The sequence below is a fragment of the Micromonospora sp. WMMD975 genome (genome assembly GCF_029581215.1).
Taxonomy (GTDB): Bacteria; Actinomycetota; Actinomycetes; order Mycobacteriales; family Micromonosporaceae; genus Micromonospora.
Genome location: NZ_CP120739.1, coordinates 5,273,708 through 5,331,378 on the forward strand (window position 1 = coordinate 5,273,708; position 57,671 = coordinate 5,331,378).

Sequence of the window (57,671 nt, forward strand, 5' to 3'; positions counted from 1 at the left end):
CACCGGCGCCGGTGTTCGTGCCGTCACCGGCACCGTCACCCGTGCCGTCACCTGTGCCCGAACCGTCGCCCGAGCCGCCGCCGGTGTTCGTGCCGCCGGTGTCACCGGAAGCGCCAGGCGTGGGCGACGGACTCGTCGACTGCGGAGTCAACACCGAGCCGGAGGGATCCGGAGCCGCACCGGCCGACCCGCCAGGAGATGGATCACCGCCCGGCGCGCCGGTGTTGTGGTCCGTGCCGGTACACGAATAGAGCAGGACAATCAGGAAGAGCAACACCGCGCCGAGCACGACGGCGCGACGCCGCCAGTACACGGCGGGAGGCAGGGAACCGACCGTCAGACGCATGATGCGCCTACCGTAGTCGCGTGACGCTCGGCGCGCCGGTCCGACGCGCCGGTGACCCTGCGCCACAACCGACATCGCGTCCACAGTGGAAGCGGGCGGGCCCCGTCAGAGATAGACCTTGCGCTGGTAGACGGCGTGCGCCCCGGCCACCCGGTCGAGGAAGAGCTGGCCGGCGCAGTGGTCGATCTCGTGCTGGAGCGCACGCGCCTCGAAACCGTCGGTGACCAACCGCACCACCTCGCCGCTGCCCGGCAGCATCCCCTCCACCACCAGGCGGCTGGCCCGCTTCACGTCGCCGGTCAGGTCCGGCACCGACATACAGCCCTCCCGGCCTGCCTTCCACCGGCTCGCCTCCACCACCCGGGCGTTGCAGAGCACGAACGTGCCGTGCACGGTCACCGCCTTGGGGTGCCCGGTCACGTCCACCGCGAACACCTGGGCGCTCACCCCCACCTGCGGCGCCGCCAGCCCCACACAACCAGGCGAGACCCGCATGGTCGCCACCAGGTCGGCGGCCAGCCGCACCACCTCGACCGAGGTGGGGTCGACCTCCGGGCCGGGCCGGCTCAGCACCGGCTCCGGGGCGGCGACCACCCGACGCACCTCGCCCGGAACGCCGAGCTTCTCCGGTGTCCAGCCGCCCAGGCCGGCGTAACCCTCGGCGGTCACAGCAGGTCCGTGTCCGCCGGGCGGAGACTGACCCCGACGCCCAACTCCGCCGCGGCCCGGGTCAGCCGGCCGGCCACCTCGTCCGAGCTGCCCGGCGGCAACTCCACCTCGGCGACCACCACGTAGAGCGAACCCGTCAGCCGGGTGCTCAGGTCGGTCACGTTGCCGCCGACATCGGCCAGCACCCGGGTCATCGCCGCGACGATGCCCATGCGGTCGGCCCCGTGCACCGCCAGCACGTACGGCTCACCGGCGGAGGTGCTGCCACCGTCCGGGGTGACCGCGCGCACGGTGGCCAGCAGGTGCCCGTCGGAGGCGAGCGGGGCCAGCGCGGCCTCGACATCCGCGGCGGCCGGGCCCACGCAGATCAGGGTCATCGCGAAGTGCCCCCGCAACCGGGTCATCGTCGAGTCGGTGAGGTTCGCGCCGAGCCGGGCGAGGACCTCCGCGACATCGGCCACGATGCCCGGCCGGTCCCGACCGATGACGGTGATCGCGAGCTCATTCATTCGGACATTCTGCCCCGCCGCCGGAGACCCGCCGCGCCGGCCCACCCGGCCCGCCCAACCTGCGGGAAGGACACCCGTGACATCATCGGCACCGCCATGACTGAGCCCACCTTCGCCACCCAGGTCAGCCGGTGGTACGAACGCAACGCCCGTGATCTGCCCTGGCGCAGGCCGGGCATCGGCGCCTGGGCGATCCTGGTCAGTGAGGTCATGCTCCAGCAGACCCCGGTGGTCCGGGTGGTGCCCGCCTTCCAGGCGTGGCTGGCCCGCTGGCCGGAACCGCGCGCGCTCGCGGAGGACACCCCGGCCGAGGCGATCCGGATGTGGGGACGGCTCGGCTACCCCCGCCGGGCGGTACGCCTGCGCGAGTGCGCGGTGGCGGTCGTGGAGCGACACGGCGGAGTGGTGCCCGACCGGCTCGACCAGTTGCTGGCGCTGCCCGGCGTCGGCACCTACACGGCCCGTGCGGTCGCCGCGTTCGCGTACGGTCAGCGGCACCCGGTGGTGGACACGAACGTCCGGCGGGTGGTGAGCCGGGCGGTCGCGGGTGAGCCCGACGCCGGCCCGACCACCCGGCCCGCGGACCTGGTCGCCACCGAGGAACTGCTACCCGTCGAACCGGCCGCGGCGGCCCTGGCCAGCGCGGCGTTCATGGAACTCGGGGCGGTCGTCTGCACCGCCCGCGCGCCCCGCTGTGCGGTGTGTCCGGTCGAGTCCAGTTGCGCCTGGCGGGCTTCCGGGCAGGCTGCCCCCGCCGGACCGACCCGCCGCCCACAGCGCTACGCCGGCACCGACCGGCAGGTACGCGGACTGCTGCTCGCGGTGCTCCGGGACGCCATCGGACCGGTGCCGCACCAGCGGCTGGACCAGGTCTGGCACGACGACGTGCAGCGGGCGCGGGCACTGGCCGGCCTGGTCACCGACGGGCTTGTGGAGCCGGTGGGTCAGGAGTCCTTCCGGCTGGCCGGCGACGGCCCCGCCGTCCCCCTGCTGCCCTGACCCCAGTAACCGCCGCCCTCTCGCACTGAGCCCGGTCACCGCCGCCTTCTCGCCCTGAGCCCGGTCACCGCCGCCCCCGGCGCTGAGCCCGGTCACGGCCGCCTCCCGCGCCTGAGCCCGGTCAGTGCTGCCCCCTGCGCCTGGGCCTGGTCACCGCGCGCCCGGAAAGGCGACGGCCCCGGTGGCTCTCGCCGACCGGGGCCGTCGCCCTGGGAACAGTTGCCCTGACCTACGCGGCGTTGTCCTACGCGGCGTTGTCGTCCGCGCCGGTGGATGCGGCGCCGAGATCGGCCGGGACCGCGTCCGGGACGGCGTCGGGTCGGTCCGCGCCGCGGAAGACGAGTTTGGCCTTGTCGATGTTGTCGGGGTCGCCTTCGCAGTCGACGACGACGATCTGGCCGGGGGTCAGTTCGTTGAACAGGATCCGTTCGGACAGGTTGTCCTCGATGTCGCGTTGGATGGTGCGGCGTAGCGGACGGGCGCCCAGGACCGGGTCGAAGCCCTTCTTCGCCAAATATTTCTTGGCGTTGTCGGTCAACTCCAGGCCCATGTCCTTGTTCCGCAGCTGACCCTCGATCCGCTGGATCATGATGTCCACGATCGACAGGATCTCGATCTCCCGCAGCTGGTGGAACACGATCGTGTCGTCGATCCGGTTGAGGAACTCCGGCCGGAAGTGCTGCTTGAGCTCGTCGTTGACCTTCTGCTTCATCCGGTCGTAGTTCGACTCGGAATCGTCGGAGGCCTGGAAGCCCAGCGACACCGCCTTCGCCACATCCCGGGTACCGAGGTTGGTGGTCAGGATGATGACCGTGTTCTTGAAGTCCACGATCCGACCCTGACCATCGGTCAACCGGCCGTCCTCCAGGATCTGCAACAGCGTGTTGAACACATCCGGGTGGGCCTTCTCGATCTCGTCGAACAACACCACCGAGAACGGCCGCCGCCGCACCTTCTCCGTCAGCTGCCCACCCTCGTCATACCCGACATACCCGGGAGGGGCACCGACGAGCCGGGACACCGTGTACCGGTCGTGGAACTCCGACATGTCCAACTGGATCAACGCGTCCTCGGACCCGAACAGGAACTCCGCCAAGGCCTTGGACAGCTCGGTCTTACCCACACCGGACGGGCCGGCGAAGATGAACGACCCCGACGGCCGCTTCGGATCCTTCAAACCCGCCCGCGTCCGGCGGATCGCCTTCGACACCGCCTTGACCGCGTCTTCCTGCCCGATGACGCGCTTGTGCAGCTCGTCCTCCATCCGCAGCAGACGCGACGTCTCCTCCTCGGTCAACTTGTACACCGGGATACCGGTCCAGTTCCCGAGCACCTCAGCGATCTGCTCGTCGTCGACCTCACTGACGACGTCCAGATCCCCGGCCTTCCACTCCTTCTCCCGCTGCGCCTTCTGACCCAGCAACTGCTTCTCCGTGTCCCGCAACTGCGCGGCCCGCTCGAAGTCCTGCGCGTCGATCGCGGACTCCTTGTCCCGACGCACCTGCGCGATCCGCTCATCGAAGTCCCGCAGGTCCGGCGGCGCCGTCATCCGACGGATCCGCATCCGCGCACCCGCCTCATCAATCAAATCGATCGCCTTGTCCGGCAGGAACCGATCCGAGATATACCGATCCGCCAGGGTGGCCGCCGCCACCAGAGCCGCGTCGGTGATCGACACCCGGTGGTGCGCCTCGTAGCGGTCCCGCAGACCCTTCAAAATCTCGATGGTGTGCGCCAGCGACGGCTCACCCACCTGGATCGGCTGGAACCGACGCTCCAACGCCGCGTCCTTCTCCAAATGCTTACGGTACTCATCCAGCGTGGTCGCGCCGATGGTCTGCAACTCACCGCGAGCCAGCATCGGCTTCAAAATGCTCGCCGCGTCGATCGCACCCTCCGCCGCGCCCGCACCCACCAACGTGTGGATCTCGTCGATGAACAAGATGATGTCACCCCGGGTGCGGATCTCCTTGAGCACCTTCTTCAGACGCTCCTCGAAATCACCCCGGTAGCGCGAACCCGCCACCAACGCACCCAGGTCAAGCGTGTACAACTGCTTGTCCTTCAGCGTCTCCGGCACCTCACCCTTGATGATCTTCTGGGACAAGCCCTCCACCACAGCGGTCTTACCCACGCCGGGCTCACCGATCAACACCGGGTTGTTCTTCGTCCGGCGGGACAACACCTGCATGACCCGCTCGATCTCCTTCTCCCGCCCGATCACCGGGTCGAGCTTGCCCTCCCGAGCAGCCTGAGTCAGGTTCCGACCGAACTGATCCAACACCAAACTCGTCGACGGCGCCGCCTCACCCGGCGCAGCACCCGCAGCAGCCGGCTCCTTGCCCTGATAACCCGACAGCAACTGGATCACCTGCTGACGCACCCGATTCAGGTCAGCGCCCAACTTCACCAACACCTGCGCGGCCACACCCTCGCCCTCACGGATCAGGCCCAACAGGATGTGCTCCGTGCCGATGTAGTTGTGGCCGAGCTGCAACGCCTCCCGCAGCGACAGCTCCAACACCTTCTTCGCCCGCGGCGTGAACGGAATATGCCCACTCGGCGCCTGCTGGCCCTGACCGATGATCTCCTCAACCTGCTGACGGACGCCCTCCAACGAGATACCCAGGCTCTCCAAAGCCTTCGCCGCCACACCCTCACCCTCATGGATCAGGCCCAACAGGATGTGCTCCGTACCGATGTAGTTGTGGTTGAGCATCCGGGCCTCTTCCTGGGCCAGGACGACAACCCGTCGCGCTCGGTCGGTGAACCGCTCGAACATGCCCTCGTGCTCCTCACATGCCGTGCGCCTTGATGGTCAGATCTCGGCGGGGCCGGTGCGCGGACGTCCGGGACGGGCGTCCGTGCCTCCTTACTCTATCGTCGCGGACCGTCTCCGCTGAGGTCGTGTGACCCCGCCGGCGACCGTTCCGACGTCGTTTCTGCCAACCGTCCACGCTCAGGAGGTGTTCCGGGACTCTCGCCTGTACGCGCAGAGCGAAATTCGACCGGCAGCGGAAGGCCCGGTCGAGGGGCTTCGAGCGGGGAAACGCACACCCGCCTCGGTCGTCCACAGCCTGTGGACGCAATCTCCACCGCCTGTGGACAACTCCGTCCGACGCCGGTTTCTTCCCGCGCCGGGACCGGGACCGAACAGCGGCCCACCGACCGCCCAAATAACCACGAACCAGACATCCAGCAGGGCCGGCCGGGAAACGCCGACGCCGGCCCGGAAACGTCCTCCGGACCGGCGTGCCGCCACCATCGCGTACGACGGGGTCAGTGCCCCGCCTTCGCGTGGTACTCGTCCACGATCTCCTGCGGGATCCGGCCCCGGTCGGAGATGTCCTTGCCGGCCTTCTTGGCCCACTCGCGGATGGCCCGGTTCTGCTCGCGGTCCGCGGTCGCGCCGCCGCGACCACGCGCGGCCCGGCCGCCCACCACCACGCCCCCACGACCGACCTTCGAGCCGTGCGCGATGTACTGCGCGAATACGTCGCGCAATTTCTCCGCGTTGGAGGCCGAGAGGTCGATCTCGTACTGCACGCCGTCGAGCGCGAACTTGACAGTCTCGTCAGCGTCCCCGCCGTCCAGGTCATCGACCAGCTTGTGAATGATCTGCTTGGCCACGTCCCACATTCCTTTCGAGCAGGGTTGTGCTCCTGCAATACACCGAGCACAATAACCTGTCCGACGCTTGCTCCGTCAATAGGATCGCGTAACAAGCCGGAGAAGCCTTGCGTGCCTACTCCGGCCGGACCAAGGGGAACAGGATGGTTTCCCGAATTCCCAGGCCGGTCAAGGCCATCAGGAGCCGGTCGATTCCCATTCCCATACCACCGGCCGGCGGCATTCCGTACTCCATCGCCCGGAGAAAGTCCTCGTCGAGCCGCATGGCCTCGTCGTCGCCGCGCGCCGCGAGCTGCGCCTGGGCCACCAGCCGCTCCCGCTGCACCACCGGGTCGACCAGCTCGGAGTAGGCGGTGCCCAGCTCGAATCCCAGCACGTAGAGGTCCCACTTCTCGGCCAGCCCCGGCTCGCTGCGGTGCGCCCGGGTCAGCGGACTGGTCTCCTCCGGGTAGTCGCGGACGAACGTGGGCGCCTGCAACGACGGCACCACCAACTCCTCGAACAACTCCTCGGCCAACTTGCCCGGCCCCCACTTCGGGTCCACCGAGAGACCGATCTTGTCCGCGTACTCCACCAGGCGTGACCTTTCCGTGCGGACGGTGACCTCCTCACCGAGCGCTTCGGAAAGAACACCGAACAGCGTCACCGACCGCCACTCGCCGCCCAGGTCGAACTCACGGCCGTCGGCGTGCGTCACCACCGTCGAGCCGGCGACCGCGACGGCGGCCTGCTGCACCAGATTTCGGGTCAGCTCGGCCATCGTGTCGTAGTCGCCGTACGCCTGGTAGGTCTCCAGCATCGCGAACTCCGGCGAGTGCGATGAGTCGATGCCCTCATTACGGAAGTTGCGGTTGATCTCGAAGACACGGTCGATGCCACCCACCACCGCGCGCTTGAGAAACAGTTCCGGTGCGATTCGCAGATACAGATCGGTGTCGAGCGCATTGCTGTGGGTCACGAATGGGCGGGCCGCTGCGCCACCGTGCAGCAACTGGAGCATCGGGGTCTCGACCTCGATGAAGTCCTGCGCGTGCAGGGTGTCCCGCAGGCTGCGGACCGCGGTCGCCCGGGTGCGGACCATCTGCCGGGCCTGCGGGCGGACGACCAGGTCCACGTAGCGCTGCCGGACCCGGGACTCCTCGCTCAACGGCTTGTGCGCCACCGGCAGCGGGCGCAGCGCCTTGGCGGTGACCGCCCACTCGTCGGCAAGCACGGACAACTCGCCGCGCCGGCTGGTGATCACTTCACCGGTCACCCCGACGTGGTCGCCGAGGTCCACCAGGCGCTTCCAGTCCGCCAGGCGCTCCGGCCCGACCCGGTCCAGCGAGAGCATCGCCTGAAGCTCGGTGCCGTCGCCGTCGCGCAGCGTGGCGAAGCAGAGCTTGCCGGTGTTGCGAATGAAGATCACCCGGCCGGTGACCGAGGCCCGGTCCCCGGTGGCGGTGTCGGTGGGCAGGTCGGCGTAGCGCTCGCGGAGCCGCGCGAGCGTGGTGGTCCGGGGGAAGCCCACCGGGTACGGCTCGACGCCCTCGGCGAGCATCCGGTCCCGCTTCTCCCGGCGGACCTTCATCTGCTCGGGAAGGTCGTCGGCGGGGTCGGTGGGCAGGGCGTTCTGCTCGGTCACGGCACGCTTCCTCAGGCCTTGGGGGACAACGGCGGGGTCAGCCCATGAGCGTACTCAAGCGCCGTGCCGACCGTTACGGGATAACCTGCCCGCCATGACCGACCCCACTGCGGCGCTCTCCTTCGGCGCGGCCGCCGCCGCGTACGACCGGTTCCGGCCCCGCTATCCCGAGGCGGCGCTGCGCTGGGCGCTGGCCGGGCTGACCGCCCCGGCCCGGGTGGTGGACCTCGGTGCCGGCACCGGCATCCTCACGCGTGGCGTGACGGCGCTCGGGCACCACGTCGTACCCGTCGAGCCGGATCCGGGGATGCGGGCGCAACTGGCGGTCGCCACCACGGGCACGACGGCGCTCGCCGGCAGCGCGGAATCGGTGCCGCTGCCGGACGGTTCGGCGGACGCGGTGCTGGTCGGGCAGGCCTACCACTGGTTCGACAAGGAGCCGGCGCACGCCGAGATCGCCCGCGTGCTGCGCCCCGGTGGCACCTTCGCGCCGATCTGGAACACCCGGGACAACGACGTCGAGTGGGTGGCCGAGCTGGAGCGGATCGCCGACCTGCGCGACCACGCCGGCAACCTGGTCGAGAAGGTCACCAGCTTCGGACCGGCCTTCGGCCGGGTGGAGCTGACCGAGTTCACCCATCGGACCACGCTCACCCCGGACGGGGTGATCGGCATGCTGCGCACCCGCTCCTTCTGGCTGACCGCCACCGCCGACGAGCAGGCGAGGATCGACCGGGAACTCCGCGACCTCTTCGCCACCCACCCCGACCTGGTCGGTCGGGAGACCGTCGAACTGCCGTACCGGACGCTTGTGTTCACGGCGCGCAAGCGGTGAGCGCTGGCGTTAACCGGGGGCCCTTCCTATACCGGAAGCGTTAACAAGGGCCCCCTCCTTGCACCTCAGGTGTTACGGTCGTAGACCATCCGCAGGCCGATCAGGGTGATCATCGGCTCGTGGTGGGTGATGGTGCGGCACTCGGACAGCACCAGCGAGGCGAGGCCGCCGGTGGCGATGACCGCGTTCACCTCGCCCAGTTCCCCGGACATCCGCTCGACGATCCGGTCCACCTGGCCGGCGAAGCCGAAGTAGAGGCCGGCCTGAAGGCACTCCACGGTGTTCTTGCCGATCACCGAGCGGGGCCGGGTGGCCTCCACCTTGCGCAGCTGCGCAGCGCGGGCGGCGAGCGCGTCGAAGGAGATCTCGATGCCCGGCGCGAACGCCCCGCCGAGGAACTCGCCCCGGTCGCTGATCACGTCGAAGTTCGTGGTGGTGCCGAAGTCGACGACGATCGACGGCCCGCCGTAGAGCGTGTAAGCGGCGAGCGTGTTCACCACCCGGTCCGCGCCCACCTCCTTCGGGTTGTCGATGGCGAGCTGCACCCCGGTCCGCACGCCCGGCTCGACGATGACGCTCGGCAGGTCGGCGTAGTAGCGAGCCAGCATGGTGCGCAGCGAGCGCAACGCGGCCGGCACGGTCGAGCAGGCGGCCACCCCGGTGATCTCCACCGCGTCACCGGCAAGCAACCCGCGGAACATCAGGCCCAGCTCGTCCGCGGTGGAACGGGCGTCGGTCTTGATCCGCCAGGAGTGCACCAGCTTGTCGCCGTCGAAGGTCGCCAGCACGGTGTTGGTGTTTCCGATGTCGATGCAGAGCAGCACAGCGGCAGCCTAGACCTTCAGTCCTCGCGCAGGTCGAGAGCGATGTCGAGGATCGGCGAGGAGTGGGTGAGCGCGCCCACGGAGAGGAAGTCCACGCCGGTGGCCCCGTACTCGGCGGCCACCGGCAGGGTCAGCCCGCCGGTCGCCTCCAACTCCGCCCGGTCGCCCACCACGGCCACCACCTCGCGCAGCTGCGCCGGGGTCATGTTGTCGAGCAGCAGGAAGCCCGCCCCGGCCTCGACCGCCTCCACCGCCTCGGCAAGCGTGTCCACCTCCACCTGCACCGGCACGTCCGGGAACGCCTCCCGGACCCGCCGGAACGCGGGCGCGATCCCGCCCGCCGCCAGCTTGTGGTTGTCCTTGATCATCGCGACGTCGTGCAGGCCCATCCGCTTGTTCGTGCCACCACCCGCTCGGACCGCGTACTTCTCCAGCCCTCGCAGCCCCGGCGTGGTCTTGCGGGTGTCCAGCACCATCGCCTTCGTGCCGGCCAGCGCGTCCGCCCACGCCCGGGTGTGGGTGGCCACCCCGGACATCCGGGAGAGCAGGTTCAGCGCCGTCCGCTCGGCGGTGAGCAGCAGCCGGGTCGGCCCGGTCACGGTGGCCAGCACCTCGCCGCGCGCCACCCGCTGCCCGTCGTGGGCCACGAGCGACACCTCGACCGTACGCCCGGCGCCTGTCACGTCGCCCACCAGCTCGAACACCGCGGCGGCCACCGGCAGCCCGGCCACCACCCCGTCCTCGCGCGCCACCAGGTCGGCGGTGTCCCGCTGGTCGGCCGGGACGGTCGCGACGCTCGTCACGTCGAGGAAGTCCGGGCCGAGGTCCTCGGCCAGCGCGTCGACGACGATCCGCCGGACCCGCTCCGGGTCCAGCCCGCCGTCCCGCAGCGCCCGCACCGTCGACTCGATCATGGAATCCTCTCCTCTGTTCCTGACGTTCGCGACTGCGGGGCTCGCAAGACCGGCTCACTCCTCGCGCTCACCCAACGCTCGACCAGCAGCCCATCCGTGCCCACCCCGGCCACCAGGTGACCCAGCCACCTGTCGTCGGCCGCCGGGAAGTCCTCCCGCCAGTGGCAGCCCCGCGTCTCCTCGCGGGCGTACGCGGCGGCGACGAGCGTCGACGCCACGGTGATCAGGTTCGTCGCCTCCCAGTCGGCGGTACGGGGTACGCCCCGCCCCTCGCTCAGCGCGGTGAGCGTGGCCGCGGTGCCGGTCAACGACTCCGCCGACCGGAGCACGCCCGCGCCCCGGGACATCGCCCGTTGCAGCTCCGCCGTGCCCGCCGCCGGCACCAACCGGCCCGGCCCGCCCACCCAGGCGCCGGTGTCAGCCGGCCGGGCCTGCTCGGGCAGCCCGGCGGCGACGGCCTCGGCGATCCGGCGGGCGAAGACCAGCCCCTCCAGCAGCGAGTTGCTGGCCAGCCGGTTGGCGCCGTGCACGCCGGTGCAGGCCACCTCGCCGCAGGCGTACAGGCCGGGGATCGAGGTGCGGCCACGAAGGTCGGTCCGGACGCCGCCGGAGGCGTAGTGGGCGGCCGGCGCGACCGGGATCAGGTCGGTCGCCGGGTCCACCCCGATGGCCAGGCAGGACGCCACGATGGTGGGGAACCGCCGGGCCAGGAAGTCGCCGCCCAGGTGCCGTGCGTCCAGGAACACGTGGTCGGCGCCGGACGCGTTCAGCACCCGGTGGATGCCCTTGGCCACCACGTCCCGGGGAGCCAGCTCGGCCAACTCGTGCTGGCCGACCATGAACCGCTTGCCGTCGCCGTCGACCAGGTGGGCGCCCTCGCCCCGCAACGCCTCGGAGACCAGCGGCTGTTGCGCCAGGCCGGCGCCCGGCCCGCCGGCCGGCACGATCAGCGCGGTCGGATGGAACTGGACGAACTCCAGGTCGGTGACGGCCGCGCCGGCGCGCAACGCCAGCGCCACCCCGTCCCCGGTGGAGACCGACGGGTTGGTGGTGGCCGCGAAGACCTGCCCCATCCCGCCGGTGGCGAGCACCACCGCGCGGCCGAGGATCGCGCCGACGCCGTCCTCGCTGCCCTCGCCCAGCACGTGCAGCGTGATCCCGCAGGCCGGGCCGAAACCATCCGGACCGTCGCCGGGGGCGCGCAGCAGGTCGAGCACCAGGGCGTGCTCGACCAGCCGGATCCACGGGTCGCGCCGCACCGCCGCGTGCAGCGCCCGCTGCACCTCGGCGCCGGTGGCGTCGCCGCCCGCGTGCACGACCCGGTCGGCCCGGTGGCCACCCTCGCGGCCGAGCATCAGCGAGCCGTCCGGGTTGCGGTCGAACTCCGCCCCGATCCGCATCAGCTCGCGCAGCCGGGTCGGGCCCTCCTCCACGAGCACCCGGACCGCCGCCGGGTCGCAGAGGCCGACGCCGGCCACCTCGGTGTCGTACGCGTGGGCGGCCGGGCTGTCCGCCGGGTCGAGCACCGCGGCGATGCCGCCCTGCGCCCACCGGGTGGAACCCTCGTCGATGTCGACCTTGGTGACGACGGTGACGTGCAGGCCGGCCTCGCGCAGGTGCAGCGCGGCGGTCAGCCCGGCGACGCCGGAGCCGACGACGATCACGTCGGTGGTCTCCACCCAGCCGGGCGCGGGCGCGGCGAGCAGCCGGGGCAGCACTGGCAGGTCGACGGTGGGTAGGTCCATGGGCACAGTCAACCCGAAGCATCCTCGGCCCGGGCGGCGGGGGCGGGACGAGTGGTTTCGGCTACCTCGTCCGGACCGGCAGGCGCGCCGGGCCGGCGCCCTTCAGCGAGGCGGTCACCGTGCGGTCGCTGAGCCACAGGTAGCACCGGACACCGCGGTCGCCGACCGCCCAGCGACCGGCGGCGGGCGGACGGACCACCACGTCGCTGCGGTAACGCAGGATCGGGTCGGCGGGCACACCGGTGAAGCGCGCGATGGCGGAATAGCAGCCGGCGTAGAGCGGCGCCCAGTCCGCCGGCTCCTTCGGGAACGGGCGGTCCGGCGCCACCCACACCCCGACGAACTCGGCGTCGTGCGCCCCGGCGCAGCCGGTCGGGGTGAGCCGCTGCACCCGGTGCCCGTCCCGGCTGGTGCGCTGGCAGCCCAGGCGCAGCGGGGACGGCGGCTTGAGCGCGTCGCGCAGGCTGCCCGTCCGGACCACCACGACGGCCGCCGCCTCGACCGTGTTCAACTCGGTCAGGTCGCACCGGTACCAGCGGGCCCCGCCCGTCCAGCCGGTGGCGGTGGGCATCGCCACACCGAGCCGCAGCCGTCCGGCGCGCCAGTCGTCACCGACGTACGCGCCGGCCCGCTTGTCGCACTCGGTGAACGCGGCACGCAACTCCGGCGAGGTGAGCGCCGGCGGGGTGGCCCGGTCGCCGGGGAACACACCGACGTGCACGGTCTCCACCCGGTGCGGCAGGTCGCAGTCGACCGGGTCGTAGCCCGCCAGGGCCACGGTCGGGGTGAAGTCGGCGACCTGGCAGACCTCGGCCGCCGGGCTGAACGGCCCGGCCGGCGCGAAGGCGGCCCAGTCGTCGGTGAGGTCGCCGTCGAGCCCGCCGGACGAGGCGCACCCGGCCAGCGTCGCCGCCGCAGCCAACACGGCGACGAGACTGCGCATCGCACGGCCCATCGCGCCTCCCCCAGCCCGACGACCGTCGAATCCGACGGCCCGCTCAGGGTAGCCGAAAATGACCTTCCGGTGACAGACCGCGAACCGCGGGATCGTCGACGGGGCTCAGTTCAGGGCGGCGGCCAGGGGGTTGGGGACGGGGTCTCCGGCGGTGCCGGGGGCGGCGGTGGCCGGATCGGCACCGAGGTCGACGACCCGGTTGTCGGCGTCCACGTGCACCACCCGGGGCTGCCGGGCCCGTGCCTCGGCGTCGTCCATCTGCCCGTACGAGATGAGGATGACCAGGTCACCGGGGTGCACCAGGTGCGCGGCGGCACCGTTGATGCCGATCACGCCGCTGCCCCGCCGGCCCGGAATCACGTACGTCTCCAGGCGGGCGCCGTTGGTGATGTCCACGATCGCGACCTGCTCGCCGGGGAGCAGGTCCGCCGCGTCGAGCAGATCCTCGTCCACCGTCACCGAGCCGACGTAGTGCAGGTCGGCCTGGGTCACGGTGGCCCGGTGGATCTTCGACTTGAGCATGGTCCGGAGCATCGGGGTGCCTTTCCGCATTCGTGGTGGGTCAGTGCCGCGGCGCGAGGTGGATCGCGGTGTTGTCGATCAGACGGGTGGCGCCGATCCAGGCCGCGATCAGCAGCCGGGCCGCGCCGGCGACCGGGCCGGGTTCCAGGTCGGGGTCGGTGAGCACCAGATAGTCGAGGCGGGCCTCCGGCGTACCCGGGTCGAAGCCCCGGTGCGCGGCGGCCAGCACCGCGCCCGCGTCGTCGCCCCGCTCGGCCGCCGCGACGCCGGCACGCAGCGCGGCGGAGAGGCTCAACGCGGCCCGCCGCTCCTCGGCGGAGAGGTAGCGGTTGCGGCTGGACAGGGCCAGGCCGTCCGGCTCCCGCACGGTCGACACGCCGACGATCTCGGTCGGCACGTCCAGGTCGCGGACCATCCGGCGGACCAGGGTGAGCTGCTGGTAGTCCTTCTCCCCGAAGAACGCCAGGTCGGGGCGGGTGAGCTGGAGCAGCTTCAGGACCACGGTGAGCACACCGTGGAAGAAGCCGGGGCGGCTCAGGCCCTCCAGGTCCGCGCCGAGCGGACCCGGGTCCAGCCGCACCGTCGGCTGACCGTCCGGGTACATCTCGCGCACCGGGGGCGCGAAGACCAGGTCCACCCCGGCCCGCCGGCAGATCTCCAGGTCCGCGTCGAGCGTGCGCGGGTAACGGTCGAAGTCCTCGTTCGGGCCGAACTGGAGCGGGTTCACGAAGACGGTCACCAGCACGTGGTCGGCCCGCTCCCGGGCGGCCCGCAGCAGCGTCTCGTGCCCGGCGTGCAGCGCGCCCATGGTCATCACCACGCCGACCGTGCCGGTCAGCCCGTCCCGGGCCGCCGCCAACTCCTTGCGGGTGTGCACCACGCTCACCATGAGGAGGCCACCTCCATCCCGTCCAGCACGTCCACGAGCGCCGCCGCGTCCGCCGGGCGCAGCCGGCCCGCCGCGACCGCGCGGTCCGCCGTCCGTCGGGCCAACGCCAGATACGCCGGTACGGATTCCGGCGCGGTCCGCGCGAGCCGGTCCAGGTGCCGGCGTACGGTGCCCGCGTCGCCCCGGGACACCGGGCCGGTCAGCGCGTCGTCGCCGAGGCGCAGCGCATTCTCCAGGGCGGCCCGCAGCAGCGGGGCCAGCACCTTCTCCGGCCGATCCACCCCGGCGTCGCGCAGCCGGTCGGCCGCGTCGTTGACCAGTGTCACCAGGTGGTTGGCACCGTGCGCGAGCGCCGCGTGGTAGAGCGGCCGGTCGGCCTCACCCACCCACTCCGGCACGCCGCCCAGGTCGGCCACGAGCCGGGCCGCGAACGGGCGCAGCTCGGTCGGGGCGGTCACGCCGTAGGAGATGCCGGCCAGGCGGGACAGGTCGTCCGGCGTACCGGTGAAGGTCATCGCCGGGTGCAGCGCGAGCGGTCGGGCGCCGGCCGCGGCCGCCGGGGCCAGCACGGCCAGCCCGTGCGCGCCGGAGGTGTGCGCCACCATCTGGCCCGGGTGCAGCGCGCCCCGCGCGGCCAGGTCGGCGACCACGCCGGCCAGGGCGTCGTCGGGGACCGCGACGATCAGCAGGTCGGTGGCGGCGCGGGCCACGTCGGGGGCGGCACGGTGCGGGGTCTGCGGCAGCAGCAGCGCGAGCCGGGCGCGGGAGGCGCCGGAGCCGCCGGACGCGGCGACCACGCGGTGGCCGGCGGCGGCGAGAGCCGCGCCGAGCACGGCACCGACCCGGCCGGCGCCGAGCACACCGACGGAGAGGGTACGGGGGACGGCGAGCGGGGCGCGGAGGGCCCGCGGGCGCAGCGGTGCGCTCATGTCAGTGATCCAGTCCTCGGAGGGGGTACCGGTCGAGGCAAGTATGCGCCCGGTTGACAGACCGGAAACAAGAAGGTGTGAAAACCTTCACCGGCCACCCGGCGGGCCGGCGGCGGCGCGCCGTAGGGTCGGCCGGTGACGTCCGGACTCCCCGCGCTGCGCTGGCGCGACGCCATGGAGCTGGCGCTCTACGGCCCGGACGGCTTCTTCGTCGCCGGCCCCGGCCCCGCCGCCCACTTCCGCACCAGCGCGCACGCCTCGCCGGTCTTCGCCGCGGCCCTGCTCCGCCAGCTCGTCGCGCTCGACGAGGCGCTGGGCCGCCCCGCCCGGCTGGACGTGGTGGACGTGGGCGCGGGCCGGGGCGAACTGCTCCGGGCACTGCTGGCGCAGGCCGGACCGGACCTGGCCGCCCGGCTCCACCCGGTGGCGGTGGAACGGGCCGCCCGCCCGGACGACCTGCCACCGGAGATCGACTGGCGCGCGGAGATCCCCGAACGGATCACCGGCCTGCTGCTCGCCACCGAGTGGCTGGACAACGTCCCCCTGGACGTGGCAGTCCTCTCCCCGCAGGGCTGGCACCTCCTCCTGGTGAACCCCACCACAGGCGAGGAGACCCCCGGCCCCGCCCTCTCCCCCACCGACACCGCCTGGCTGACCACCTGGTGGCCCCTCCCGCCCCGACCGTTGCCGTTGATCAAGGAGTTTGCGTCGTCGTCCGGGGCCCCGCCCGACGCAAACTCCTTGATCGACGAGGGCGGGGACGGGTGGGACGGGTGGGATGGGGAGTCGGGTGGCTGGGGGCGGGTGGAGATCGGGCGGGCTCGGGACAAGGCGTGGGCGGAGGCGGTGGGGCGGATCGAGCGCGGGTTGGCGCTGGCCGTCGACTACGGGCACCTGCGCGGGTCACGGCCCATCGCCGGGACGTTGACCGGCTACCGGGACGGGCGGCAGGTGCCACCGGTGCCGGACGGGTCGTGCGACGTGACCGCGCACGTCGCCATGGACTCGGTCGCCTCCGCCGGTGAACGGGTCGCCCGGTGTGCGTACACCCTGGTTTCGCAGCGGGAGGCGTTGCGGGCGCTCGGGGCCGACGGCGGGCGACCGCCGCTGAGCCTGGCCGCCCGCGACCCGGCCGGCTACCTGCGGGCGCTTGCCACGGCGTCGGCGGCGGCCGAGCTGACCGACGCGGCCGGCCTCGGCGGGCACCTGTGGCTGCGGCAGCCGGTCGGCGTCGCCCTCGACCCGCTCGTGGCACGATGACGGGCATGACCACGGACGCCGGCGACCTCCGCGAGCTGACCGTCGGCACCGGGGCCGGCGGCGAGCAGCTCGGCACCGACATGGTGCTCAACATCGGGCCACAGCACCCGTCGACGCACGGCGTGCTGCGGCTGCGCCTGGTGCTCGACGGGGAACGGGTGGTCGCCGCCGAGCCGATCGTCGGCTACATGCACCGGGGCGCGGAGAAACTCTTCGAGGTACGCGACTACCGGCAGATCATCGTGCTGGCCAACCGGCACGACTGGCTGTCCGCGTTCTCCAACGAGCTGGGCGTGGTGCTCGCCGTCGAACGGCTCATGGGCATGGAGGTGCCGGAACGCGCGACCTGGCTGCGGATGGCGCTGGCCGAGCTGAACCGGGTGCTCAACCACCTGATGTTCCTCGGCTCCTACCCGCTGGAGATCGGCGCGATCACGCCGATGTTCTACGCGTTCCGGGAACGGGAGACCATCCAGGCGGTGATGGAGGAGGTCTCCGGCGGCCGGATCCACTACATGTTCAACCGGGTCGGCGGCCTGAAGGAGGAGGTGCCGGCCGGCTGGACCGGCCGCGCCCGCGCCGCCATCGGCGAGGTCCGCCGGCGGATGCCCGACCTGGACCACCTGATCCAGCGCAACGAGATCTTCCTGGCCCGCACCGTCGGCGTCGGCGTGCTCTCCGCCGCCGACGCCGCCGCGTTCGGCGCGTCCGGGCCGGTCGGCCGGGCCTCCGGCCTCGACCTCGACCTGCGCCGGGACGAGCCCTACCTGGCGTACGACCAGCTCGACGTGCCGGTGGTGACGAAGACCGCCGGGGACTGCCACGCCCGGTTCGAGGTGCTGCTCGACCAGGTGTACGCCTCGCTCGACCTCGCCGAGCAGTGCCTGGACCGGGTGGATCGGCTGAGCGGGCCGGTGAACACGCGCCTGCCGAAGGTCGTCAAGGCGCCCGAGGGGCACACCTACGCCTGGACCGAGAACCCACTCGGTATCAACGGCTACTACCTGGTGTCGCGGGGTGAGAAGACGCCCTGGCGGCTCAAGTTGCGCACCGCCTCGTACGCGAACGTGCAGGCGCTGTCGACCCTGCTGCCCGGCTGCCTGGTGCCGGACCTGATCGCCATCCTCGGCTCGATGTTCTTCGTGGTCGGCGACATCGACAAGTAAGCGCGTCCGCCGCCGGTCGGGCCGACCGCCCGCCGGTGGGTGAGGCGCTGTCGGCGGTGCTTGCGGGGCGCCACCCTTCCGGCGCCCTTCTGGGTGCACCTGATGTCGCTCCCGCAACAACAGACGCACCCAACCTCGCGACCGTCGGTCCCCGCCGGCTGACGGCGTCCTGCCGTGGGTGTTGCTGTCGGTGTCGCAGGGGAGCGGTCAGCGCCAGCGGTCGGCGGTGTCCCGGTACGGCAGGCCGTAGCCGCCGGGTTCCGGCCGGCGCCACTCCGGCTCGGGCTGCCGGTCCGGCTCGGGCTGCCATTCCGGCTCGGGCTGCCGCCACTCCGGCTCCGGTCGCCGCCACTCCGGCTCGACCTGACGCCACTCCGGCTGGCCGCCGCGCTGGGTCGGCGGACGCCATTCCTCGGGCACCGGCACCCCGCCGGACGGCAGCGCCGGTGGGTTCTCCCCGGGCCAGCCTCCGCCCGGATCCGGATCGTGACGCACCGAGCCGGCGTCGTCCGCGCCGGGAGACACGCCCCGGACGGCGGCCCAGCGGTCCTCGATCCGATATTCGGTGCCGCCCCCGTCGGCGTGCACCGCGGCCCGCCGTTCGCCGACGCGGAGCTCCCGCCCCTGGCCGTCGTCGTGCACCGCGGCCCAGCGGTTACCGGCCCGCATCTCGGACCAGTGCTCTCCGTCCGGCTCGACGGCCCCCGCCCACCCGTACTGCCCGGCCGGCGCCGCCCGGCCATGCTCCCCGGACGGCGCTCCTCGGACGTGCTCCCCGGACGGCACTCCCCGGCCGTACTCCGCGAACGGTGCTCCCCGGACGTGCTCCGCGAACGGTGCTCCCCGGACGTGCTCCCCGAACGGCACTCCCTCGCCGGACGTTCCGGGGTCGTACGGTCCCGACCAGCCCGGCGGCGGCTGCTCCTCCGGCCAGGCGCCCGCTGCGACCCGCTCTTCCGGCCCGAGCCACGCACCCGGACGGACCGGGCCGTCGTGCCGGTCCACCGAGCCGTCGTGCCGGTCCACCGGGCCGTCGTGCCGGTCCACCGGGCCGTCGTGCCAGCCCGGCCAGGGCCGCTCCTCGGGGCGGTCGCCCGCCGCCAAGCCGGCCCGCTCCGCGCCCGAGCCGGACCGCTGCTCGTCCGCCGGACGTGCCCGGCCATGGCCGGCTGCCCAGCCGTCGTCCACCTCCCGCGACGCCCAGCCCCGCCCCCCACCGGCGGCCCGGCCGACGCCCGCCCAGGGATGCGCGCCACCGATCCGGTCCGGTCCGTCGCCGCCGGCGGCCCATCCGGCCCCGCCGCCGCTCCATCCGGCCCCGTCGACAGGCGGACCTGGGCGGGCCCCGACATCCCGCGGACCGCCGTCCCGCGCGTCGGACCAGGGCCGCTCTGCGCCCGCACCGGACCGCAGGCCCCCGGGCCAGGCGTCCTCGGCCGCACCGGACCGGCCCGGCCACGGGTGGTCGTCCCGGCCCGCCTCGCGGTGTCCGGCCCGGTGGTCGACCGACTCGTCCCGGTGGCGGTCCTCCGCGGGCGGCGACCAGCGACCGGCGTATCCGCCGTACCGGGAGCCGGCCGCGTCGCCGCCGCCGCCGTCGACGATGGTGTGCCGGGTGGTGACATGCACGGTCTCGGTGTGGTGGACCAGGCCGACCTGGCGGTGTTCCGGCCGGGCCCCCGGCTCGGGCACCCGCGCCGCCCCGTACACCCCGCCGGAGGGCCGCTCCGCGCCGTGTCCACCGGACCGTGCCGGCTCCGCGCGGTAGCCCTCCGCAGGTGTCGCGCCGGACCGGGTCGACTCGCCGCCGTGGCCGCCGAACCCGGTGTGCTCCTCCACCGCGCGGCCACGACCGGGCGGCTCCGGACGCGCCCGCCCCTCCACGGGATACGTGCCGGGTCGCTCGAAATCGTGGGGAGCAGCTCGCAGCGGGTCGGCCTGCTGGTCGGTGCCGTAGCGATCACCCGCCGGCCGGCTCGACGCGTCCTCGTCCTGGCCGGCCGGCTGAGACCGCCCCGCCTCGTACGCCCCGGCGACCGGCACCCGGGCCCGTCCGCCCGGACGCTCGTCGGCAGGTGCCGCGGCCAGGCCCGCGGCCGCCGCGTCGAGCCGGCGGCGCACCGCACCTGCCGCTTCCTCAGCTCGTCGCGCCTGGTCCAGCGCCTGGTTGCCGCGTTGGGCGGCGGCCACGATCTCGGCCCGCAGGTCCCGACGGAACTGCTCCAGTTCCTCCCGCAACTCCTCGGCCACCGCATCGCCGGCACCGTTCTCGGACCGCAGCGCGATGGAGAGCCCGATCAGCACGACGGCGAGGATCGCGAGCACGGCACCGAATCGAAGTGTGCCGTTGCCGTCGGCGACCAGCAGGATGAGCGCCGCCAGGGGCGCCAGGCCCACACCGATCCAGAACAGGACCGTCAGCAGCGTCGGAGAGCGCTTGTCGGCAGGGGCGACCGAGGCGGGCATGGGTGAGCAGACTACCGAGTGTTCCACCCGAGGGGAACGGCTCCGCACCGTCGGATGCACGCATCGCGGATCGGGCTGCCCGCCCGTACAAGAGGCCGCCGGCCGGCCGGTGCGACCGGCCGGCGGCGGTGGATCAGCTCGTGGCGAGCGCGGCGTCGGAGGAGAAGACCAGGCCGACGCTTGCGGAACCGGTCTTCAGCGCGTTCTTGGTCTGCGGGCCGCCCGCGTCCAGCGAGCTGAACGAGCCGGCCTTGAAGTCGTAGACCTCGACGAGCCCGGCCTGGCACTTCGGCCGCTGCGGGCACTCCGGCGGACCGGCGAGCACGGTAGCCTGACCGGAGCACTTCGCGGCCAGGTCGGAGAGCGAGGACACCCCGTACTTGTCGGCGAACGCCTTGGTCACCGCGAAGGCGTTCTGGTCCTGGGCCTGGGACGGCTGGCCGAACACCAGGCCGGCCTTGTCACCCTCGGTCTTGAGCGCCTCGACCGTCTTGTCCAGCTCCGGCGAGGAGACCGGCTGGGCGTCCTTGCCGTTGGCCTTGGTGTTGAGGAACTCGGCCATGGTGGCGGCGTATTCCGGGACGACCTGGATCTGGCCCTTTTCCAGAGCCGGCTCGTAGAGCTCCCGGTTGCCGATGGTCTGCACCTTGACCTGGTAACCGGCCGCGGTGAGCGCGATCTTGTAGAGCTCGGCGACGGTCTGGCTCTCGCTGAAGTTGCCGGCGCCGACCGTCACCTGGCCGCCCGGCCCCTTCTCGATCCCGTCGGTGACGCCGTTGGCGTCGGCGAACTCCTGCGCCGCCACCTGGGGGGTCTTCCGCTCCTCGTCGACGGCCCGGTTGAGCTGGATCAGCTTGGGGGTGTCGAGCTTCGCGGAGACCTTGTCCAGCGCGGCGACCAACTGCGGGGTGGCCGCCTTCGCGTTGATCGCGGGCAGGACGTTGTCGGTGTTCTGGAGCTTCTTGTCGTCGGTGAGGACGACCAGTTGGTCACCCGCCACCGGGGCGCAACCGGCCCCCGAGGCGCCCGCCTCGGGAGCGTCGGTGCCGGACGAGCCGGCGTCACCGCAACCCGTGAGAAGGCCCGCCGCGACGAGGGCGCCGAAGGCCCCCGCGGCCAGCCGTGAACGTGCGCGCATCAGGTGCCCGCCTTCCGTGTCCCGGCGCGACCCCTTCGGGCCGGCCGCGTGTCCGACGGGCGATCCGGATGCCGCCCGCGACTTCACCCAACATCCTCACCGACCCCACCGACAAATTCGGAGCGGTTTTCGTCATCCGATCGTCACCGGCCGGCCGCGTGGCTGTGACCGGGAACTCAGCAAACCCGCCGGACGGGTGCGTCAGCCGCCGGCCGTGGCCGCGGCGGCGCGGCGGTTCGCCCGCCGCCGGACCCGGCGCAGCGGACGCGGCGTGACCATCCGTTCCACCACCGCGAGCACGCCCTCGACAAGCATCGCCAGGCCGGCCACCAGGACACCCCCGGCGATGATCTGGCCCCCGCCCGCGGCGATGTCGAGACCGAACCCGGCCCGGATGATCTGGCCCAGGCCACCGCCGTTGACGAAGGACGCGAGTGCGGCGGTGGCCACCACCTGCACGGCCGCCGTCCGGAAACCGGCCGCCAGGTAGGGCACCGCGAGCGGCAACTCCACCCGGCGCAGCACCTGCAAACCGGACAGCCCCATCCCGCGCGCCGCATCCCGGGCCTCCGGATCGGCCTGCCGGACACCGGTGTACGCGTTCGCCAGCAGCGGTGGCACCGCGAAGACCGCGAGCGCCACCACCACCGACGGCCGACCGAACCCGAGGAAGGTAAGCGGCAGGATGGTCAGCAGGGCCAGGGTCGGGATCGCCAGGGTGACGTTCGAGACCAGCAGCACGAGGCCACCGCCCCGGCCGCTGTGCCCGAGCCAGAGGCCGATCGGCCAGGCCACCAGACAGCCGAGCAGCACCGCCAGGGCGGACATGCTCAGGTGTTCGCCGAGCCGGTCCAGCACGCCGCCCGGGTTGGTCCAGTTCAGCGGATCGTTCAGCCAGATCCACGCCGCCTGCACCGGGTTCACCGAGCCGACCTCTCGCGCAGCCACGGGGTGAGCAGCCGGCCCACCCCGGCCAGGACCAGGTCGAGGACCAGCGCCAGCAGTACGCAGAGCACCGTGCCGGTCATGATCTGCGCCTTGTAGAAGTTGTTCTGGAAGCCCGCGAAGATGAGCTGGCCGAGCCCGCCCCGGCCGACCACCACCCCCACCGTGACCAGGGCGACGGTCGAGACGGTCGCCAGGCGTACGCCGGTGAGGATGCCGGGCAGCGCCAGCGGCAGCTCGATCCGGAACAGTCGGCCCCACCGGCCGTACCCCATGCCCTCGGCGGCCTCCCGCACCTCCGGTGGCACCTGGTTCAGCCCGGCCAGCGCGTTGCGGACGATCACCAGCAACGCGTACAGCGCCACCACGGTCAACACGGTCACCGCGCCGATGCCGAGATAGGGCGCGAGGAAGGCGAACAGCGCCAGCGACGGGATCGTGTAGAGCACGCCGGTCAGCGCGAGGATCGACGCGGCCAGGGACCGGAACCAGTACGCTGCCACCGCGAGCGGCAGCGCCACCAGCGCGGCGATCACCACGGCCCGGGCGGTCAGCCAGGTGTGCTCGCGCAGCGCCGCGAGGATGGTGTCAGAGTTGTCCCGCACGTACTGCCAGGAGAACCACGGATTACCCGGGGCGGCCCGGTAGCTCAGGTGGAGGAACACACGTGGACGTTACCCCGGGGACCCCCGCCGGTCACGGCGCCGCCTCGATCACGCTGGAGCGCATCAGCAAGCGCTACCCGGACGGCACCGAGGCGGTTCGCGAGCTGAGCCTGGCGGTCGAGGCCGGCGAGCTGGTGGTGCTGATCGGGCCGTCCGGCTGCGGCAAGTCCACCGTGCTGCGGATGATCAACCGGCTGATCGAGCCGACCGACGGACGGATCCTGCTCGGCGACGACGACGTCACCCGGGTCGACCCGGTGACGCTGCGCCGCCGCATCGGATACGTGATCCAGAACGTCGGCCTCTTCCCGCACCAGACCGTGGCCGCCAACGTGGCCACCGTGCCGGGGCTGCTCGGGTGGTCGCGGGAGCGGACCCGGTCCCGGGTCGGTGAGCTGCTGGAGCTGGTCGGCCTCGACCCGGCGCAGTTCGGCAGGCGCTACCCGCACGAGCTCTCCGGCGGCCAGCGGCAGCGGGTGGGAGTGGCCCGGGCGCTCGCCGCCGATCCGGTGGTGCTGCTGATGGACGAGCCGTTCTCGGCCGTCGACCCGATCGTCCGGACCCGGTTGCAGGAGGAGTTCCTCCGGCTCCAGGCCGAGGTCCGCAAGACCATCGTGCTTGTCACCCACGACCTCGACGAGGCGGTGCGACTCGGCGACCGGATCGCGGTGCTGTCCGAGGGCGGTGTCCTGGAGCAGTACGACACCCCCGCCGCGCTGCTCGGCTCGCCCGCCTCGGCGTTCGTCCGCGAGTTCGTCGGCGCCGACCGGGGCATCCGGCGGCTGGCGGTCACCCCGGTGACCCGCGCGGTGCTCGACCCGCTCCCGGCCGGCGACGGGACCGGACTGCCCACCGTGGCGTTGGGCAGCTCGGCCTACGACGCGCTGGGCGCGCTGCTCACCTCCGGCGCGGACCACGCCGTGGTCACCGACGACGGCCACCCGCTCGGACTGCTCACCCGGGCCCGCGTGCTGACCATGGGCGCGGTGGACTGAACCCGGCCGGGGGTCAGGCCCGGCCCGCCTGGCCGGGCCGACGATCCGGTCCCGGTCAGGCCCGGCCGCCCAAGCTGGCCAGGCCGATGACCCAGCCGGCGAAGAAGCCGTACGCGACGCCGGTGCTCGCGGTCTGGAAGGCGGCGTAGAGCGTGCCGTGCGGGCCGAGGAGCGTGGCCACCAGCGCGCTGAGCCCGGCGGCCAGCGCGTACGCGCCCCAGCCGGAGAGGAACTGGCTGCCCGAGGCCGCCACCCGGTCCACCTGCGGGCCGGGCAGCAGATAGAGCAACGCCGCGGCCAGCACGAGCAGCAGGATCGCCCGCAGGTTGGTGGCGAGCACCCCCTCGTCCGACTGCCACCGCCAGGCCGGCCAGGCCAGCAGCCGCAGGAACCAGCCACCGGCGCCGGTCGGGTCGGTGTGGCCCTGCGCCCAGTCCACGTACATCGGGCTGCCGCCGACCGCCACGAGCAGGAACGCGGCGAGCGTGCCGGTCCCGGCGGCCGTGCCGTACCGGGGGATGGTGCGGGGACGGTTGGTGCGGGCCATGGCGCGATCGGTGCCCGGGTCGCCGCGCCGGGCAAACCTGCCCAGCCGCGTGCCGACCGGCGGCCGGCGGGTGGCCACCGGTCAGTGCTTCATCAGGTAGTCGATGAAGGCGGCGCGCAGCAGCGGCGCGGACTCCTCGTAGCCGTGCCCGGTCAACTCCCGCCACAGCGCGTTGGCCTCGTCGATGGTCGGCCCGACCGAGTTCGGCGCGCCGTCCAGGGCGGCGGCCTCGTCGGCGTTCGGCAGGTGCCGCAGCACCGACCAGAAGAACCCCACGTCGCGGCGCTCCCGGGCCAGGTGGAAGGCCTGCTCGCGCAGCTCCTCGGTGGGGAGCTTGTCGAGCTCGTCGAAGGTACGGCCGCCGGGGGCAGGAGTCTCCGTCATGCCGCCGAGCCTAACCGGCGAGATCACCTCCGGCGCGCCGGACGCGACGCCGCCGCGGACGCGCGTCAACGGTCGTCGCTGTCCCAGCGTCGGGGCTCGTTCCCCCAGCGTGGCGCCTCCCAGGCGTCGACCGGGGTGTCGGTGTTCCGCTCCGGCAGCACCGACGGCCAGGCGTCGGCCGGCCCGGGCGCCGGAGTCATCGCCCAGCCACCGCTGACCACGCCGTCGCCGACCGGCCGGAGCGGACCGGGCACGCCCACGCCGGGCGGGGCCGGGCGGGGCCGGCCGAACGTCTCCACCAGCCGCGTGACCAGCAGCCCGCCGCCGAGGACGGCGCCGCCCACCGCCCACCGGCTGATCGTCCAGTCGTGCACCACGGTCCAGGCCAGGAAGACCACCACCAGGCAGACCGCGAGCAGGGTGCCGAAGACGCCGCCGCGCCGGCCGTACGCGCTGGTGCCGCCGAGCATCACCGTGCCGACCGCCAGCACCGTCCAGTCCAGCCCGGTGCCCGGCTCCACCGGGCCGTTGCCGTTCGCGGCGATCAGTACCCCGCCGAGCATCGCCAGCACCGTGGAGCCGACGAGCGCCAGCGCGGTCACCGTGGCGGCCACCGCGCCGCGCCGCCGGGCCGGGTCGGCGACCGGACGGAACCGGCCGATCAGCCGCCGCACCGGTTTGATGGTGCCGAAGAGACCACCGAGGACGGCCACCGCGGCGAACCCGACGAAGAGGTAGAGCGCGGCGCGCCGGGGGTCGTACTCGCCCTGGACCGCGACCGGGGCGGTGCGCCGCTCCAGATAGACGATCACACCGGCGGCTCCGGCCAGGCTGGCCGCCCAGCCGGGCACGTGCAGCACCACCACGGCGAGGGCGAGCGCCAGCCCGCCGGCCGCCGCCACCGCGAGCGCCGGGAGCAGCGCATCCCGGGCACCCCGATCGCCCTGCTCGGCGAAGTGCAGCGCGGCGGCCAGCGCGACCGGGCCGATCGCCAGGTTCACCGCGGCGGCCCGTAGGGCCAGGCCGGCGGCCAGGGTGAGCAGGCCGAGCGCGGCCACGTCGACGAGCAACGACTTCAGCGCGCCGCCGCGCAGCGCGTCCGAGTCGGACCGCCAGAGCTGCCAGGTCATCGCCGCCAGTCCGGCCAGCAGCACGAACTCCCAGACCACGTGCACCGCGATCCGGTCCCGGCCGGGCTCGCCGTGGGACGGGTCGTCGAAGATGTTCTCCAGTACGGCGGCGGGCACGCCGGACGACGTCTCCGGTGGGGCCGTCCGGCCCGGCTCGTCGTACCCCATCAGCGCGCGCCTCCCAGGTGGCCGCGTCCGGCCCACTCCAGGGGCGGACCGGTGCGGCCGTCGCTCTCCGGTCGCCAGGGACGGTACCGGCGGGCGGAGAGCGGGGGAAGCCTCGGAATCAGCGACGCCCGCGCGGTGTCTCGCGGTCGCCCGGCTCCCGGTCCTCGTCGTCCTCCTGCTCGGGCACCCGGCACGCGCGCTCCAGCCAGAGCGCGGCGACGACGAGCGCCAGCGAGGCGACGAGCCCGGCCACCGCGGCCGGCCGGTCGCTCTCGGCGGCGTTGGTCCGCTCCACGAACAGCCAGCCGGCCAACCCGGCATAGAAGCCGGCGAAGATGGCGCCGGCCAGCGCGGACGCCTTGGCGAGCACCACGAACCGGGCGACCAGCAGCGGATTCACCGGCTCCCGGCCGGGCCGCCGCTCGATCCGGCTGCGGGTGTTGACCGCCGCGTAGCCCTCCAGCACGGCCAGCCCGGCCAGCGTGATCACCGGAAGCCAGGGCAGGTCGGGGGCGAAGTCGTAGTAGAAGCCGCTGATCAGCAGCCAGGCCACCGCGGCGGCGGCCAGGCCGGCCACCACAAGCGTGGAGACCCGGGTCGGACCCATCCGGAAGCGGTCGGGGTCCTGTGGGGTCCGGGCCGTACTCATGTGTCCGACTCTAGCGTCAGATCGGGCCGGGGGCTCAGTTCCAGGGCGTCGGCGGCCAGCGGCTCGGCGTTGAGCAGGTCGGTCAGCCAGCCGTGCCCGGGCAGCCGGCCGTGCGGCTCGATGTCGATCCACGGCCGCAGCACGAAGGCCCGCAGATGTGCCCGGGGGTGCGGCACGGTCAGCTCGGGGTCGTCGACGAGCACCGGCTGACCGGCCGAGTCCCAGACCGCGATCACGTCCACGTCGAGCGTGCGCGGGCCGTACCGCCGGGCCGGGTCGCGGGTCCGCCCGGCCGCCGCCTCGGCGGCCCGGGCCCGCGCCAGCCAGTCGCCCGGCGCCGCCGCCGGGTCCGCGACCATCACCACCGCGTTCAGGTACGCGGGCTGCTCCGCGTCGCCCCACGGTGGAGTCTCGTAGACGCCGGAGACCAGCAGCACGTCGTCGCCGAACGCGGCCACCGCGCCGCGCAGGTGGCCGAGGCGGTCGCCGAGGTTGCTGCCGATCGACAGCACGGCCCGGGTCACCGGGTACGCCGCAAGGTGACCGCCACGTCCCGGAAGGCGTGCGGGATGGGGGCCTCCGGCTTGTGCACGGTCACCGTGGCGGCGCCGACCCGCGGGTCGGCCAGGCAGATCGCGAGCAGCCGGTCGGCGAGTGTCTCGATCAGGTTCACCGGCTCGCCGGTGATCACCGCGGCCAGGCGCTCGGCCAGCTCGCCGTAGTGCACCGTGTCGGTCACCTCGTCGGAGCGGGCGGCCGGGCCCAGGTCGAGTTCGAGCACCGCGTCGACCACGAACTCCTGCCCCTGGGCGCGCTCGAAGTCGTAGACGCCGTGCCGGCCGTGCGCACGCAGGCCGGTCAGCTCGATCCGGTCGGTCACCGGGTCGCTCCGCTGCCGGCGCCGGCCCGCGTCGCGCTCGCCAGCCGCGGGCTGCCGGTGGCCCGCCAGACGGCGAGCGCGTCGGCGGTGCCGCGGACATCGTGCACGCGTACCCCCCAGGCCCCGGCGGCCACGGCCAGCACGCTTGTCGCGATGGTCGCGGCGTCCCGCCCGTCGGTGTGGCGGGGCACGCCCGCCGGGTCGGCGAGCAGCCGGCCCAGGTAGGACTTGCGGCTGGAACCGAACAGCAGCGGGAAGCCGAGATCGACCAACTCGGACAGGCGGGCGCTGAGCGCCCAGTTGTGCGCGGCGGTCTTGGCGAAGCCGAGCCCCGGGTCGACGACGATCCGGTCGGCGGCGACGCCGGCGGCGAGCGCCGCGTCGACCCGTCGACCCAGCTCGGCCCGGACGTCGGCCACCACGTCGGTGTAGGTGGCCAGGTCGCGCATGTCGCGGGAGTGGCCCCGCCAGTGCATCAGCACCCAGGGGCAGCCGGCGTCCCGGACCACCCGGGCCATGTCCGGGTCGGCGAGCCCGCCGGAGACGTCGTTCACCACGTCGGCGCCGGCGGCCAGCGCGGCCTCGGCGACCCGGGCCCGGGTGGTGTCGACGCTCACCGGGATGCCGGCGGCGCTCAGCTCCCGGACCACCGGGAGCACGCGGGCGGTCTCGGTCTCCGCGTCGACCCGGTCGGCGCCGGGCCGGGTGGACTCGCCGCCGACGTCGACCAGGTCCGCGCCGGCCGCGCGCAGTCGCACCCCGTGTGCGACGGCGGCGTCCAGACCGGCGTATCTGCCGCCGTCCGAGAACGAGTCGGGGGTGACGTTGAGAACGCCCATCACCACCGGGGCGTCCGCTCGTACCAGATCGGTCACGGACCCGACAGTACCGCTCGCCGGCGAGGGTTCCGGCCACCGGGCGCGCTGCGGATCCGGCACCCCTGACGTGCACATTGGAACAGGTGTACGATCGGTCGTCCGGGTTGATCGGGGTCCACTCTTCGCGGCTTGTCGCAAAGGTGGCCGGCCCGTACGCTTTGGAATTGCCCGGCATCGAGATGGCGAAGCCTGGAGGGAGGGCCGAAGCGGGAACAATCCTCCCAAAGCTCACCACCGTACGTGGTGGGTGACGGACCCAGCGTCGACGGCGCTGTTCCGGATGAGCACCATCCCGCCAGGTTTGCCTTGACTGCACCATCGCGGCACCGCCGGCCGCGACCCTTGGGGAGGTTTCCAGTGATCGCCATCGAGCTCATGGCAACGGCGTCGACCGCCGTCGACCACGCGCTCCACACCCTGGCGTCGACTCCACTCGCCGAGCCGGCCCCGAAGGGCATCGACACCGACAACGTCGTCACCTTCTTCGCCAGCAAGGTCGCACCGATCCTGCTCGCGGTCCTCGGAGTGATCTTCATCGGCCGGGCCAGCCGGGGCGAGATCTCCAAGGTGCTCACCAGCTCGGCCATCGCCATCATCGGGCTAGCCTTCATCGCCGGCGCGGCCACACTCTTCTTCGTCGGCGACTACCTGATCAACCTCATCTTCGAGTAGGGCGTTGGGCGACGATGCGGCTGCGCACCGACGACGACATCTACCGGGCTCGCCTGGTCTACCTGGGGCCGCCCGGCTACACCCTTCCCGTCCACCTGCCGTACGCCCAGTACGGCCTGTTCATGCTGCTCGTACCCCTCTACGTGTTCATCCACTGGTTGTTCACGCTCCAGGTGGAGCTCTTCCCCGCCTGGGAGATCTCGCTCGCGATCGTGACGACCTCGTTCATCTTCCGGTACGTCGACCCGGACCGGCCGGCGCGCATGGTCATCCGGACCGCGCTGACCGACTGGCGACGCACCCGGGAGCCGGCCGCCGAGCTGCGGGACCCGCGCCTCGTCGCGAGCCGGATCAGGATCCGGGAGGAACTGGCATGACAGGGCGTACGCCGATGGCGCAGACGAACGACGCGGGTGAGGCGGTCGCATGAGTCGCTCTTCCACGCCGGGTTCCCCGGCCGGGCGCCCGGCCGGGCCCTCTGGTAACCGTGCGCGATCGTTCGACTACCCGCCCGACGAGGAGCTGGACGAGGTGGTCCTCGACCCGGCGCTCGTCACCAGCCCCGGACACGGCCGGGTCGGCGTCTTCCAACCGCCGCGTCCACTCGCCCCACGCGGCGCCGAGCCGCGCGAGCCGGTGGGCCCCGACGGCGACATTGACTCGCCCTTCCTCGACCTGTTCGGCGGCGCGCAGCCCCGGGTCCGCCGCCCCGCCGCGCCGGCCGCCGGACCGCCCTCACCGGCGCCGGCGATCGAGCCCGTGGTGGCGCCGCCCCGCCGTGGTGTCGGCCGCGACGCGCTGCCCATCCCGCACCAGCCCGCTGTGCCGGTCGAACCGGCACCGCACCAGCCCGGCCCGCCGGCCCGGGAACACGCCCCCGGCGTACGCGCGGTGGGGCGACCCCGCCCGGAGCCAACGCTCGCCCCGCCCGTCGAACCACCCGCGCTCGCCGCGCCCGTCGAGCCGCCCGCGCTCGACCCGCCACCGGCGACCCGCAACCGGGTGCCGACGCAGGCGGGTGACCGGCTTCCCGCCCTCCGGCCCACCGCCGAGCCGGAGCCGGCCCCCGAGCCCGTCGTCGCGCCGGTGGCGCCCGCCGACGTGCGCGGCCCGGCCCACCGCGCCGATCGGCGGGAGCCGGAACCTGACCCGCTGGACGCCCATCCGGTGCCGGCCGCGCCGTCCCGTGATCTCGGCCGGCCGGCGCACCGGGAGGTGACCCCGCCCCGGCAGCGCTCCGCCGAACGCCGGAACAAGCCGGCCAAGCCGGTCCGGGTCCGCGCCCCGAAGATCAAATTCGGCGACCGGGACCCCTCGGTCGAGCTGGCCATCACCGAGATCGCCGGCCACCTCACCTTCACTCCCAACACGGTCACCGCCTGGTACTGGCTGCCCGAGGTGCGCTGGGCGTTCCGCCCGGACGCCGAACGCGAGGCGCTGCTCTCGGCGATCTCCGAGCAGTACGCCGGCCTCGCCGGATTCCGGCTGCACCTGCGCCGCACCACCCGCCCCTTCCCGGCCGACGAGTGGGCCCGCACGATCGACGCGCACACCGCCACGCCGCTGCCCGACGTGCCCGGCACCACCGGCTGGGCCGACCACCTGGTCGCCGCCCAGCGGCATCTGATGTCGGTCAACCACGCCGAGGGGCAGACCTACCTCGGCGTCACCTTCGCCCGCCGGTCGCTCGGCGACTCGCTCACCGAACGCCTGCTGCGCACGTTCGGCCGGGGCACCGCCGACGGCGAGCGACGCCGCCTGGGCCGCACCGTCGAACAGTTCGACGAGGTGCTCGGCGCGTTCGGCATGCGGGGCCGCCGGGTCAGCGCGCCCGAGCTGGAGTGGCTGCTCTACCGCTCGGTGGCGCTCTGCATGGCGCCGCCCGGCGTCCTCTCCCCCATCACCAACGGCCGATGGGAACGCGGCGACCTGCTGGCCCTCACCGAGCAGGTGGAACGCTACCGCACCCCCTACGGCTCCACGGTGAAGCTGGTCAACCGGATGACCGGCGAGGAACGGCACGTGGCGGTGCTCGCGGTCGGCCGGATGGAGCCGCTGGAGATTCCCGAACGGCACGAGCCCTGGCTGCACTTCCACGAACGCCTGCCGTGGCCGATGGAGCTGTCCACCCGCGTCGACATCCTCGGCCCCAACGACTCCTTCCGGAACCTCGAACACCGACTCCGGATGATCCGCTCCCAACAGCTCGACTACGCCGAGCACGGCATCGACGCGCCGCCCGAGCTGGAACGCCTGGCCAAGCGGGCGCTGGTGATCGGCGACGAGATGACCACCGGGCTGCCTGTCGACTCGGCCCGCGCGCACGGCTGGCACCGGATCGCCGTCGGTGGTCGCACCCGCGAGGAGTGCCTGGAACGGGCCCGCCGACTCATCCAGCTCTACTCCCGCGAGCTGCGGATCTCGCTCCAGCACCCGAAGAACCAGGACTGGCTGGCCCGCGAGTTCATCCCCGGCGAGCCGATCGCCAACACCGGATACGTCCGCCGGATGCCCGTCAACCTGCTCGCCGCCGCGCTGCCGCAGGCCGCGTCCACCGTCGGCGACCGACGCGGCGACCTGATCGGCCGGACCGCCGGCACCTGCCGCCGGCCGGTCTTCCTCGACCTGCACTTCCCGATGGAGGTACGCGAGCGCTCCGGCCTCGCCGTCTTCGTCGCCGAGCCGGGCGGCGGCAAGTCCACCCTGCTCGGCGCGCTCGGCTACCTGGCCGCCCGGCGCGGCGCGCAGGTGACGCTGCTCGACCCGTCCGGTCCGCTGGCCCGGCTCTGCGCCATGCCCGAGCTGGCGCCCTACTCGCGGGTGCTCAACCTGACCGGGTCCGAGCAGGGCACCCTGGCGCCGTACGCGCTGATCCCCACGCCACTGCGCAGCGAGTTCACCACCGGGGCCGCCGGCGACCGGGAGTTCGAGATCGCCGTCTCCAACGCCCGGGCCGAACGCCGGATGCTGGTGCAGGACATCTGCATGATGCTGGTGCCGCCGCAGGTGGCCCGGGAGGCGTCCACCGCCACGCTGTTCCGGCACGCCGTACGCCAGGTGCCGGCCGAGGAGACGTCCACCCTGGACGACGTGGTCGCCTGCCTCCAGGGGCTCGACGACGACGCCGGCCGTGAGCTGGCGAACCTGCTTCTCGACACCGCCGAGATGCCGCTGGCCATGCTCTTCTTCGGCCGCCCGCCGGAAGGGCTGCTCGGCGCCGACGCCGCGCTCACCGTGATCACCATGGCCGGCCTCCGGCTGCCCGACCTCAAGATCGAACGAGAATACTGGTCGGCCGAGGAGGCCCTGGCCCTGCCGATGCTGCACACCGCGCACCGGCTCGCGGTCCGCCGCTGCTACGGCGGCTCGATGTCGTCCCGCAAGCTCGTCGGCCTGGACGAGGCGCACTTCATGGAGGGGTGGCGCTCCGGACGGTCGTTCCTGGTCCGGCTCGCCCGCGACTCCCGCAAGTGGAACCTGGCCGCGCTCGTCGCCTCGCAGAACCCGAAGGACATCCTCGGCCTCGACGTGCAGAACCTCGTCTCCACCGTCTTCGTCGGCCGCATCGCCGAGGACAGCGAGATCGCCTCCGAGGCGCTGCGGCTGCTGCGGGTGCCGGTCGACGACGGCTACGAGGCCACCCTCGCCTCGCTGTCCCAGGCTGACAGCGGATCGGCCAACCGGCTCGGCTTCCGCGAGTTCGTCATGCGCGACGTCGACGGGCGCGTGCAGAAGGTCCGGGTCGACGTGTCGTACGTCGACGGGCTGCTGAACCACCTGGACACCACCCCCGCCGCGGTCGCCCAGGCCGCCGGGCAACTCCCGACCGTGCTGGCTGACCTGGAGGCGTGACATGGCGAGGGCCCGGGCACGGATCGCGGCGCTCCTCATCGTTCTCGGCGTACTCGCCGGGGCCACGATCTCCTGGCCGCTGGTCGGGGCCACACCCGCGTACGCCGCCGGCCCGACCGCACAGGCGCGCGCCGAGCTGTGCAGCACCAAGGAGTGGCAGACCGACTTCCGCGCCTGCGTCGGGAAGCTCAAGGCGGTGAGCGAGGACCAGGTCGAGTGCCGCAACGCGCCGGTGCCGAGCGCGCCGGACTCCGGCCTGGCCGGCTGGTTCGCGTCCCGGCCCGACTCGGCCAAGGAGCCCGGCCCGAAGGGCCTCTACAGCGACTACGGGTACGCCGGCTACAGCTACACCACGTACGACGTGGACGGCGGCTGCGCCTCCTCCGTACTCCACCCGGACTACCGCTTCACCACCATGGTGGCGAACGGCGAGTTCATGTTCGCCAACGCGGTCATCGGCGCGTCGAACGCGTTGCGGGAGCGCGCGTGGGACCCGCGGACCATGTGGCGCTGGGCCGACCCGCTCGTGGAACAGGCCACCAAGGCCGTCTACCAGAAGGTGTTCAGCGTCTTCGGCATCATCACCATCTGCGTGGTGGGCCTCTACCTGCTCTGGCGGTCCCGCCAGTCGGACATGAGCAACGCGATGACCACCGCCGGCTGGGCGATCCTGGTGATGGTGGCGGTGACCGCGCTCGCCGCCTGGCCGGTGAAGTCCGCGAACATCGCCGACAACACGCTGATCACCACACTCGGCGTGGTGCACGACGCGGTCGGCCCTTCAGCCAAGGACACTCCCCCTGGCCAGTGCGACGATCCCAACCCCGAAGCATGCAAGGACCATCGCCCGCCCGCCGTACGGGCCAGCGACACCGCCACCGAGACCATGCTCTACCGCAACTGGCTGCGTGGCATCCTCGGCTCGGCGGACAGCGAGACCGCCAAGAAGTACGGCCTGGCGCTCTACGACGCCAAGTCGCTGACCTGGGAGGAGTCGGAAAAACTCCGGCAGAACCCGGCGACTCGCGAGGCCACCATCAAGGCCAAGCAGCAGCAGTGGGCCCGGGTCGCCGAGCAGATCAAGTCGGAGGACCCGGAGGCGTACGAATACCTCCAGGGCACCAAGGACATGGACCGGATCGGCGCCGGCTTCATCGCGGTCCTCGCCTCGCTGCTGTTCGCCATGTTCGACCTGACCGCGTCGGTGCTGGTGCTGCTCGGCTTCCTGATCTTCCGGTGGGCGGTGATCGCCGCGCCGATCCTCGGCACGGTCGGCCTGATGCGCCCGGCCAGCGCCGGGCTCCGCCGGCTGGCGAACGCCGTGGTCGCCGCCGTGTTCAACATCGCCATCTTCGGCACCGGGGCGGCCGTCTACCTCTTCGCGGTCGACCTGATCATGAACACGGCCACGCTGCCCGGCTGGCTCCAGGTGGTCCTGGTCTGGCTCTGCGGGGTGGTGGGCTGGCTGCTGCTGCGACCGTACCGGCGGATCACCCAGCTCGGCGGCAAGGACAGCAGCGAGGCGGTCAGTTCGGCCGGTTCGTGGCACCGCCGGTTCTTCCGGGACATGCGGATCGCCGCCCGGTTGGACGTGGCCGAGCCCGGTGGCACCAACGAGCCGGCGCTCGGCCGGCGTCGCGGCGTCGTGGCCGACCAGCGCAGCCTCCGGCCGGAGGCCCGGCACGAGGATCCGGCACACACCGTCACCACGGTGGACCGGGAACGGCCGGACGGGCGGGAACGGCCGGACGAGGCGCCCCCGACCGAGCGTCCGGGCGGGCGTCCCACCACCGCACCCCGGCCACGCCGCGCGCCGTCGACCTGGACCGAGCCGGACGTGCCCGAGGAGGCGCCCTCCTACGCCGTCTACCGGCCGGACTCGGCGGACCGCGGCGGCGCGCCGGCCCGGCCGGCGCCGCGGATCCGCACCGAGGCCAGGTGAGACCGGTGCGGCGGGCGTTGGAATTCCTCTTCACCCGGGTCCTCCGGTCCCGGCTCGGCGTGGCGCTGGTGATCGCCGTCCTGATCTTCGGGGTGATCGGCGCGGCCCGGCTGGTCTCCGGGCCGGCCGACGCGGGCAGCGGGGTGGCCGTCCGCCCCACCCAGCCGATCAGCACGGCGGACCCGGAAGCAGGTGAGGACGGGGTGCTGTCCAGCCCGCCCGCCGCGGTCGCGCCGAGGACGCGCCCGGGTGAGGCCACGCCCGAGCAGGTCGCGGCGCGGTTCGCCATCGCGTGGCTGACCGGCCCGGGCAGCACCGGGGACGCCTGGCAGGCCCGGCTGCGTCCGCTCTCCTCCCCCGCGCTCGAGGAGAAGATGACAGGCGCCGACCCGGAGACCGTGCCGGCGCGGCGGACCACCGGCCCGCCGACGCTGCGACCACGCACCGAGTCCTTCGTCGAGGCGTCGATCCCGCTTGACCACGGCACGCTCCGGCTCGACCTGATCGCGGCGGACGGCCCGTGGCTGGTGGACGCGGTCGATTGGGAGCGTCCGTGAGCGCCGGGCCGGCCGGGGTCCGGCGCAAGCTGCGGGTCGGCGTGCTGGCCACCGCGGTCACCGCCGTCCTCACCCTGCTCTGCTGCGTCGGCGGCGCGGGCGCGTTCTTCCTCACCGAACTGGGCGGCGACCGGGAGGACCCGAAGCTGGCCAGCCTCTCCTGCGACCCCGACTACCAGGTGAACCTGACCGGCGACATGCCACGTTTCGCCGAGTACGGCGAGAGTCAACTGCGTAACGCCGCCGTCATCATCAAGGTCGGCCAGGACATGAAACTGCCCGCCCGCGGCTGGGTGATCGCGCTGGCCACCGCGATGCAGGAGTCGGCGCTGCGCAACCTCGCCAACCGCAAGGTGTCGGCGTCGCTGGCCCTGCCGCACGAGGGGGTCGGCGCCGACCACGACTCGCTGGGCCTGTTCCAACAGCGACCCGGCTGGGGCAGCGTCGAGGAGCGGATGACGCCCTCGTACGCGGCCCGAAAGTTCTACCAGAAGATGGCGAAGGTGCCGAATTGGGAACAACGGCCGCTGACCGCGGTGGCGCAGCGGGTCCAGGTCAGCGCGTTCCCCGACGCCTACGCCAAGCACGAGGCGCTGGCCGGGCGGATCGTCGACGCGCTCGCCGGCGGGGCGGCCCGGACCGTGGAGATCGCCGGTAGGGCCGTCTGCGACGCCGCCGCCGGGGCCCGGATCGCCGCCTCCGGCTGGACCGCGCCGCTACCCGGCGGCGTGGTCTCCGGCTTTCGGACCGAGGCCCGCCCGAGCCACGACGGCGTGGACCTGGTTGCGGGCAAGCGGACCGAGATCCACGCCGCCTCGGCGGGCCGGGTGCTTGTCGCCCGCTGCGACCCCGACCACTCCGGCCGGCGGGACTGTGACCGGGACGGCTGGCCGAACAAGGGCGGCTGCGGGTGGTTCGTGGACATCCTGCACGCCGAGGGGTTCATCACCCGCTACTGCCACATGATCGAACGCCCGCGGGTACGCCCGGGCCAGGAGGTCGCGGCGGGCGAGGTGATCGGACTCTCGGGCACCAGCGGCAACTCCTCCGGCCCGCACCTGCACTTCGAGGTGCACCACGACAGCGACCGGTCCAGCGGCGGCGCCGAGAACCCGGTGCCGTTCATGCGCGAACGGGGCGCGCCCCTGGGCGAGAGCAAGTGAGGTCCCGCCCGTGAGCAACCCGCTGCCGGATCCCTTCGCGGACCGCCCCGACTGGGCCCCGCTGCCGCCCCGCCCGATCGACGTCATACCCGCCACCGGCGGTGCCGAGCTACGCGGTCGCCGTGTGCTTGTCGGCCTCCCCGGCCTCGGCTGGCGTGGTGACCTGCGGGCCGACGAGCGGGTGGTGCAGGGCAGCCGCACCTACGTGCCGGTCATCCCGGAGCACGAGTGGTACCGGGCCGAGTCGGAGCAGGTGGAGGTGTTCGCCCCGCTGGTGCCGGTGGAACGGGTCTGGGTGGAGACGATCGGCGAACGGCGACCGGCACCGGCGTCGAGCGGATCGGGCATCCGGCTGGTCTCGCTCGACGCGCCGGCGCGCCGGCCGCCCACTCCGGTCTTCGAGGCCGACGCCGTGACCGGGCGGCGGGTGGTGCACGTGGACGGCGGCGCGGAGCGACGCGACCTACGCGCGGTCACCGAGACCTACTCCGGCGCGGACGGCGACATCTGCGTCCGGGTCACGCCCGAGGTGGAGTGGTACCGCTGGGCCTGGCGCGGCCAGGCACCGACCACCCTGGAGGTGCCCGTGCATCTGCTCTGGCTGGAGTAATAGCCACTAACCGATCTTGTTACCACCGCAGACTCGCCAGCCGTCCCGCTCCACCACGCGAAACCGCCAGTCCTCGCGTCGGCTACTTCGGGTCTGTCCATCAGCTGAACTCGAAATCGTCAACGTCGTGCTCACCAGCTCACCGTCGTCGTTCTTGGCACGAGCCAGAGGGCCCCAGCTGACTCGAACCACGACATCAAAGTTGGCTTCGCGCTGCTCAATCTCTGCGCGAAGGCGGCGAGGCGCCTCAAGATCAGCAGCAGAACTGCAGGCGAATTCTTTCGCCTTGGTGTCGTTGCGGTCCACCAGGAAAGCCCGGAGATAGTTGTCCACCACCACGTCCGGGGCGCTGCGGTCCGGGGCGGTCGCCCGGTCGTAGAGCACGAAACCGACAAGCGCTCCGCCCGCGCAGAGCAACGCCAACACCCCCGCGATGATGGTGAGCGCCGTGCGCAACGGGCGCTTCGGCCGCACCGGAACCGGAGCGGGCGCGGGGGGCGCCAACTGCTCCGGCGGGGTCCGCTGCGCCGGTACGCGGGAGACCTGGGAACCGGCGGGGGGCTGCACTGATTCCACCTCCTGAGGCTATCGGCTGCGCGCCGAGTACCCAATGCCTCAGAACTGGCGGATCGTGGCGAACCGCCGGGCGGACGCCGTCCGGTGATCGGGTGAGGCTGGTCACCGGCGTGCGGCCCACCGCGCCGACCGACATCCCGGTGGAGGGCTCCCGGCTGGGTTACCGTCACAGCTCGGGGGGAAGATGTCGGCCTCGGGAAGAGAGGTGGACGCGGTGGCGACTCCGAAGGCGCGTGCCGGTCGGGCCGCCGCGTTGCATCGCCGGGCCGAGGCCGCGGCGACCGCGGCGGCGGGCATCCTCGACGAGATCCGACCCGCGCCCGCCGACCACCACCGTCAGTACGAGCTGGCCGAACGCCTGCGGTCGGCGGCCGAGCGGGTGGCGCCCGGGTGGGCCGGCGCGCCGTTGGAAGCGCTGGCGCCGACGACGCCGCCCGGCGACGGTCCACCCCCGGGCGTGCGGGTCGGCGTCGCCGCGCCGCTCGACGACGTCCGCTTTCCCGCGCTGGTGCCCCTGCTGGGCAGCGGCCATCTGAGCGTCGACGCGGACGCGACGGATCCCCGGGTGGCCGGGCTGCTGCGGGCGCTGCTGCTGCGCCTCTTCGCGGCTACGCCGGCGGGCGAGTTGCTGGCCCGGGCGGTCGACGGCGGGCCGGGCGACACGTTCGGCGGGTACGCGCCGCTCGCCGACGCCGGCCTGCTGCCGCCGCCCGCCACGGACCTGGCCGGGTTGCGGGCGGTGCTGGCCGAGGCGGAGCAGTGGGTGGCCGCCGGGAGCGCCCGGCAACGCGGCCACGACCGTACGCTGCTGCTGGTGGTCGCCGCGTTGCCCGACGGCGCGGCCCGGGCCGACCTGGACCTGCTCGCCGACCTGGCGGAGCGGGGGCCGCGGGCCGGGCTGCACCTGGTGGCCGCCGGCTGGCCGGCCGGCAGTCCGCTGCCCCGGGCCACCCCGCTCACGGTGCGCACCGCGTACGCGCTTGTCGGCGACCCGCCGCGGGTCGGGTTCAGCAGCCCGGGCGCCGGTTCGCCGGGCGGGTTGAACTCGCCGGTGTTCCTGGATGACGATCCGCCGCCGGAGCTGGTCGCCGAGGTGTGCCGGCGGCTGGCCCGCCAGATCGAGGACGGTTCCCGGCTGACCCTGCCCGACCTGTTGCCGGCGGACGGGTTGTGGACTGTCGACTCGGTCGACGGGCTGAGCACCACGGTCGGCGACGCGGCCGGGCGGCCGGTGAGTCTCGGCTTCACCGAGTTGACCCCGCACTGGCTGGTGAGTGGCAGGTCGCAGGCCGGCCGGTCGGCGTTCCTCACCGATGCGTTGTTCGGCCTGGCCGCCCGGTACGGCCCGGACGAGCTGGCGCTCTACCTGGCCGACCTGGGTGACGGCGAGTCCTTCGTGGAGTTCCTCCAGACCGAGCGGGACCGGTCCTGGGTGCCGCAGGTCCGCGCCGCCGGGATGGCCGCCGACCGGGAGTACGTCGCCGACCTGTTCGGCGAGTTGGAGGCGGAGTTGCGCCGCCGGGAGGAGGCGTCCCGGCGGGCCGGCGGGCAGCGCTTCACCGAGTTGCGCGAGCACTGCTCGCTGCCCCGGATCGTCTGTGTGGTCGACAACTTCCCGCTTGCGCTGCGGGATCGGGACCGGCTCGCCACCGAACTGCGGGACCGGCTGGACGCGTTGGCCCGCGCCGCCCGCTCGTACGGGATCCATCTGGTTCTGGCCGGCGAGGGTGACCTGGGCATCGGCGGCCCGCGGGATCCGCTGCTCGGGCAGTTCCCGGTGCGGGTGGCGCTGCCCGGCGGCTCGGCGGTGCTGGAGCCGGCCAACGACTCGGCGGCCGGCCTGCCGGTGGGCAGCGCGGTGGTGAACACGGCCGGCGGGTTGGGCGGCCCGCGGGGCGCGACCCGCGGCCACGAGCGGATGATCCGTTTCCCGGATCCGTACGGCGATCCGGAGGTTCTCACTGATCTGCGGCGGCGGCTGTGGTCGGCCCGGCCGGAGGACGCCGTCGCGCCTGTGGTGTTCGCCGGCTACGCCCGCCCGCTGCTGGCAAACGATCCGCGGCACCGGGCGGCGCTTGCCGGCCGGGTGCACGCGCCGGCGGCGTTGCTGGGTCGGGCGGTGGACGTCCGGCGCAGCACGGTGGCGGTGCCGTTGGGTCCGGCCGCCGGGCGCAACCTGGCCGTGTTGGGCCGGGACGAGGAGGCCGAGCGGCTGCTTGTCACCGCGGTCCGTAGCGCGGCGGCGGCGCACCCGGACGCCGGGCGGTTCGTGCTGGCGCCGTTGGCGAACGGGTCGGCCGAGCCGGCCGGCGTGCTCGCCGCCGAGCTGGCCGGGCGGCATCGGGTGGAGACGGTCGACGCCGCCGGGCTGCGGGCGGCCATCGAGTCGGCCGCGCCGGGTTACCTGGTGGTGTTCGGCCTGGACGTGCCGGACGCCGCCGAGTTGCCGCCGGAGTTGCTGCGGGCGCTGCTGTTGGAGGGGCCGCCGTCCGGTCGGCACCTGCTCGGCTGGTGGCGCACGCCGGGCCCGTTGGCCGGGCTGCTCGGTCCGGCGGGTGCGGTGGACAAGCTCACCGCCGTGGCGGTCACGGACGTGCCGGGTGGTCGGCTGGAGCGGCTCTTCGACCGGCCGGTGTGGTGGGAGCCCCGCCCCGGCCGCGCGGTGCTCTGGGACGGTCCGGCGGAGCAGGGCACGGTCTTCGTGCCCTTCGGCGCGGAGGGCGGCGCCTGATGAGCGAGACGGGGACGGCGGTGCCCGGGCCGCGGGTGGGTGATCCGACGGTGACGGTCGACCCGGCCGAGTCGGCGTGGGCGGAGTACGTCGCGGCCGCGCGGCAGCTCGACGGGGTACGCCGGGCGGCGGCGACCGCCGCCGGGGAGCAGGCCCGGTCGGTGGCCGCTGCCCGCGAGGAGCTGACGACGGTACGCGAGCGGCTGGCGTCACAGCAGTCCCGGTTGCGTGAGCTGGGCGTACCGCCGATCTCGCTGGTCCCGACGCCGCCGGAGGTGACCGAGGCGGCCCGGTCGATGGCGGGTGGGCCGTCGGCGGTGCTGGCGGCGCTGCGCTCGGCCGGCGGCTGGGCGGACGCGGCGGACGACGCCTTGGCCGCGCGTGGTCTGCCCCGGTTGACCCGGTGGCCGGCCCGCCCGCGCAATCTGCTGGTGTACGGGCCGGTGGCGCTCGTGGTGCCGTTGCTCCAGCTCGTCCTCTACGCGGTCGCCGGTCCCGGGCCGGTGGTCGTGGTGGCGCTGCTGGTGGGGCTGCCGCTGCCGGCGGTCGCGTTCATGGTGGGCTGGCTGGCGGTGGGGCGGTTCTTCCGCCCTCGCCCGACGGACCGGGTGGATCGGACGCCTCGGTTCGGCGCCTTGGTGTGCCTGGTCCCGGCGGTGCTGGCCGCGGCCGGCCTGCTGCTGGCCATGCTGCCCGGCTGACCGTCGCGGGACGGCGACCGCCGCGCCTCCCGGTGGGGAGTGCGCGGCCGTCGGGGAGCCGGGTCAGCGGTGCATGATCAGCGCCATCGCCTCGGCCCGTGACTTGGCGTCGTTCTGGAGGCCGCCGCGGACCGCAGAGGTGATGGTCTTGGCACCGGATTTCTGGATGCCCCGCATGGCCATGCACATGTGCTCGCATTCGAGCACCACGATGACGCCGCGCGGGTTGAGGCTGGACATCAGCAGGTCGGCGATCTGGGAGGTGAGCCGTTCCTGCACCTGCGGCCGGCGGGCGTACACCTCGACCAGCCGGGCCAGCTTGGACAGGCCGGTGATCCGGCCGTCCGGCCCGGGGATGTAGCCGATGTGCGCGCTGCCGCGGAACGGCAGCAGGTGGTGCTCGCAGAGGCTCATCACGTCGATGTCCCGGACGAGCACGAGTTCCTCGTGGTTGGCCTCGAAGGTGGTGCGGAGCACCTGCGCCGGGTCGACCCGCAGGCCGGCGAAGAGTTCGGCGTAGGCGCGGGCGACGCGCGCCGGCGTCTCCCGGAGGCCGTCGCGGTCCGGGTCCTCGCCGACCGCGATGAGGATCTCCCGGACCGCCTTCTCGATCCGGTTGAGGTCGACGCTGTCCTCCACCGGGCCGCCGGTCAGCCGGCCACTGATCAGGCGCGCGGCGACGTGGTCGAGCGCGTCGTCCTCGTCGGGCTCGGTAGCGGAAACGGCCGGCTCCCGGTCAGGGGAGCCGGCCGTCGGGTCGGTGCTCAGTGCGTACCGTCCGAGTTGTTGCTGGCGCCGCCGACCGAGATGCCGTCGGCCGTGGCCCGCGCCTTCTCGGCCGGGGTGAGCACCGGCGGCTCGGTGGAGGGCTGGCGCTTGCCGAAGCCGTGGTAGGGGGCCATCGGCGGGCGCTTGACCACCCGGGCGCAGATCCGGGCCATGTCGGCGGTGGAGAGGGTTTCCTTCTCCATCAGCTCCAGGACCATGTTGTCCAGGACGTCCCGGTATTCCACCAGGATCTCCCAGGCCTCGTCGTGGGCCAGCTCGATCAGCGCGCGCATCTCGCCGTCGATCTCGGCGGCCACCGAGTCGGAGTAGTCCCGCTCGTGGCCCATGTTGCGGCCGAGGAACGGCTCGTCACCGCTGGTGCCGTACTTGATCGCACCGAGCTTGGAGCTCATGCCGTACTGCGTGATCATCGCGCGGGCCAGTTGGGTGGCCTTCTCGATGTCGTTGCCGGCGCCGGTGGTCGGCTCGTGGAACACCAGTTCCTCGGCTGCCCGGCCACCAAGCGCGTACGCCAGGGTGTCGATCATCTCGGCCCGGGTCTGGGTGTACTTGTCCTCGGTCGGGAGGACAAGCGTGTGCCCCAGCGACCGGCCCCGGGACAGGATGGTCACCTTGTGCACCGGCGCGGCGTGCGGCAACGCCCAGGCCACGAGCGCGTGCCCACCCTCGTGGTACGCGGTGATCTTCTTTTCCTGGTCGCTCATCACCCGGGTCCGGCGCTGCGGCCCGGCGATCACCCGGTCGATCGACTCCTCGAGCGAGTCGTTGCTGATCGCCCGCTGCTCCTTCCGCGCGGTGAGCAGCGCGGACTCGTTGATCACGTTGGCCAGGTCGGCGCCGCTGAAGCCCGGGGTGCGCCGGGCGACCGCGTCGAGGTCGACGTCGGGCGTGAACGGCTTGCCCTTGGCGTGCACCCGGAGGATGGCCTTGCGGCCCTCCATGTCGGGGGCGTCCACCGGGATCTGCCGGTCGAACCGGCCCGGGCGCAGCAGCGCCGGGTCGAGGATGTCCGGCCGGTTGGTGGCGGCGATCAGGATGACGCCGCCCTTGGTGTCGAAGCCGTCCATCTCGACCAGGAGCTGGTTGAGGGTCTGCTCCCGCTCGTCGTGACCGCCGCCCATGCCGGCGCCGCGGTGCCGGCCGACGGCGTCGATCTCGTCGACGAAGACGATCGCCGGCGCGTTCGACTTGGCCTGCTCGAACAGGTCACGGACCCGGCTGGCGCCGACACCGACGAACATCTCGACGAAGTCGGAGCCGGAGATGGAGTAGAACGGCACGCCCGCCTCGCCGGCGACGGCGCGGGCCAGCAGCGTCTTACCGGTACCGGGCGGGCCGAAGAGCAGCACGCCCTTCGGGATCTTGGCGCCCAGGGCCTGGTATTTCGCCGGGTTCTGCAGGAAGTCCTTGATCTCGTGCAGTTCCTCGACGGCCTCCTCCGCACCGGCCACGTCCGCGAAGGTGGTCTTCGGCGTGTCCTTGGTGATCATCTTCGCCTTGGACTTGCCGAAGTTGAGCACCCGCGAGCCGCCGCCCTGCATCTGCGACATGAAGAACAGCAGCAGGAGCACGAGCAGCGCGATGGGGAGGAGATTGACGAGCAGGCTGACCCAGATGCTGTCCGACGACACCTTGGTGTCGACCGAACCGGTGATCCGGTCCGCCGCCTCGGCCTCGCGGACCTGGTTCCAGACCTGGCCGCCGACCTCGTACGGGAACTGCGCCTCGATCTTGTCGGTGGTGGTGTCGCCGAACTTGGCCTTGTCCTTCAGGTCGAGTTGGAGCGTCTGCTCCTTGTCCTGGAAGACGACCTTGTCGATGCCACCGGAGTTGAGCTGGTTGAGCGCCACGGATGTGTCCACCCGGTGGTAGCTGGGACCAGCGGTGAACAGTTGACTGAGCACAACGGCGCCGAGGATGACCAGGATGATCCAGACCACCGGTCGGCGGAAGAAACGCGTACGTTCCATGCTGTCGTCGGGCACCGAGGCGCCCGCATCCTCCTGATCGACGTCCTGACCGTCTGAATGGTGTCGCCGCCTCGGCGGCGGCCGGGGCCGCCGTGCGGGCCGGCCCGACCCCCGGGGCACGCGAACTGCCGCACCACGGTCATTCGACGGTACACCGTGCGCGCGAGGAGTGAGCTTGCGAGCCCCGCAGTCGCGCACAATTCGAGCCCCGTGCGCGCGAGGAGTGAGCTTGCGAGCCCCGCAGTCGCGCACATTCAGGTGCAGTGCGTGCCGGATGTGAGCTTGCGAGCCCGGCACAACTACGCGTACGGCGAACCAGGGTCTGAGCCGGCGTGGCCGGGAGCTCCCCACCCGATCCGCACCTGCCGCACGGTCACGCGGCCTGAGGGGTCGGGCGTGGAGGGTGCCTCCACGTCACCGTCCCTACCGTAGACCGGAAGGCTGAGAGTCCGCTGAATGTCCGCTGACGAGCGGCCCGGCGGCGCTCAGGCCCGCGCGTACACCTCGGGCTTGAGCACCCCGACGTACGGCAGCTCGCGGTAGCGCTCGCCGAAGTCGAGGCCGTAGCCGACGACGAACTCGGTCGGGATGTCGAAGCCGACGTACTTCACCGGCACCTGCACCTTGACCGCGTCCGGCTTGCGGAACAGGGCGACCACCTCGACGCTGGCCGCGGAGCGCGACTCCAGGTAGCGCAGCAGCCAGGAGAGGGTCAGGCCGGAGTCGACGATGTCCTCGACCACCACCACGTGCCGGCCGGCGATGTCCCGGTCCAGGTCCTTGAGGATGCGGACCACCCCGGACGAGGTGGTGCCCTGGCCGTACGACGACACGGCCATGAACTCCAGCTCCGCGGACGGGCCCTGGCGGCCCAGCGCGCGGGCGAAGTCGGCCATGAACATGACCGCGCCCTTGAGCACGCAGACGAGCAGGAGACCGTCGTCGACGTGGGCGTAGTCCGCCGAGACCTGCTTGGCCAGCTCCGCCGTCTTCTCGCGGATCTGCGCCTCGGAGATGATCACGTGGTCGATGTCGGCGTCGTACCAGGAGCCGTCAGCCATGCTCCTAGCCTGCCGTACGCCGGATGGCCTCCGTCGGCGGGGCCGCACCTTTCGGCCCGGCCCCGCCAGGGATCTATGGCACTAACGGAACAAATCACCTCAGCAGGCGCGGGAGCGCCAGCGTCGGCCGTCGTCGGTCGGCTTCCAGTCGGCCGAGTCGCGCGTGTCGGCGGTGAGCCCGAGGGCGCTGGCGCCGACGAGAAGGAGCAGGAAGAGGAGGAGCAGCAGAACGGTCACGGCGGCGCTCGCTTTCACTTGGTGGAGAGTGTTTTCGCCGCCGGTGCGCACCGGACACCACCAAGTCTGCGGCCCGCCGTCCGCTGCGGACAGTGGCAGGAATGCCCGCCACCATCGATTTCCTGCCACTGGCCGGGTTACCCTCGTCACATGCTCCGCTCCGTTGCCGTCCTCGCGATGGACCGGGTCGCCACGTTCGAGCTGGGCGTGTTCGCCGAGGTGTTCGGCACCGACCGCACCGACGACGGCTTCCCCCGCTACCGGTTCCAGGTCTGCACGCCTGGCGGCCGCGCGGTGCGCACCTCCTCCGGCTTCCATCTCCAGCCGCACGCCGACCTGGCGCCGCTCGAAGAGGCCGACCTCGTCGCGGTGCCCGCGCACTTCAGCGGCGTCACGGTGCCCGGTGACGAGGATCTCGCCGCGATCCCGTCCGACGTGCTGGCGGCGCTGCGCCGGGCCGCCGAGCGCGGGGCGTACGTGATGAGCGTCTGCTCGGGCGCGTTCGTGCTCGGCGCGGCCGGCCTGCTCGACGACCGGGAGTGCACCACCCATTGGCTCTACGGCGACGAGTTGCAGCGCCGCAACCCCCGGGCCCGGGTCCGGTGCAACTCGCTCTACGTGCAGGACGGCCGGCTGCTCACGAGCGCCGGCACCGCCGCCGGGATCGACGCCTGCCTGCACCTGGTCCGCCAGGAGCACGGCTCCGCGGTGGCCACCCGGCTGGCCCGGCGGATGGTGGTCCCGCCGCACCGCGACGGCGGCCAGTCCCAGTACGTCGAGGCGCCGATCCCGAAGGCGCCGGAGGCGCCCACCCTCGAACCGGTGCTGGAGTGGCTGATGGGTCACCTGCACCACGGCGTGACCGTGGACGAGCTGGCCGCCCGCGCCGGCATGGCGCCGCGCACCTTCGCCCGCCGGTTCCGCGCCGAGACCGGCACCACGCCGCACGACTGGCTGACCAACCAGCGGGTGCTGCTGGCCCGGCGGCTGCTGGAGGACACCCGGCTCAGCGTGGAGAGCGTCGCCGACCAGGCCGGCTTCGGCGACGCGGCGGCGCTGCGGCACCACTTCACCCGCCGGGTCGGCACCACGCCGCACGCCTACCGGACCACCTTCCGCGAACGCGCCGACGCCTGACCGGCCCGCGGTTAAGCGGGGCCCCCGCCTATACCGAAGGCGTTAAGCGGGGCCCCCGCCTTGCACGAGGCGGCCCGCGTGGCGGCGCACCGGCAGGCCGCCGGGCAGGTGCGCCGGGCCCTGCCCCCGCCAGTCGGTGACCAGGGCGTCGAGCGCGGCCACGTGCCGGTGGGACAGGGCGGCCGGCGCGGCGCCCAGCTCCCGCGCCCAGGCGTGCAGCACCCGGGTGCGGACCGCCGCCGGCAACGCGGCGAGCCCGTCGACCGAGAGCCCGCCACCGGCGGCCCGGACGTCGGCGAGCGCGTCGTCGGCGAGCGCGTCGAGCGCGGCGGTGTCGGCCGCGAGCAGACGGGCGGTCCGGGCCAGGTTCGCCACCACCGCCGGCCCGAGCGCGTCGACGAGCGCCGGCAGCGCCTCGGCCCGGACCCGGGCGCGGGCGTACGCGGGATCGGTGTTGTGCGGGTCGGCCCACGCCGCCAGGCCGAGCGCGGCGCAGGCCGCCCGGGTGTCGGACCGGGTGACGTCGAGCAGCGGGCGCAGCAGCGGCACCCCGTCCCACTCGCGCCGCTCCGGCATCCCGGCCAACCCGCGCGGCCCGGCGCCCCGGGCCAACGCCAGCAGCACGGTCTCCGCCTGGTCGTCGCGGGTGTGCCCGAGCAGCACGCCGGCCGCGTCGTGCCGCCGGGCCGCCGCGACGAGCGCCTCGTAGCGGGCCTGCCGGGCGGCGGCCTCGGGACCGCCGGGTCGGCCGCTGACCCGTACCGGGATCACGTCGACGGGGTCGAGCCCGGCCGTGCGGGCCCAACCGGCGACCGCGTCGGCTCGCTCGGCCGAACCGGGTTGCAGGCCGTGGTCGACGGTCACCAGGCCGGCCGGGCGGCCGAGCCGGGGCGCCACGAAGGCGGTGGCCGCGGCGAGCGCCAGCGAGTCGGCCCCACCGGAGCAGGCCACCAGCACCGGCCCGTCCCCGGGCAGGCCGGTCAGCAGCCGGCGGACGGCGAGCCGGACGGCGGTGACCGCCGGCGCCGGTGCGGCCGGTGCCCGGGCGGGCGGGGCGGCCGGCACCCGGGCGGCCGGTTCAGCCGGCGGTCGGGGTGGCACCGGCCGGCCCGTGCACCCGCGACACCCAGGCGTCCGGGTCGCCCAACTCGTCCAGCCGGGGCAGGGTGAGCGGGGAGGAGAAGATCTTGTTGAAGCCGGTCATGCCGACGCGGTCGACCACGCCGTGCACGAACTTGCGGCCCTCGGCGTACTGGCGCATCTTCACCTCGACGCCGAGCAGCCGGCGGATCGCCTTCTCCAGCGGGTTGCCGGACTCCCGGCGGCGGTTGAACGCCGACCGGATCGCCTCGACGCTGGGAATGACCTCCGGGCCGACGCCGTCCATCACGAACTCCGCGTGCCCCTCCAGCAGGGTCATCAGCGCGGTCAGCCGGTCCAGCACGGCCCGCTGCGCCGGCGTCTGCACGATGTCCAGCACGCTGGCCCGGCGGTCCGGCTCCCGGACCGCGTCGGAGAGCGTGGCCACGCCGCGGCGCAGGCGCTCCAGCAGGTGCTCGCCGCCCTGCGAGGCGTCCACGAACGCCTGCACCTCGCCGAGGAAGTAGGCGCGCATCCACGGCACGGCGGTGAACTGGGTGCGGTGGGTCACCTCGTGCAGGCACACCCACAGCCGGAAGTCACGCGGGTCGGCGCCGAGCTTCCGCTCGACCTCGACGATGTTCGGGGCCACGAGCAGCAGTTGCCCGGGGTCGCCGGCGAAGACCTCGTACTGGCCGAGCACCCGGCCGGAGAGGTAGGCCAGGATGGTGCCGGCCTGCACGCCGGTGAGCCGGGAGCCGATCGCCTCGGTGAAAGCGCCCGGCCGCTTGTCCCCGGAGAGCCGCTCGACGAGCGGGGTGACGACCTCGCGCAACCCGGCGATGTTCGCCGCCGCCCAGTCCCGGCGGTCGACCACGCGCACCGGCGGGTGCGCCACCTGGGCCCGCAGGCCGGTGTAGTCGGCGACGTGGCCGGCGGCCTCCTCGGTCAGCCGGCGCAGGTCACCGACGACGTCGGTGGCCTCGGCGTACGACACCCGGGGGCCCGACTTGCTCAGCGCCCCCGCGGTAGCGGCGGCCAGATCCCAGTCCACGAACTGCGCCATGAACCCACCGTACCCGCGCCGGAACACCCCCACCCCGGCTCACGCCGGCCGATCGACGGTGGTCGGTCACCGACAGCCGCAGCCGGCCAGCGCGGAGGTGATCCGGTCGAGCGCCTGCCGGGTGTCGTCGAGCGAACCCTGGGTCCGGTCGGTGAGCACGGCGAACGTGAGCAGCCGGCCGTCGGCGGTGGTCACCGTTCCGGCGATGGCGTTCACCCCGGTCAGCGTGCCGGTCTTGGCGCGCACCACGCCGGCGCCGGCCTTGGTGGTGGCCGCCCGGTAGCGGTCGTCGAGCGTGCCGGACCAGCCGCCGACCGGCAGGCCGCCGAAGATCGCGGCCAGCTCGGGGTGACTCCCGTTGCCGGCGAGCGTGATCAGGTCGGTGAGCAGCGACGGGCTGATCCGGTTGGTACGGGACAGCCCGCTGCCGTCGGCCAGGCTGATCTCCTCGGCGGGCAGCCCCAGCTCGCCGAGCACCTCGTCGGTGGCCGCCGCGCCGCCGACGAAGGACCCGGGCTTGCCCTTGGCCAGCGCGACCTGGCGGGCCATCGTCTCGGCGATCACGTTGTCGCTGTCGCTGATCATGATGTCGACCAGCCGAATCACCGGCAACGACTCGACCTTGCCCAGCTCGGCGCCGGGCGCGGTGCCCGACCCGCCGGCGGTCGGCGCGGTTTCCCGGGTCACCTGGGCCGCGCTCCCGGTGAGCCCGAGCAGCTTCGCGAACTGCCGGCCGGCGGTCAGGTCCGGCTGTGGCACCCGCTCGGCGGCGTGGTTGGTCTCCTCGGCGGTGCGCCGTGCCTGCGCCGGGTCCTTCCGCGCGCCGTCGGTCATCAGCGCGGTGATCGCCGCGCCGAACCCGCCGGTGGGGATGTCGGCGTCCCAGCCGGGCTCGAAGACCGGGCCGCTGAACAGCGACGAGTCGACGGTCACCTTGGTCGGGGCGGTGCCGCCGAGCGCGGCGCGTACCTGGGCGGCCAGGTCGTCCAGGCGGGCCGCGCCCGGATAGAAGGCGTTCTTCTTGTCCACCGCGAGGGTGGGGTCGCCGCCGCCGACCAGGACCACCTCGCCCGGGTTCGCGCCGGCCACCGCCCGGGTGGGGATCCGGTACGCCGGGCCGCGCGCCGCGAGCACCGCGACGGCGGTGGCCAGCTTGGTCACCGAGGCGGGCACGGTGGGCGTGTCCGGCCCGTTGCCGTAGAGCGCCTGCCCGGTGCTCACGTCCGCCACCGACACGTGCACCCGGTCGCCGAGCGCGGCGGCGCGTACCAGCGGATCCAGCGCGGCCCGGAGGCCGGCCCCGGTGGGCAGCGGGGCGTTGCCGTCCGGGCCGGCCAGCACCGCCGGCGGGTCGGGCTCGGGCGGCGCGGCGGCCGTACCGGACGGCGTGGCCCCGCCGCCGAGCCAGCCGGCGACCGGGCCGGGCCGGAGCACGGCCACTCCGCCCGCCGCAAGGGCCAGGACCAGCACGCCGACGAGCACGGCGACCAGTCGACCCCGGCGGCGCGGCCGGACGGGCGGCGACGGAGAGCCGGCGGCCGGCGGCGGAGAGCCGGCGGGCGGCGACGGAGAGCCGGCGGGCGGCGGCGGGGAGTATGGCGGCGGGGCGACAATCGCGGGCGGGACCGGCGGGCTCACCGGGACCGGGGCGGGCCAGTTTCCCGGCGACGTCCGGTCGCCCGGGTGGCCGAACCGGGCCGAGCCGGTGGCCGGCGTCGCCGGATGGGTCAGGTTGGCGCCGGGGACGGACACCCGCCCGGCGGCACCGGTGGGACCGGCATCGGATCCGGCGGACCGCCGCCCGTCAACCCCCTCGGGGCGGTAGTGTGAATCTTCCCTCCCCACGGACCCCTCCTCCCCCACTCGAAATCACCTTGGGTGACACTACTTCGGTCCGAACACTATGCGGCGGCCGGAGCCGGCGGGGGGCGTTCCCCCGTGCGGGCGGCGAGCCGGTGGTTTCCGTCAGCCAGCGTGGGCAACGAGGGAGCGTGGAAGATGGATTTCGACGTCACGGTTGAGATCCCCAAGGGTCACCGCAACAAGTACGAGGTGGACCACGCGACCGGCCGGATCCGGCTGGACCGCACCCTCTTCACCTCCACCCAGTACCCCGCCGACTACGGCTTCATCGAGGGCACCCTGGGCGAGGACGGCGACCCGCTGGACGCGCTGGTGCTGGTGCCCGAGCCCACCTTCCCGGGCTGCCTGATCCGCTGCCGCACCATCGGCATGTTCCGGATGACGGACGAGAAGGGCGGCGACGACAAGGTCCTCTGCGTCCCCTACGAGGACCCGCGCCAGGAGCACCTGCGGGACATCCACCACCTGGGCGAGTTCGACCGGCTGGAGATCCAGCACTTCTTCGAGGTCTACAAGGACCTGGAGCCGGGCAAGTCGGTCGAGGGCGCGACCTGGGTGGGTCGGGTCGAGGCGGAGGCGGAGATCGTCAACTCCTACCGGCGTGCCAAGGAGGCCGCGGAGCGCGGCGAGACGCTGCACTGACGGCGAGACCTCACCGGGGCCCGGGCCGCGTTCGCGACCCGGGCCCCGGCGCGTCCGGGCGAGCCGGCCGCGGGCCGGTCGCGTTCAGGCGAGCAGGCCGCGGGCCCGGTCGTAGAGGTCGAGCACCGCGCAGGCCACCGGGACCACCGCGACCACGAGCGCGGTGTCGGTCAGGTCGGCCAACCGTCCGAGGTACGGCGAGACCGGCCGCCGGGCGTACGTCACGCCGGCGGTGACCGTCGCCAGGGCCAGGGCGAGCCCGCCGACGGCCAGCGCGATCCGACCGCCCGGCCCGACCCGTGCCGCGACCACCATGCCGAGCAGGGCGTAGCCGGCCAGCCCGGCGGTGACGGCCGGCACCCGGTGCCGCACCGCCACGAAGAGCCGGGAACGCAGCAGCAGCACGCCGCAGGCGACGGCGACAAGCAGCCGCCCGGAGGTCCTACCGGTGGCCACGAGCACGACGGCGGCGCCCACGGCCAGCAGCGCGTGCCCGAGCAGCATCCCGGTCAGCGCCTCCTCGGCCCGGGCCACCGCCGCGTGCACCCGCCCCCGGTCGGGCAGGTCGCGGGTGCCGGCAGGGGTGGGCAGGGTGAGCGGTGGCAGCGGCAGCTTGCCGACCCGGATGGCCAGCAGCGGCAGACCGCCGAGCGCGAAGACCAGGACGCCGAGCAGCACGGCCGCGGTGCCGGCCGGGTCGAGCGGCAGCGCGCCGAGGGCGGCCGCCGCGCCGCCCGCGCCGGCGGTCACGCCGGCCACCGGGACCCGGGACCGGTGGGCCACGCCGAGGAGGACGAGCACCGCCACCAGCAGCAGCGCGACGGAGCCGACGAGCAGTTCGGGCGCGCCGAGCCAGCGCAGGCCGGGGAGCGGGCCGACCGGATCGCCCGAGCCGACCGCGAGCGCCCCGGCCGCCGCCGCCCAGGGCAGCGCGTATCCGCCGAGGGCGGCGCCGGCCGGGCCGTCCCCGTACGCCCGGGAGGCGGCGGTGGCGGCGAGCACCAGGATCAGGGCGACCGCGGTGGCGACCGGCCAGCCGCCGCGTTCCCCGGGACCGGCCGACAGCACGGCGACCAGCCCGACGGCGAGCGGCACACCGGCGCCGGCGAGCGTGGCGGCCCGGGTCGCGCCGGCCGACCAGGCGGCCCCGCGGCGGCGGGACCCGTCGACGATCGCCTCGACCACGTCGTCGTACTCCAGCTCGGGCCACTCCGCGCGGGCGGGTACGAGGTGCAGCACCTCGCCGTCGCGGACGCCCTGCGGCAACAGCGCCTGGGCGGTGGCGAGCACCGCGCCGTCGGTGCGCCGCAGCACCCACCCGCCGTGCCGTTCGCCGTCGTCGGCGAGCCCCTCCCCGGCGTGCCGGAGCACCTCGGGCAGCAGCTCGGCCAGGGGAGTCTGCTCCGGCAGGGCCACGTCGACCCGCCGCCGGGGCGCGCTGATCGTGACCCGGGCGAGCCCGCTTGTCATCGACGTATCTCCATCATCGAGCCGGATCGGTGGGCTGACGGACGAGAGGACTTTACCTACTATGAGCCAGGCTCGGGTTACCGAGAGCCATGGGAGGCTGCGTGTCCACTGTCGTCATCAAGCGGCCACCGCGCCGTCCGGCCCCGGAGATCCCGGTCGGCGAGCTGCCCGTCGAGGCGCCGCCGGAGATCCCCACCGCGGCCGGCGGGCGCTGGCAGCAGGCGCTGCTGGTGCTGCCGATGCTCGGCGGGACGGTGGCCATGGCGATGATGTTCGGCCGGGGCGGCGGCGCCTACTCGTACGTGGTGGGCGGGATGTTCGGGCTCTCCTCGCTGGCGATGCTCGTCACCACCTGGGGCAGTGCCGGCCCGAAGAAGTCCGAGCTGATGGGCGCCCGCCGGGAATACCTGCGGCACCTGGCCACGCTGCGCAGCCGGGTCCGGGAGACCGCCGGCGCGCAACGGGCCGGGCTCTCCTACCGCCATCCGGAGCCGGGGCGACTCTGGTCCACGGTGGACAGCCACCGGGTGTGGGAGCGCCGGCCGGGCGACCCGGACTTCGCCGTGGTCCGCGTGGGCGTCGGGCCGCAGACGCTCGCCACCCCGCTGGTCCCGCCGGTCACCCGCCCGCTGGAGGAGCTGGAGCCGATGACCGCCGGGGCGTTGCGGCGCTTCCTGGACGCGTACTCGGTGGTGCCGGACCTGCCGGTGGCGCTGTCGCTGCGCAGCTTCGCCCGGGTCTTCGTGCGCGGTCCGGCCGGCGCGGTACGCGGCGCCGGCTCGCCGGCCGCGCAGGCGCTGGCCCGGGCGGTGCTCACCCAGCTCGCCGTCTTCCACGCCCCGGACGAGATGCTGGTCGCGGTCTGCGCCGGGCCGGAACGCCGGGACCGCTGGGAGTGGGTGAAGTGGCTGCCGCACGCCCACCACCCGGCGCGCACCGACGCGCTCGGTCCGGTGCGCCTGGTCACCAGCGCCGCCGCCGACCTGGAACGGCTCCTCGACGACGTGCTCGGCAGCCGGTCCCGGTTCAGCCCGCACGGCCCGGCCACCGACGGGCCGCACGTGGTGGTGGTGCTCGACGGCGGCGACCTGACCGGGGCCGCCGACCTGGCCGGCGACGGCGGCATCGACGCGGTCACCGTGCTCGACCTGGACACCCCGCCGCCCCGGCTGCTCGACCGGTACGCCCTGCTGCTCGACGTGGTCGACGGCCGGCTGCACTCGCACTCCGCGGAGGGGCACGCCGAGGTCGGCGCCGCGGACACGCTGGCGCCGGCGGACGCGGAGGCGGTGGCCCGGCGGCTCGCGCCGCTGCGGCTGGCCGGTGCGGCACGTGGACCGGCCGCGGCACCTGGCGCCGAGCCGGGCCTGCCGGAGCTGCTCGGCCTCGGCGACCCGGAGGGCTTCACCGCCGAGCAGGGCTGGGCGCCCCGCGCCGCCCGCGACCGGCTGCGGGTGCCGATCGGGGTGGGCGCGGACGGCGGGGCGATCGACCTTGACCTGAAGGAGTCGGCGCTCGACGGCATGGGCCCGCACGGACTGCTGATCGGGGCCACCGGGTCGGGCAAGTCGGAGCTGCTCCGCACGCTCGTGCTCGGTCTGGCCGCCACGCACGGCTCGGAGCAGCTCAACTTCGTGCTCGTCGACTTCAAGGGCGGTGCCACCTTCGCGCCGTTCGAGCGGTTGCCGCACACCGCCGCCGTGATCACCAACCTGGCCGACGCGCTACCCCTGGTCGACCGGATGGTCGACGCGATCAACGGGGAGCTGATGCGTCGTCAGGAGCTGCTGCGCCGGGCCGGCAACTTCGCGAGCGTGCGCGACTACGAGCGGGCGCGCGCGGCCGGCAGCCCGCTGGCCCCGCTGCCGTCGCTGCTGCTGATCTGCGACGAGTTCTCCGAGCTGCTCTCCGCCAAGCCCGACTTCATCGACCTGTTCGTGCAGATCGGCCGGCTGGGCCGGTCGCTCGGCGTGCACCTGCTGCTGGCCAGCCAGCGGCTGGAGGAGGGACGGCTGCGCGGGCTGGACACCCACCTGTCGTACCGGATCGGGTTGCGCACGTTCTCGGCGCTGGAGTCCCGGACGGTGCTCGGCGTGCCGGACGCGCACGAGCTGCCCCGCACGCCCGGGCACGGCTACCTGCGTTCCGGCACCGATCCGCTGGTCCGGTTCAAAGCCGCGTACGTCTCCGGGGCGGTCCGCCGGCGCACCGGCCCGGCGGGCGGCGCCGGCGCCGGCGAGGCGCGGGTGCTCGCGTTCTCCACCCACCTGACGCCGGTGCCCGAGCCGGCCGAGCCGGCCGCCCTCACGGCCGAGGAGGAGGGCGGGGAGACACTGCTCGACCTGCTCGTGGGCCGGCTGGCCGGGCAGGGTCCCCCGGCCCACCAGGTGTGGCTGCCCCCGCTGGACGCCGCACCCACGCTGGACGAGCTGCTCGGCCCGGTCGGCGTCGATCCGACCCGCGGGCTGACCGTGGCCAATCCCGAGCTGCACGGCGCGTTGCAGGTGCCGGTGGCTGTGGTGGACAAGCCCTTCGAGCAGCGGCGGGACCTGTTCTGGCTGGCCCTGGACGGTGCGGCCGGACACGTCGCGGTGGTCGGCACCACCCGCAGCGGCCGGTCGGCGCTGCTGCGCACGCTCGTCTGCGCGTTGGCGCTCACCCACACCCCGACCGAGGTGCAGGTCTACTGCCTCGACTTCGGCGGCGGGACGCTCGGCGCGCTGCGCGACCTGCCGCACGTCGGCGGCGTCAGCGGCCGGACCGACGGCACCGCGGTCCGTCGCACCGTCGGCGAGGTCGCCAACCTGCTCACCGAGCGGGAGCGGCGGTTCACCGAGGCGGGGGTGGAGTCGATGGCCGCCTGGCGCCGGCGGCGGGCCGCCACGCCGGCGGGCGGACCGGCCGGGGCCGACCCGTTCGGGGACGTGTTCCTGGTCGTGGACGGCTGGAACACGCTGCGCGGTGAGTACGAGGACCTGGAGCCGCTCGTCACCGAGCTGGCCACCCGGGGGCTGGCGTACGGGGTGCACGTGGTGGCGAGCGCGCTGCGCTGGTCGGACTTCCGGCCGGCGATCCGGGACCTGTTCGGGTCCCGGCTGGAGCTGCGCCTCGGCGACCCGGCCGACTCGGTGGTGGTCAAGCGCGCGCTGGCGGCGACCGTGCCGGAGGAGCGGCCGGGGCGCGGGATCACCGCCGGTGGGCTGCACTTCCTCACCGCGCAGCCCCGGGTGACCGCCTTGGGCGCCGAGACCGGTGACCTGGTCACGTCCGTCGCGCAGGCGTGGACCGGCCCGGCCGCGCCCCGGGTACGGCTGCTCCCGCCGGTGCTGCCGTACGCCGAGCTGGACCAGACCGGGACCACCGGCCTGGCCTTCCCGATCGGGGTGGCCGAGGCCGACCTGGCCCCGGTGGTGCTGGACTTCGCCACCGAGCCGAACTTCGTGGTCTTCGGCGACGCCGAGTGCGGCAAGTCCTCGTTCCTGCGCGCGCTCGCCACCTCGATCGTCGGTCGGTTCGCCCCGGAGCAGGCCCGGGTGATCCTGGTCGACTACCGGCGCAGCCTGATGGGCGCGATCGAGACGGCCCACCTCATCGGGTATGGCACCGCCGCCCCGCACACCACCGAGCTGATCGAGTCGGCGGTCGGTTATCTCCAGGGGCGGCAGCCGGGGCCCGGGGTGACTCCGGCCGAGTTGCGCAGCCGGTCGTGGTGGACCGGGCCGGAGTTGTTCGTGCTCGTCGACGACTACGACCTGGTGGCCGGCGGGCCGACGAACCCGTTGCGGGCGTTGGAGGAGCACCTTCCGCATGCCCGGGACGTCGGGCTGCACCTGGTGCTGGCACGGCGTTCCGGCGGGGCCGGGCGGACCGCGTACGAACCGATCATCCAGCGGCTGCGGGAGTTGTCCACGGCCGGGCTGGTGATGTCGGGCGGCCCGGAGGAGGGTCCGCTCGTCGGGCAGGTGAAGGCCGGGCCACTGCCGCCGGGCCGGGCCCGTCTGGTCACCCGCCGTGAGGGCGTACGTCTGGTGCAGTTGGCTCATCTCCCGCCCGGGTGACCGGACGCGCGGAAGTGCCCCGTGACGGCCGGGACAACCGGTAATCTCCGAGCAGCATGTTTCGGGAGCGACGGAATGGCTGGGGGACTGTGACCAGGGACCGGCAGGGACTTCCCGGCGTGCCGCCCCGGCGTCTCGCCGGGCGGGCACTGCTCTCCGCCGCGGCGGCGCTGGCCGTCACGGCCGGTCCGCTGGTTCCGCCGGCGTACGCCGCGCCGGCCGCCTCCGTCGCCACCCGGCCGCCCTCCTGGGTGACTCCGCGGCTCGTGTTCCGGGCGGACCAGGTCCGCGACGAGCAGTGGCAGTTGGCGGAGCTGCGGGCGAAGACCGCCTGGAAGACGTCGACCGGTCGCGGCGTGGTGGTCGCAGTGATCGACTCCGGGGTGGACGCGTCCCACCCGGACCTGGCCGGGCAGGTGCTGCCCGGCCTCGACATGGTCTCGCCGGGCGGCACGGACGAGCCGGATCCGGTCGGGCACGGCACCACGGTGGCCGGGTTGATCGCCGGCCGGGCCGACGACGACCGTGGCGTGGTGGGGCTGGCGCCGGACGCGAAGATCCTCCCGATCCGGGTGCTGGACGCCGAGAACCGGTACGACGACGCTTTGATCATCGCGAAGGCGGTGCGCTGGGCGGTCGACAACGGCGCCCGCGTGGTCAACCTGTCGTTGGGCGGCGGCGGAGACAGCCCGGCCCTGGCCGCCGCGCTCGACTACGCCTTCGCCCGGGACGTGGTGGTGGTGGCGTGCACCGGCAACCTGGCCACCTCGACCACCACGAAGGTCTGGTATCCGGCCCGGGAGCCGGGCGTGCTGGCGGTCACCGGCCTGGAT

General features: G+C 73.7%; 51 protein-coding genes (2 of these 51 running past the window's edge). 18 read left to right on the forward strand and 33 right to left on the reverse strand.

The window, feature by feature from the left end; genetic code table 11:
• From O7613_RS23415 to O7613_RS23425, 3 genes are all read right to left on the reverse strand, one after another.
• Positions 1-346 carry the 5' portion of a hypothetical protein gene (locus tag O7613_RS23415; RefSeq protein WP_281586310.1) on the reverse strand. It extends 431 nt beyond the left edge of the window, so the window shows 346 of its 777 coding nt (coding positions 1-346); the start codon lies at positions 344-346; its stop codon lies off the left edge, out of view.
• A 105-nt stretch (positions 347-451) separates the two neighbouring features.
• Positions 452-1,015 carry a peptide deformylase gene (locus O7613_RS23420; RefSeq protein ID WP_281586309.1) on the reverse strand — a complete coding sequence of 188 codons (564 nt, stop codon included), beginning with the start codon at positions 1,013-1,015 and terminating at the stop codon, positions 452-454.
• Positions 1,012-1,524: an ACT domain-containing protein gene (locus O7613_RS23425; protein ID WP_281586308.1), complete on the reverse strand. Its 513-nt coding sequence runs from the start codon at positions 1,522-1,524 to the stop codon at positions 1,012-1,014. Before O7613_RS23425 ends, O7613_RS23420 begins: the two co-directional genes overlap by 4 nt.
• Before the next feature lie 96 nt (positions 1,525-1,620).
• Here O7613_RS23425 and O7613_RS23430 point away from each other — a divergent pair, with 96 nt between their 5' ends.
• Positions 1,621-2,523, forward strand: a complete 903-nt coding sequence (locus O7613_RS23430; RefSeq protein ID WP_282290017.1) for an A/G-specific adenine glycosylase — start codon at positions 1,621-1,623, stop codon at positions 2,521-2,523.
• A gap of 244 nt (positions 2,524-2,767) precedes the next feature.
• Here the strand turns inward: O7613_RS23430 and O7613_RS23435 are convergent, their stop codons facing one another.
• The 3 genes from O7613_RS23435 to lysS all read right to left on the reverse strand — a co-directional run bounded on the left by O7613_RS23435 (position 2,768) and on the right by lysS (position 7,777).
• Complete coding sequence (locus tag O7613_RS23435; protein ID WP_281586306.1) at positions 2,768-5,305, reverse strand: ATP-dependent Clp protease ATP-binding subunit; 2,538 nt, start codon at positions 5,303-5,305, stop codon at positions 2,768-2,770.
• Positions 5,306-5,802: 497 nt separating this feature from the next.
• Positions 5,803-6,153 (reverse strand): Lsr2 family protein, encoded by a 351-nt coding sequence (locus O7613_RS23440; RefSeq protein ID WP_348651305.1) that lies wholly within the window; start codon positions 6,151-6,153, stop codon positions 5,803-5,805.
• Between the two features lie 115 nt (positions 6,154-6,268).
• Entirely contained in the window at positions 6,269-7,777 is a 1,509-nt protein-coding gene (gene lysS, locus O7613_RS23445) for a lysine--tRNA ligase (protein WP_282290018.1), read from the reverse strand.
• A gap of 94 nt (positions 7,778-7,871) precedes the next feature.
• On the opposite strand from lysS, the gene O7613_RS23450 reads away from it, so the two are divergent.
• Positions 7,872-8,612, forward strand: coding sequence for a class I SAM-dependent methyltransferase (locus tag O7613_RS23450; RefSeq protein WP_281586303.1), 741 nt, complete (start codon positions 7,872-7,874; stop codon positions 8,610-8,612).
• A gap of 65 nt (positions 8,613-8,677) precedes the next feature.
• On the opposite strand, the gene O7613_RS23455 is transcribed toward O7613_RS23450, so the two are convergent.
• The 7 genes from O7613_RS23455 to O7613_RS23485 all read right to left on the reverse strand — a co-directional run bounded on the left by O7613_RS23455 (position 8,678) and on the right by O7613_RS23485 (position 15,390).
• Complete coding sequence (locus O7613_RS23455) at positions 8,678-9,436, reverse strand: type III pantothenate kinase (RefSeq protein WP_281586302.1); 759 nt, start codon at positions 9,434-9,436, stop codon at positions 8,678-8,680.
• Between the two features lie 17 nt (positions 9,437-9,453).
• Positions 9,454-10,350: a carboxylating nicotinate-nucleotide diphosphorylase gene (gene nadC, locus O7613_RS23460; RefSeq protein WP_282290019.1), complete on the reverse strand. Its 897-nt coding sequence runs from the start codon at positions 10,348-10,350 to the stop codon at positions 9,454-9,456.
• Complete coding sequence (locus O7613_RS23465; RefSeq protein WP_281586300.1) at positions 10,347-12,095, reverse strand: L-aspartate oxidase; 1,749 nt, start codon at positions 12,093-12,095, stop codon at positions 10,347-10,349. Before O7613_RS23465 ends, nadC begins: the two co-directional genes overlap by 4 nt.
• 61 nt (positions 12,096-12,156) lie before the next feature.
• Positions 12,157-13,050 carry a septum formation family protein gene (locus O7613_RS23470; protein WP_282290022.1) on the reverse strand — a complete coding sequence of 298 codons (894 nt, stop codon included), beginning with the start codon at positions 13,048-13,050 and terminating at the stop codon, positions 12,157-12,159.
• 105 nt (positions 13,051-13,155) lie between these two features.
• Positions 13,156-13,584: an aspartate 1-decarboxylase gene (gene panD, locus O7613_RS23475; RefSeq protein WP_281590042.1), complete on the reverse strand. Its 429-nt coding sequence runs from the start codon at positions 13,582-13,584 to the stop codon at positions 13,156-13,158.
• A gap of 28 nt (positions 13,585-13,612) precedes the next feature.
• On the reverse strand, positions 13,613-14,461 hold the full coding sequence (gene panC / locus O7613_RS23480; protein WP_281586298.1) for a pantoate--beta-alanine ligase: 849 nt from the start codon (positions 14,459-14,461) through the stop codon (positions 13,613-13,615).
• Positions 14,455-15,390, reverse strand: a complete 936-nt coding sequence (locus O7613_RS23485) for a Rossmann-like and DUF2520 domain-containing protein (protein WP_282290024.1) — start codon at positions 15,388-15,390, stop codon at positions 14,455-14,457. Before O7613_RS23485 ends, panC begins: the two co-directional genes overlap by 7 nt.
• 174 nt (positions 15,391-15,564) lie before the next feature.
• On the opposite strand from O7613_RS23485, the gene O7613_RS23490 reads away from it, so the two are divergent.
• Positions 15,565-16,650 (forward strand): SAM-dependent methyltransferase, encoded by a 1,086-nt coding sequence (locus O7613_RS23490; protein WP_282294599.1) that lies wholly within the window; start codon positions 15,565-15,567, stop codon positions 16,648-16,650.
• Complete coding sequence (locus O7613_RS23495) at positions 16,647-17,816, forward strand: NADH-quinone oxidoreductase subunit D (RefSeq protein WP_282290026.1); 1,170 nt, start codon at positions 16,647-16,649, stop codon at positions 17,814-17,816. The genes O7613_RS23490 and O7613_RS23495 overlap by 4 nt, the downstream gene beginning before the upstream one ends.
• A 207-nt stretch (positions 17,817-18,023) precedes the next feature.
• Here the strand turns inward: O7613_RS23495 and O7613_RS23500 are convergent, their stop codons facing one another.
• The 4 genes from O7613_RS23500 to O7613_RS23515 all read right to left on the reverse strand — a co-directional run bounded on the left by O7613_RS23500 (position 18,024) and on the right by O7613_RS23515 (position 23,030).
• On the reverse strand, positions 18,024-20,282 hold the full coding sequence (locus tag O7613_RS23500) for a hypothetical protein (protein ID WP_282290028.1): 2,259 nt from the start codon (positions 20,280-20,282) through the stop codon (positions 18,024-18,026).
• 133 nt (positions 20,283-20,415) lie between these two features.
• Positions 20,416-21,420 carry a glycine betaine ABC transporter substrate-binding protein gene (locus O7613_RS23505; protein WP_281586294.1) on the reverse strand — a complete coding sequence of 335 codons (1,005 nt, stop codon included), beginning with the start codon at positions 21,418-21,420 and terminating at the stop codon, positions 20,416-20,418.
• A 201-nt stretch (positions 21,421-21,621) separates the two neighbouring features.
• Entirely contained in the window at positions 21,622-22,344 is a 723-nt protein-coding gene (locus O7613_RS23510; protein WP_281590037.1) for an ABC transporter permease subunit, read from the reverse strand.
• On the reverse strand, positions 22,341-23,030 hold the full coding sequence (locus tag O7613_RS23515; RefSeq protein ID WP_281586293.1) for an ABC transporter permease: 690 nt from the start codon (positions 23,028-23,030) through the stop codon (positions 22,341-22,343). Before O7613_RS23515 ends, O7613_RS23510 begins: the two co-directional genes overlap by 4 nt.
• A gap of 2 nt (positions 23,031-23,032) precedes the next feature.
• Between O7613_RS23515 and O7613_RS23520 the strand changes: the two genes are divergently transcribed.
• Positions 23,033-24,025: an ATP-binding cassette domain-containing protein gene (locus O7613_RS23520; RefSeq protein WP_282290030.1), complete on the forward strand. Its 993-nt coding sequence runs from the start codon at positions 23,033-23,035 to the stop codon at positions 24,023-24,025.
• Between the two features lie 55 nt (positions 24,026-24,080).
• Here O7613_RS23520 and O7613_RS23525 read toward each other — a convergent pair whose 3' ends face one another.
• The 7 genes from O7613_RS23525 to folP form a co-directional block, all read right to left on the reverse strand.
• Entirely contained in the window at positions 24,081-24,572 is a 492-nt protein-coding gene (locus tag O7613_RS23525) for a hypothetical protein (protein ID WP_281586291.1), read from the reverse strand.
• Positions 24,573-24,653: 81 nt separating this feature from the next.
• The gene (locus O7613_RS23530; protein WP_281586290.1) at positions 24,654-24,956 is read right to left on the reverse strand and encodes a hypothetical protein; all 303 of its coding nucleotides are present in this window, start codon (positions 24,954-24,956) and stop codon (positions 24,654-24,656) included.
• Between the two features lie 65 nt (positions 24,957-25,021).
• Positions 25,022-26,254, reverse strand: coding sequence for an ABC transporter permease (locus O7613_RS23535; RefSeq protein WP_281586289.1), 1,233 nt, complete (start codon positions 26,252-26,254; stop codon positions 25,022-25,024).
• Positions 26,255-26,372: 118 nt separating this feature from the next.
• Positions 26,373-26,861 carry a DUF3180 domain-containing protein gene (locus tag O7613_RS23540; RefSeq protein WP_281590035.1) on the reverse strand — a complete coding sequence of 163 codons (489 nt, stop codon included), beginning with the start codon at positions 26,859-26,861 and terminating at the stop codon, positions 26,373-26,375.
• 38 nt (positions 26,862-26,899) lie between these two features.
• Positions 26,900-27,427, reverse strand: a complete 528-nt coding sequence (folK, locus tag O7613_RS23545) for a 2-amino-4-hydroxy-6-hydroxymethyldihydropteridine diphosphokinase (RefSeq protein WP_282290033.1) — start codon at positions 27,425-27,427, stop codon at positions 26,900-26,902.
• A complete protein-coding gene (gene folB / locus O7613_RS23550; RefSeq protein ID WP_281586287.1) occupies positions 27,424-27,783 on the reverse strand; it encodes a dihydroneopterin aldolase in 360 nt (119 codons plus the stop codon). The genes folK and folB overlap by 4 nt, the downstream gene beginning before the upstream one ends.
• Positions 27,780-28,658, reverse strand: coding sequence for a dihydropteroate synthase (folP, locus tag O7613_RS23555; RefSeq protein ID WP_281586286.1), 879 nt, complete (start codon positions 28,656-28,658; stop codon positions 27,780-27,782). Before folP ends, folB begins: the two co-directional genes overlap by 4 nt.
• A 360-nt stretch (positions 28,659-29,018) precedes the next feature.
• On the opposite strand from folP, the gene O7613_RS23560 reads away from it, so the two are divergent.
• The 7 genes from O7613_RS23560 to O7613_RS23590 are packed head-to-tail and all read left to right on the forward strand — an operon-like array spanning position 29,019 to position 37,457.
• Positions 29,019-29,333: a hypothetical protein gene (locus O7613_RS23560; RefSeq protein WP_091070155.1), complete on the forward strand. Its 315-nt coding sequence runs from the start codon at positions 29,019-29,021 to the stop codon at positions 29,331-29,333.
• A 14-nt stretch (positions 29,334-29,347) separates the two neighbouring features.
• Positions 29,348-29,710 carry a hypothetical protein gene (locus O7613_RS23565; protein ID WP_089157613.1) on the forward strand — a complete coding sequence of 121 codons (363 nt, stop codon included), beginning with the start codon at positions 29,348-29,350 and terminating at the stop codon, positions 29,708-29,710.
• 49 nt (positions 29,711-29,759) lie between these two features.
• Positions 29,760-33,185, forward strand: a complete 3,426-nt coding sequence (locus O7613_RS23570) for an ATP-binding protein (RefSeq protein WP_282290034.1) — start codon at positions 29,760-29,762, stop codon at positions 33,183-33,185.
• A 1-nt stretch (position 33,186) separates the two neighbouring features.
• A complete protein-coding gene (locus O7613_RS23575) occupies positions 33,187-35,127 on the forward strand; it encodes an MFS transporter (protein WP_282290036.1) in 1,941 nt (646 codons plus the stop codon).
• Complete coding sequence (locus O7613_RS23580; protein WP_282290038.1) at positions 35,124-35,684, forward strand: hypothetical protein; 561 nt, start codon at positions 35,124-35,126, stop codon at positions 35,682-35,684. The genes O7613_RS23575 and O7613_RS23580 overlap by 4 nt, the downstream gene beginning before the upstream one ends.
• Positions 35,681-36,847 (forward strand): M23 family metallopeptidase, encoded by a 1,167-nt coding sequence (locus O7613_RS23585; RefSeq protein ID WP_282290040.1) that lies wholly within the window; start codon positions 35,681-35,683, stop codon positions 36,845-36,847. The genes O7613_RS23580 and O7613_RS23585 overlap by 4 nt, the downstream gene beginning before the upstream one ends.
• Before the next feature lie 10 nt (positions 36,848-36,857).
• Positions 36,858-37,457, forward strand: coding sequence for a hypothetical protein (locus tag O7613_RS23590; protein ID WP_282290042.1), 600 nt, complete (start codon positions 36,858-36,860; stop codon positions 37,455-37,457).
• 6 nt (positions 37,458-37,463) lie between these two features.
• Here O7613_RS23590 and O7613_RS23595 read toward each other — a convergent pair whose 3' ends face one another.
• Positions 37,464-38,024, reverse strand: coding sequence for a hypothetical protein (locus tag O7613_RS23595; protein WP_282294600.1), 561 nt, complete (start codon positions 38,022-38,024; stop codon positions 37,464-37,466).
• A gap of 214 nt (positions 38,025-38,238) precedes the next feature.
• Here O7613_RS23595 and O7613_RS23600 point away from each other — a divergent pair, with 214 nt between their 5' ends.
• Together O7613_RS23600 and O7613_RS23605 are read left to right on the forward strand one after the other, a co-directional pair.
• Positions 38,239-40,764 (forward strand): FtsK/SpoIIIE domain-containing protein, encoded by a 2,526-nt coding sequence (locus O7613_RS23600; RefSeq protein WP_282290045.1) that lies wholly within the window; start codon positions 38,239-38,241, stop codon positions 40,762-40,764.
• Positions 40,764-41,465, forward strand: a complete 702-nt coding sequence (locus O7613_RS23605; protein ID WP_281586279.1) for a hypothetical protein — start codon at positions 40,764-40,766, stop codon at positions 41,463-41,465. Before O7613_RS23600 ends, O7613_RS23605 begins: the two co-directional genes overlap by 1 nt.
• A gap of 63 nt (positions 41,466-41,528) precedes the next feature.
• Here the strand turns inward: O7613_RS23605 and folE are convergent, their stop codons facing one another.
• The 4 genes from folE to O7613_RS23625 form a co-directional block, all read right to left on the reverse strand.
• Entirely contained in the window at positions 41,529-42,233 is a 705-nt protein-coding gene (gene folE / locus O7613_RS23610) for a GTP cyclohydrolase I FolE (protein ID WP_281590032.1), read from the reverse strand.
• Positions 42,230-44,224, reverse strand: a complete 1,995-nt coding sequence (gene ftsH / locus O7613_RS23615) for an ATP-dependent zinc metalloprotease FtsH (protein ID WP_281586278.1) — start codon at positions 44,222-44,224, stop codon at positions 42,230-42,232. Before ftsH ends, folE begins: the two co-directional genes overlap by 4 nt.
• A gap of 485 nt (positions 44,225-44,709) precedes the next feature.
• Positions 44,710-45,285, reverse strand: a complete 576-nt coding sequence (gene hpt, locus O7613_RS23620) for a hypoxanthine phosphoribosyltransferase (RefSeq protein WP_282290049.1) — start codon at positions 45,283-45,285, stop codon at positions 44,710-44,712.
• A 99-nt stretch (positions 45,286-45,384) separates the two neighbouring features.
• On the reverse strand, positions 45,385-45,522 hold the full coding sequence (locus O7613_RS23625) for a hypothetical protein (RefSeq protein WP_281586277.1): 138 nt from the start codon (positions 45,520-45,522) through the stop codon (positions 45,385-45,387).
• Between the two features lie 150 nt (positions 45,523-45,672).
• On the opposite strand from O7613_RS23625, the gene O7613_RS23630 reads away from it, so the two are divergent.
• Positions 45,673-46,659, forward strand: coding sequence for a helix-turn-helix domain-containing protein (locus O7613_RS23630; RefSeq protein ID WP_281586276.1), 987 nt, complete (start codon positions 45,673-45,675; stop codon positions 46,657-46,659).
• Positions 46,660-46,701: 42 nt separating this feature from the next.
• On the opposite strand, the gene tilS is transcribed toward O7613_RS23630, so the two are convergent.
• The 3 genes from tilS to dacB all read right to left on the reverse strand — a co-directional run bounded on the left by tilS (position 46,702) and on the right by dacB (position 50,296).
• On the reverse strand, positions 46,702-47,724 hold the full coding sequence (tilS, locus tag O7613_RS23635; RefSeq protein WP_282294601.1) for a tRNA lysidine(34) synthetase TilS: 1,023 nt from the start codon (positions 47,722-47,724) through the stop codon (positions 46,702-46,704).
• A gap of 13 nt (positions 47,725-47,737) precedes the next feature.
• Positions 47,738-48,805, reverse strand: a complete 1,068-nt coding sequence (locus tag O7613_RS23640) for a zinc-dependent metalloprotease (RefSeq protein ID WP_282290050.1) — start codon at positions 48,803-48,805, stop codon at positions 47,738-47,740.
• Between the two features lie 66 nt (positions 48,806-48,871).
• On the reverse strand, positions 48,872-50,296 hold the full coding sequence (dacB, locus tag O7613_RS23645) for a D-alanyl-D-alanine carboxypeptidase/D-alanyl-D-alanine-endopeptidase (RefSeq protein WP_281590028.1): 1,425 nt from the start codon (positions 50,294-50,296) through the stop codon (positions 48,872-48,874).
• Positions 50,297-50,803: 507 nt separating this feature from the next.
• Here dacB and O7613_RS23650 point away from each other — a divergent pair.
• Positions 50,804-51,310: an inorganic diphosphatase gene (locus tag O7613_RS23650; RefSeq protein WP_091070192.1), complete on the forward strand. Its 507-nt coding sequence runs from the start codon at positions 50,804-50,806 to the stop codon at positions 51,308-51,310.
• Positions 51,311-51,394: 84 nt separating this feature from the next.
• Here O7613_RS23650 and eccD read toward each other — a convergent pair whose 3' ends face one another.
• On the reverse strand, positions 51,395-52,780 hold the full coding sequence (gene eccD, locus O7613_RS23655) for a type VII secretion integral membrane protein EccD (RefSeq protein ID WP_281586274.1): 1,386 nt from the start codon (positions 52,778-52,780) through the stop codon (positions 51,395-51,397).
• 101 nt (positions 52,781-52,881) lie between these two features.
• Here eccD and eccCa point away from each other — a divergent pair, with 101 nt between their 5' ends.
• Complete coding sequence (eccCa, locus tag O7613_RS23660; protein ID WP_281586273.1) at positions 52,882-56,838, forward strand: type VII secretion protein EccCa; 3,957 nt, start codon at positions 52,882-52,884, stop codon at positions 56,836-56,838.
• Positions 56,839-56,957: 119 nt separating this feature from the next.
• Positions 56,958-57,671, forward strand: the 5' portion of a protein-coding gene (mycP, locus tag O7613_RS23665) for a type VII secretion-associated serine protease mycosin (RefSeq protein WP_282294602.1). It continues 579 nt past the right edge of the window; only the first 714 of its 1,293 coding nucleotides appear in the window; its start codon is at positions 56,958-56,960; its stop codon lies off the right edge, out of view.

Excerpts from the sequence above, each read along its gene's own strand:
- O7613_RS23425 (WP_281586308.1), bottom strand. The coding sequence starts at position 1,524 with ATGAATGAGCTCGCGATCACCGTCATCGGTCGGGACCGGCCGGGCATC.
- O7613_RS23430 (WP_282290017.1), top strand. The coding sequence starts at position 1,621 with ATGACTGAGCCCACCTTCGCCACCCAGGTCAGCCGGTGGTACGAACGC.
- O7613_RS23435 (WP_281586306.1), bottom strand. The coding sequence starts at position 5,305 with ATGTTCGAGCGGTTCACCGACCGAGCGCGACGGGTTGTCGTCCTGGCC.
- O7613_RS23450 (WP_281586303.1), top strand. The coding sequence starts at position 7,872 with ATGACCGACCCCACTGCGGCGCTCTCCTTCGGCGCGGCCGCCGCCGCG.
- nadC (WP_282290019.1), bottom strand. The coding sequence starts at position 10,350 with ATGATCGAGTCGACGGTGCGGGCGCTGCGGGACGGCGGGCTGGACCCG.
- O7613_RS23465 (WP_281586300.1), bottom strand. The coding sequence starts at position 12,095 with ATGGACCTACCCACCGTCGACCTGCCAGTGCTGCCCCGGCTGCTCGCC.
- O7613_RS23470 (WP_282290022.1), bottom strand. The coding sequence starts at position 13,050 with ATGGGCCGTGCGATGCGCAGTCTCGTCGCCGTGTTGGCTGCGGCGGCG.
- panD (WP_281590042.1), bottom strand. The coding sequence starts at position 13,584 with ATGCTCCGGACCATGCTCAAGTCGAAGATCCACCGGGCCACCGTGACC.
- panC (WP_281586298.1), bottom strand. The coding sequence starts at position 14,461 with ATGGTGAGCGTGGTGCACACCCGCAAGGAGTTGGCGGCGGCCCGGGAC.
- O7613_RS23485 (WP_282290024.1), bottom strand. The coding sequence starts at position 15,390 with ATGAGCGCACCGCTGCGCCCGCGGGCCCTCCGCGCCCCGCTCGCCGTC.
- O7613_RS23490 (WP_282294599.1), top strand. The coding sequence starts at position 15,565 with ATGGAGCTGGCGCTCTACGGCCCGGACGGCTTCTTCGTCGCCGGCCCC.
- O7613_RS23495 (WP_282290026.1), top strand. The coding sequence starts at position 16,647 with ATGACGGGCATGACCACGGACGCCGGCGACCTCCGCGAGCTGACCGTC.
- O7613_RS23500 (WP_282290028.1), bottom strand. The coding sequence starts at position 20,282 with ATGCCCGCCTCGGTCGCCCCTGCCGACAAGCGCTCTCCGACGCTGCTG.
- O7613_RS23505 (WP_281586294.1), bottom strand. The coding sequence starts at position 21,420 with ATGCGCGCACGTTCACGGCTGGCCGCGGGGGCCTTCGGCGCCCTCGTC.
- O7613_RS23525 (WP_281586291.1), bottom strand. The coding sequence starts at position 24,572 with ATGGCCCGCACCAACCGTCCCCGCACCATCCCCCGGTACGGCACGGCC.
- O7613_RS23530 (WP_281586290.1), bottom strand. The coding sequence starts at position 24,956 with ATGACGGAGACTCCTGCCCCCGGCGGCCGTACCTTCGACGAGCTCGAC.
- O7613_RS23535 (WP_281586289.1), bottom strand. The coding sequence starts at position 26,254 with ATGGGGTACGACGAGCCGGGCCGGACGGCCCCACCGGAGACGTCGTCC.
- O7613_RS23540 (WP_281590035.1), bottom strand. The coding sequence starts at position 26,861 with ATGGGTCCGACCCGGGTCTCCACGCTTGTGGTGGCCGGCCTGGCCGCC.
- O7613_RS23565 (WP_089157613.1), top strand. The coding sequence starts at position 29,348 with ATGCGGCTGCGCACCGACGACGACATCTACCGGGCTCGCCTGGTCTAC.
- O7613_RS23570 (WP_282290034.1), top strand. The coding sequence starts at position 29,760 with ATGAGTCGCTCTTCCACGCCGGGTTCCCCGGCCGGGCGCCCGGCCGGG.
- O7613_RS23575 (WP_282290036.1), top strand. The coding sequence starts at position 33,187 with ATGGCGAGGGCCCGGGCACGGATCGCGGCGCTCCTCATCGTTCTCGGC.
- O7613_RS23605 (WP_281586279.1), top strand. The coding sequence starts at position 40,764 with ATGAGCGAGACGGGGACGGCGGTGCCCGGGCCGCGGGTGGGTGATCCG.
- ftsH (WP_281586278.1), bottom strand. The coding sequence starts at position 44,224 with ATGGAACGTACGCGTTTCTTCCGCCGACCGGTGGTCTGGATCATCCTG.
- hpt (WP_282290049.1), bottom strand. The coding sequence starts at position 45,285 with ATGGCTGACGGCTCCTGGTACGACGCCGACATCGACCACGTGATCATC.
- O7613_RS23630 (WP_281586276.1), top strand. The coding sequence starts at position 45,673 with ATGCTCCGCTCCGTTGCCGTCCTCGCGATGGACCGGGTCGCCACGTTC.
- O7613_RS23640 (WP_282290050.1), bottom strand. The coding sequence starts at position 48,805 with ATGGCGCAGTTCGTGGACTGGGATCTGGCCGCCGCTACCGCGGGGGCG.
- O7613_RS23650 (WP_091070192.1), top strand. The coding sequence starts at position 50,804 with ATGGATTTCGACGTCACGGTTGAGATCCCCAAGGGTCACCGCAACAAG.
- eccD (WP_281586274.1), bottom strand. The coding sequence starts at position 52,780 with ATGACAAGCGGGCTCGCCCGGGTCACGATCAGCGCGCCCCGGCGGCGG.